Origin of the sequence: Amycolatopsis sp. MJM2582, from assembly GCF_000754115.1 — a bacterium.
In the GTDB taxonomy this organism is placed as follows: domain Bacteria; phylum Actinomycetota; class Actinomycetes; order Mycobacteriales; family Pseudonocardiaceae; genus Amycolatopsis; species Amycolatopsis japonica.
The window spans coordinates 1,658,153-1,715,823 of sequence record NZ_JPLW01000002.1 but is presented as its reverse complement, the minus strand read 5'-3'; the positions used below and the strand labels follow the sequence as shown (position 1 = coordinate 1,715,823).

Here is a 57,671-nt window from a genome sequence, read left to right as displayed (position 1 = left end):
GCAGGTGCAGACGCGGGGGAGTGCGCCCGAGATCGCCCGGCAGCTCGCGGTGCACCCGCAGACGGTGCGGGCGCGGCTGCGGCGGCTTTCCGAGCTGTTCGGCGAGCGGCTGGACGATCCGGATCAGCGGCTGCGGATCGAGCTGGCGTTGCGCGCGGAACGGCTGCGGCCCGCCGACGTCTGACGGCTCCTGTCCACAAAGGACGCTGGGTCACGTGACTGGATGGACGATACGGGGTCGTGAGTGGCGATTCGGGTTCTAAGCCGAATCGCCACTCACGACCGGTGCGTCAGGCGCAGTTCGACGTAGCCGGAGCGCCCGCGACCCGGTCCTTGAGGAACGCGAGCACGTCGGCGTTCCCGGTGTAGACCGCCGTGATGTGGTCGGTCTCGAAGGTCTTCCAGGTCGTCTTGACCCCGGCGGTGCAGTAGGCCTTGTGCAACGCGTCGGCCTGGGCGAACTGCACGAGCTGGTCCTGGGTGGCGTGGTAGAGGAACACCGGGACCTTCGGGGGAGTGCCGCCGAGCTTGTTCTCGTTGAGGCGCTTCACCCATTCCGGGCGCACGTACCCGGCGCTGGTCGTGTAGTCGGCGATCTTGTTGTTCGCGTAGGTGGTGAGCAGCTCGAACGTGCACGCGCTCTTCTGCATCTCGGCCAGCTTCACGCGACCGTTGTCGCTGAGGAACGAGTCCAGTTTCAGTTCGGGGTAGGCGTTGTCCAGGCCGATCAGGGCGTAGGCGAAGACACCGAAACCGAACTTCCCGTCGAGCTGCAGGGTGACCTGGACGAGGTCGGCGGGCACACCGCCGGCGGCGACGCCGACGAGGTTCAGCTCCGGCGCGTAGGTGGGCTGCAGTTCGCCGGCCCAGGCGGCCGCCCCGCCGCCCTGCGAGTACCCGCGGAAGAGCACCTTGGCGTCGGCCGACAGTTTCGACTCCGGCAGACGCTGCGCGGCGCGGACGACGTCGATCACCGCCGGGCCTTCCGAACGCCCGACCACGTACGTCGTCTTCGGATCCTGGCGGTAGCCCTCGTAGTCGGTGAGGGCGACGGCGTACCCGGCGTCGAGCGCGTCGTCGAGACCGGACTGCTCGTAGAACGCGCCGATGTCGATCATCTTCGACGGTGTGCAGGTGAACGCGGGACCGTGCGTACCGGCGGCGAACGAGACGATCGGCGCTTTCGCCGGGTCCACGTTCTTCGGCACCAGCACGGTCCCGGTCACCGCGTCCGGCTGCCCGAGCGCGTTCGTCGACAGGTACATGACCTGCCACGCGTTGACGGAATCCTTACGCGGACCGGCTTTCGAGATACGCGAGCGGATGATGTCACCCGGTTTGCCCGCCGGGAGCGGGGACGGCGGGGTGTAGAACGAATCGTCGGACGCCGCCGGGACGGCGGAGCTCGCCGGGCTTCCGGTCAGCACGGTCAGGAGACCGGCGGACAGGACGATCGCCAGCGCGACGGCGAGTGTCCGGCGGGACGGGCGGGGGAACGGGGTCGGCACGGCCGGGCCTCCAGGGCGGGGTGGCTGGTCGGGGGATCAGGCGTTGCCGCCGTAGACCTGGCGGCAGGTCGTGGACTCGGTGAACGCGAGATCCAGTTCCGGGTTGGTGCGCAGATGCTTGATCGGGCCTTCCGGCTCGCTCAGTCCGCTCATCGTGCTGTCCGCGTCGGCGACCACCTTCTGCAGGCTCGCCTGGTCGGTGACCTTCGCGTCCTGCATCTGCGTCAGGGTGGCGGACACCTTCGACTTGGTCTCGCCGAGCGTGGTGGTGGCCTTGTCCACGGCGGACTGTCCATCCGGGACCGGCGGCACACCGGCGTTCCGGATCCCGCCCGCCATGTCGTCGAGCGCGGCGGAGAGCGAGTTCAGGAAACTCACCATGGCGGTTTTCGTCGCCTGCGGATTGGCGGGGTCGAACGCCGGCGGCTGGGACAGTTTCGCCGAGCCCGTCGCGACGCCCGAGCACACCTTGTCCACCCATGCGAGCGCGGCCGGGTCGGCGTGCCTGCCCGCGTCGGCCGGGTCGTCCGACCCGCAGGCGCTCAGCAGGACCGCCGCGGCGGTCACGGAGACGGTGGCGAACGCGATTCGCGCTGCCGTGCGGCGCATTCTTTTCATGGTTTCCCCGTCGAATTCGGCGAAAGAGGGCCTGCCGCGGCACGACGAGCGGGATTCCGCGATGGTCGGCGGCGACCGGCTTGCTGAACCGCGAGGTTACTCACGAAAGATTCCGGCAGGCAAGGCGGCTGCGGCCCGGAAAAGAGGGATTGGCATGCGCGAGATAGTTTTCCGGGTCGCGATTGTCACCCTCGTCAGCGGTTCCGCGAACGGCCTCATCCGGCTCTGAACTGGGGAAACCCATGTGTCGCTACTAGGAACACCCCCGGCGCACCGTGCCAGCGTGACAATTTACCGATGGCGCGTCAACTTTTCCGGGGAAGCACTTGATAGCGGTGCGGACGCGTCGTTAGTTTACTGTTCGGTTGCGATCCGTCAGACATCGTCGCTACCCGGAGAATTCTCCCGGGCCGATATTCATTGCTCTGGGGAATTGTACGCCGTTTCGTATCATCGTTGATACCACGGAAGGACGATCGTGAGTCACCGTAGAGGAACCAAGAAGGCGGTCGCCGCCGCCGCTGCCGGTGCCGTGGGGCTTGCCACCGCGGTACTCGTGGTCGGGGCACAGTCCAGTGTCGCCGATCCGATCTCGCTCCCGCTCAACTATCACTGCAACCTGCCGCTCGTGGGGTCGCAGTCGCTCAAGGTGGTGATCAACACCGATCTTCCGCTGTCGGTCAAGACCGGTCAGCCGACCGGGACGTTCGACATCAAGGCCGTCTCCACGATCAACGCGGACACGGTCAGCGGGCTCAACCTGATCGGTGCGACCACGCTGGAAGGCCAGGCCATCGCGGCGGCGACCGTGGCGGCGCCGGGGCTCAACCTCCCGGTCAAGGTCCCGAACGACATCGCCAAGCAGAACATCCCCACCTCGGGCGAGATGACGGTCAACGCGGCGGGCAAGACGCCTTCGCTGACCTTCAACCAGCCCGGCGAGGCGAAGATCACCGTGGGAGACCTGCAGTTGAAGGTCACCCCGCGCAAGGCCGACGGTTCGGTCACCGGCATCACGCCGGACGGCACGATCGACGCGCCCTGCACGCAGGATCCCGGCCAGAACAACACCCTGGCCACGATCAAGATCGGTGACGGGGGCGGCGGCACGACGACGCCGACCACACCCACCACCCCGACCACGCCCACCACCCCCACGACGCCGACCACGCCGACGACTCCGCCCACCTCCACCCCCGGTGGCGGCGGACTCAAGTACGCGTTCGGCATCAAGGGCCAGACCGCGCTGAAGTCGCTCGGCAGCACGGCCGCGATCAACGGTGGGTTCGACGCGGACGTGGACCTCGCGTCGAAGACGTTCACCGGTGACCTGAAGCTCGACCCGTCGTCCACCCAGTTCAAGCTGTTCGGGTTCATCGACGGGCGTTCGGAGATCAAGGTCGAACAGGTCGGCAAGCAGACCGGTGAGCTCGTCGGCACCGGGTTCAAGGCGCATATCAAGTTCAACGTGTTCCTGCCGAGCGTGCAGATCTTCGGGATCCCCATCAGCACCGACCCGAAGTGCGGCACGGTCAGCCCGTCCACCAGCGAGATGACCACGGGTCCGGACTTCGACCTGCTCAAGGGCGGGAAGCTCACCGGCACCTACTCGCTGTCCGCGCTGCAGAACTGCGGTCAGCTGAACGACTGGGTCAGCGCGTTCGCCAAGAGCGACGGCAACACGCTGGACCTGAACCTCACCAAGAAGTAAATCAGGCAGCCGGTCCCCGTCGCCTCCCGCGACGGGGGCCGGTGCCGTTTTCGGGAAGGCGACCATGCCCTTTCGTGCCAACGTCCGGATGCTGCTCGCGGCGGGCCTCATCGTGCTGATCACCGCCGGCTGCCTGCTGTTCGTCGCCGTCCGCAGCGCGGCGGCGGGCACGCCTGTCGACAAGAAACTGTCGTTCACCTGCCCGTTCCCGCTGATCGGGCTGCAGAAGCTCGACGTGAACATCAAGGCCGACTTCGAGGTGCCGACGGCGCCCGGCGGCACGCTCACCACCTCCGGGCTGACCATCACCGTGACCGTGCCGGACAAGGCGGCCCGCGGGCTGAACCTCGTCGGCGCCACCACCATCGAAGGCACCGCGACGGCGGGCGTGACACTGGTCAACGGCGACGCGAACCCGCTTCCCGTGCGTCTCCCACTGAACGTCGCGAAAACCGATCTGCCGCCGTCCGGCTCGTTCAGCACGGTGGCGACCGGCTCCGTCCCGACCATCACGCTGGCGAAACCGGGCAAGACGACACTCACTGTCGGCGACTTCACCACCCGTCTCACCCCGAAGAAGGCCGATGGTTCCTTCACCGGGCTCGGCTCGTTCACCTCGGACTGCGCGCTCGACCCCGGCCAGGACCCGGTCCTGCTCTCCTTCGAACTCGGCGACAAACCCGCCGGGCACCGGTACGCGGTCGCCGGGAAGACCGGCGTCAAAGCCCTCGGTGCCGCCGCGCCGCTCACCGGCACGTTCGATCTGAGCCCCACCGCGGCCACCGTGTTCAGCGGCGGCCCGGTGTTCGACAAGGCGCACACCGACTTCCGGCTGTTCGGCTTCCTGCCGGGCTCGGCCGATCTGGAGTTCGTCGCCGACGGACCGCAGGGCGGTGACCTCGCCGGGACCGGTTTCGTCGCGCGGCCCCGGTTCACCACCGTCCTCCCGCTCGTCACGCTCGTCGGCATGCCGGTCAGCACCGGGCCGTCCTGCCGGACGTCGGCCCCGTCGACGGCGGAACTGCGCACCGGTGACGGCTTCACCATGGCGAAAGGCGGCGCGCTCGCCGGCACCTACTCGCTCGCGCCCCTGACCGGCTGCGGCGCGTTCACCTCGTACGTGAGCACTCTCTTCCAGGGAGACGGCAACACCTTCGAACTCGCGCTGACTCCACGCCAGGCATAGTGGTCGCGCTGGTCGTAACTGGCGCGGTTGAAGTACGTGAAGGCCCCCCTTCCTGTACTTGGGGATGGCGTGAAGGACTCCTTCCCTCGGCTCAGCCGAGGGAAGGAGTCCTTCACGCGCTGCACGTGTGACTGCTGGTGCGTATGGGGCGAACGTGGCGAGCCCCGAGCCCGTTAAGGCCTCCTAGGCGGATTCGTCATTGGGCGCACCGACTTCAGGGCAGGCAAGGAGGCTTTCATGGACCGGGGCCTTGAACGCCACTCACGACCACCTGTACCGAAGCCTGACTTGAGACACCTGTTTCCACCACCATCGCAGTAGTCGGCCCGGCGGCGGGTCCGGTTCCCGCCGCCGGTAATCTGCCTCGCGACACCACCAGGACGCCTGTTCCACCACCGAGGAACCAACGGTGAAACCTGGGAGTGCCACGAAATGACGATTTCCGCGCCGGAGTCCGCCGTCCGCACGGTGGAACTGACCGTGTCGGGGATGACCTGCGCCGCTTGTTCGGCGCGGGTGGAACGCACGCTGAACAAACTCGACGGGGTCCGCGCGTCGGTGAACTACGCGACCGAGCGTGCCACCGTGCAGGTTCCCGAAACGCTGGCCGACGACGTGCTCATCGAGCGGGTCCGCAAATCCGGCTACACGGCGGAGATCCGCGGCGACGAGGATCCGGACCTCGGTTTCGCCAGGGTCCGGGATCTCCGGCGACGGCTGGTCGTCGCCGCGTTGCTGGCGATCCCGCTGGGGAACCTCTCGATCACACTCGCCCTGGTGCCCCGGCTGCGGTTCCCCGGCTGGGAGCTGCTGTGCCTCGCGTTGGCCGTGCCCGTGGTGTTCTGGTCCGCGCTGCCGTTCCACCGGGCCACGGTGCGGAACCTCCGTCATCGTTCGTCCAGTATGGACACTCTGGTGTCGCTGGGGGTGCTCTCGTCGTTCGCGTGGTCGGCTTGGTCCGCCTTCGCGGGCGGCAGCGAACCCGGTTACTGGATCGGCTTCGGCCCGACCGCGGCCGGCGCAGACGCGATCTATCTCGACGTCGCCGCCGGGGTGACCACCTTCCTGCTGGCGGGCCGGTACTTCGAGAGCCGGTCCCGGCGCAGCGCCGCCGGACTGCTGGCCGCGCTGGACGCCTTGGCCGCCAAGGACGTCCGAGTCCTGAGGGACGGCGCCGAGCGGATGGTCCCGATCGGCGAGCTGACCGTCGGTGACCTGTTCGTGGTCAAGCCGGGGGAGTCCGTCGCCGCCGATGGCGTGGTCCACAACGGACTGTCCACTGTGGATGTCAGCGCGGTGACCGGTGAACCGGTGCCCGCGGAGGTCACCACCGGGGACCGGGTCATCGGCGCTTCGGTGAACCGTGACGGCAGGCTCGTCATCCGCGCGACCGCGGTCGGCACGCATACCCAGCTGGCCCAGATGACCGCGCTCGCGGAACGCGCCCAGGCCCGCAAGGCCGCGGTGCAGCGTCTGGTCGACCGGATCTGCGCGGTGTTCGTCCCCGCCGTGCTCGGCGTGGCCGCGCTGACGCTCGCGGTCTGGCTGCTCGGCGGGGCGCCCGCGCGCGAAGGGTTCGCGGCGGCCGTCGCCGTCCTGATCATCGCCTGCCCGTGCGCGCTCGGGCTCGCGACGCCGACCGCGCTGATGGCCGGGGTCGGCCGCGGCGCCCAGCTCGGCATCCTCATCAAGGGCCCGGACGCGCTCGAGGCGAGCCGCACGGTGGACACCGTCGTACTGGACAAGACCGGCACCGTCACCACCGGGAAGATGACCGTCACCGCTTGCCGCCCCGCCGACGGGTTCACCACCGGTGAGTTGCTGCGGTTCGCCGGCGCGGTGGAGGCCGGTTCGGAACACGCCATCGCGGCGGCCGTGATGACCGCGGCGCGGGCCGGGCTGCCGGACCTGCCGCCGGTCGAACGCTTCACCGCGCTGCCCGGGCTCGGCGCCCAAGGCGAGGTCGAGGGGCAAGACGTCCTCGTCGGCAACGCGCGGTTGTTCGCCGATCGAGGGATCCCCTGCGACTTCACGGCGGCGGACGGTGCGACGGCGATCCTCGTCGCGGTGGACGGCCGGATCGCCGGGCACCTGGAGGTCCGGGACGTCGTGAAGCCGTCGGCGCGGGCCGCCGTCGACGCCCTGCACGCGCTCGGTCTGCGGACCGTGCTGCTGACCGGCGACAACGAAACCGCCGCCCGCGTGGTCGCGGACGAGATCGGCGTTTCCGACGTGCGCGCCGGGGTGCTGCCCGCGGAGAAGGCCGCGGTCATCGAGGAACTGCGGGCCGGGGGAGCGCGGGTCGCGATGGTCGGCGACGGGATCAACGACGGTCCGGCGCTGGCCACCGCGGATCTCGGCATGGCGATGGCACACGGCAGCGACATCGCGGTCCGCTCCGCCGACATGGTGCTGGTCCGCGAAGACCTGCGCGTGGTCCCCGACGCCATCCGGCTCGCCGATCGCACGTTGCGGATCATCCGGGGGAACCTGCTCTGGGCGTTCGGGTACAACGTCGCCGCGATCCCGCTGGCCGCGCTGGGCCTGCTGAACCCGCTGATCGCCGGGGCGGCGATGTCGCTGTCCTCGGTGCTCGTCGTGTCCAACAGCCTCCGGCTCAAGGACTTCGGCCGAGCGGACCGACGCGCTGCGTGACACTTGCGGGTGGTTTTGTACCATCGCCCCTCGGGACAAGGGGGCCTTCGTGAAGCCGTTGAACACCGGCGAACCCACCGGCGTGGGGCGCTACCGGGTGTTCGCCGCGCTCGGCGAGGGCGGGATGGGCCGGGTGCTGCTCGGGACCTCGTCCGACGGGCGCCTGGTCGCGATCAAGCAGGTCCATCCCGGTTTCGCGCACGACCCCGGTTTCCGCGAGCGATTCCGCCGGGAGGTCGAAACCTCGCGCCTGGTGTCCGGTGCGTACACGGCGCCGGTCATGGACGCCGACCCGAACGCGCCGACACCGTGGCTGGCCTCGGTGTTCGTGCCGGGACCGGCCTTGTCCGAGGCCGTCTCCGCCGGCGGTCCGCTGCCGCCGATGGCGGTTCGGCATCTCGCCGCGGGGCTCGCGCTGGCGCTCGGCGACATCCACCGGGCCGGGTTGATCCACCGCGACCTGAAGCCGAGCAACGTCATCCTCACCGGCGACGGCCCCCGGGTGATCGACTTCGGCATCGCCCGTGCCGTCGAAGGCGACTCCGAACTCACGCATACCGGCGCCGTCATCGGTTCGCCCGGGTTCATGTCGCCGGAACAGGCCGAGGGCAAACCGCTGACCCCGGCGAGCGACATGTTCTCGTTCGGCGCGCTGCTGGTGATGGCTGCGACCGGGGCGAATCCCTTCACCGGGACGTCCACCCCGCACACCTTGTACAACGTCGTCCACGTCCACCCCGATCTGCGGCATCTCGCGCCCGAGCTGCGGCAGATCGTCGAGCCGTGCCTGGCGAAGAACGCGGCGGACCGGCCGTCCCCGGCCTGGGTGCTGGAGCGGCTGGGCCCGATCTCGCCGGTCACCAGCCCGTGGCCACCGGTGGTGTCGCACCTCATCGCGACGCAACAGGCCGAGGTCCAGCGGCTGCTGAACCCGCCACCGCCGAAACGATCCCGGCGTGGCCTGTACGCCGGGCTCGCCGCGGCCGGTGTCGTGCTGCTCGTCGGTGGCGTCGTCGCGGCGGTCTCCCTGTCTTCGGACGATCCGCCGCCTGCGGCCGTCGCGCCGAGTTCGCCGCCGCAACCGGACGAGCCGATCGCCACCCCGGTCAACCAGGACCCGCTCGGCCCGGACAACCTGCGCCGGGTCGATCTGTGCAAGGTCCTGAACGGACGCGACGTGCCCGGGTTCGGCAAGCTCAGCACCAAGATCGACATACAGTTCGATTCGTGCACGTACTCTTCGCCCGAGGGAAAGTGGCTGGAGCTCGCGGTCGGCGGTGACCTCGTCGAAGGCGAGGCGGGCGGCGAGCTGGAAGGACTTCCATTGCGGGTCAAGGGATCCGACGACGCGTGCGCGGTCGCCGTCCCGGTCTCCGGCTTGCCGAACACGAAGCTCACCGTCGATGTCAACTCGATGTCCACAAAGGACGCCGCGTGTTCGGTGGTGAAGGCGGCGCTCGCCGACGCGGTGAAACGGATCCGGGCAGGCGGCCAGGAACGCGAGCTCCCCGCCGGGACGCTGGCGCCGCTCGACCCGTGCGCGCTCGTCGGCCCCGTGACGACGGACCGGCTGATCGGCCCGGTCGTCGAAACGATCCGCGAACATCTGCACCAGTGCCGGTACGACGCGGCGGGCAGTGTCCGGCTGAGCCTCGTGCGGGCGTACCCGCCGTCCCAGTCGAAGGATTCGTACTACACGGAGACCGCCACCCTGGATCTCGGCGGTGCCACGGTGTACCTGGCGAAGAAGGACGACGGCGTCGCCCGTTCCACCTGTTCGCTGACCTGGCAGCATCGGTCCGTCAGCGACCGAGACGGCGAGAACGTCGAGCTCACCGTCGGGACCAGTGGTACGAAGATGACCGCCGGCGAAGCCTGCGAGAAGGCCAAGGCGTTCGCCGGGGTGCTGCTGCAGAAACTTCCGAAACCCTAGGGCTGGCCAGTGAAACCGTTGAACCCCGGCGAACCCCGGCAGATCGGCCCGTACCGGATCATCGCCGAACTCGGCGAAGGCGGGATGGGCCGCGTCGTGCTCGGCCTCGCTCCGGACGGCAGGCTCGTCGCGGTCAAACAACTGCACGCCCAGTTCGCGCACGACCCGCGTTTCCGTGAGCGGTTCCGGCGCGAGGTCGCCACGTCGCGGCTGGTCTCCGGCGCCTACACGGCCGCGGTCATGGACGCCGACGCGGAAGCGGAAACCCCGTGGCTCGCCTCGGTCTTCGTCACGGGGCCGTCCTTGAAGGAGGCCGTGGACGCGGCCGGGCCGCTGCCCGCCGAGTCGGTACGGCTGCTGGCGTCCGGGCTCGCCGCGGCGCTGACCGAGATCCACCGTGCCGGACTGATCCACCGGGACCTCAAGCCCAGCAACATCATCCTGACGAGTGACGGGCCGAGGGTGATCGACTTCGGCATCGCGCGGGTGGCGGAGGAGGCGCAGGACCTCACCGGGACGGGCGCGATCATCGGCTCGCCCGCGTTCATGTCCCCGGAACAGGCGGGCAGCGGGCAGATCACCGGCGCGAGCGACGTGTTCTCCCTCGGCGCGATCCTGGTCATGGCCGCGACCGGCCGCGGCCCGTTCACCGGCCCGACCGCACCGCAAACGCTGTATAACGTCGTGCACGGCGCGGCGGATTTCAGCGCCGTCACGGACGAGATCCGGCAGCTCGCCGAGCCTTGCCTGGCCAAGAATCCCGCGCGGCGGCCGACTCCGGAACAGATCCTGGACTTCCTCGGCCCCGTGCCGCCCGGTGCGGCGCCCTGGCCACCGGCCGTGCACGCCCGGATCCGGCAGCAGGAGACCGAGGTGCGTTCGGTGCTGGCCCTCCCGCTGCCGATCTGGCGGCCGCCGCCCAAGAAGATGGCGCCGCGGACGAAGAAGATCCTGTTCGGCTCGCTCGCCGCGGTCGTCCTGCTCGTCGTGGGCGGGATGGTCGCGCTCGGCCTCGCCATCGCCGAGCACGCCAAACCCGAGAACCCCGGGGTCACCTCGCTGTCGGCGAACGATGCGCTCGCCGCGGAACGGCTGCGGCTGGTGGATCCGTGCAAGGTGCTCGCCGGCCGGTTCGTGCAGGAGTTCGGCACCCTGAAACCGGAAACGAGCCCGATCTACCCGGCTCGCTGCAAGTACACCGGGCTCAAGGGCGTCAGCTTCGAACTGCGGCTCGGCGAAGGGGTGAGCACCAGCAGCGTCGAACGGACGGACCGCACGGCCGAAGGGCTGCCGTTGCTGCGCAGCACGATCAGCGGCGGCTGCGATTCGGTCGCGCAACTGCCGGCGGATCGGCGGCTCGGCGTCGTCGTGTCCCATCCGGGGCGGGAAGGCGATCCCTGCAAGGCCGCCGACGACATGCTGAGCGCCGCGCTCACCCGGCTGCGCACGCACGAGGTCGATCGCGTTGGTGACCCGGCGAGCATCCTGCCGCTCGACCCGTGCGCGGTCGCCGACCCCGCGGTGCTCGGCAAGGCCATGCCCAACACGCAGCCCGCCCCGCGGACGTTGCGGATCTGCGAGTGGGTGGGCGGCGGGGACACGCTGACCGTCGAGCTGCAGCGAGGCGCCTACGCGCCGGCGGGGTCGCCGGTCGACCTCGGCAGCGGTGTCACCGGTGACATGCGGGAGTTCGGCGGCTCGAACTGCGCCGTCACGTGGCAGCATCGGCCGCTGCCGGACCGCGAGGTCGAGCACGTCGCCGTCCGGCTCCTGGCGCGCGAGGGGAGCGGAAGCCCTTGCGACCGGGCGAAGGAGATCGCGGGCTCGGTCGCGTCCCGCCTGCCGAAACCCTGAGCCTCGCGGATTGGGAACCCCCTGTGCGGCCCCGAAAACGGGGTCCGCTAAGCTGTCTCCAGTACGAACGAAACACCACGCGCGTTTAGCTCAGCGGGAGAGCGCTTCCCTGACACGGAAGAGGTCACTGGTTCAATCCCAGTATCGCGCACCAGGTTCGCTTCCTCCGGTGGACCGAAGTTCGTACCACGGGCGATTAGCTCAGGGGGAGAGCGCTTCGTTCACACCGAAGAGGTCACTGGTTCGATCCCAGTATCGCCCACCGCAGTGAAGGCCCCACCCGGCACCGGGTGGGGCCTTTTCGCGTTGTGCCCGGACACGTGACTCGCGTGCTTGAAGACGGAACTCGCGTGATTGGACGCCGAACTCGATGATCCGGCCCCAATCACGCGAGTTACGCCTCTAGTCACGCGAGTTCGGCTCAGCGGAGCGCTTCGATCATCGGTGTCAGGGTGTCCATGGTCGCGGCGAGGTCGGCCTTCGGGTCGGGGGAGTGGGCGAGCCAGACGGCGGCCTCGTTCATCGCGCCGGAAAGCAGGCGTACCAACGGTTCGACGGGGCGCTTCGCCAGGACGCCCTCGGTCATCAGACCGGTCAGGGCTTCGGCGAGGTGCCGGGCGGACGACTCCGCGTCCAGTTCGCGCCAGTCCTGCCAGCCGACCACCGACGGACCGTCCAGCAGCATGATCTGCTGGGTCTCCGGATCGGTCGCGGCGGCGAGGAACGCGCGGCAGCCGGCGAGCAGCCCGGCCCACGAGTCCGGCGCGGCGTCCGCGGCCCGCGCGATCTGCTCGCCGACGTCGTGTTGCACGACGCCGAGTACGTGCCGGAACAGCTCCGCCTTGCTGCTGAAGTGGTGGTAGAGCGCGCCTTTGCTGACGCCGGCGGTCTGCGCGATGGTCTCCAGGCCGACCTTGCCGTACCCGTGCTCGGCGAACAGCCGCCGGGCGGTGGCGGTCAACGCCTCCATCGTCTCTTCGCGTTGCTGCTGCTTCGTGCGGGGCATGCCCGGATCTTGACATACCGACCGTCGGTTGGCTAACTTCGATAAAACAAACCGACGGTAGGTATTGTTCACCAGAGAAGGCGGCACCATGCGTCTGACCAGCTTCTATCCCGTTCTCATGACCGAGAAGATCGCCGAGACACGGGACTTCTACCGCGATCACTTCGGCTTCGAGCTCACCTTCGAGGCCGACTGGTACGTCAGCCTGAAACGCGGTGAGTGGGAGCTCGCGATCCTCGCCCCGGGGCACGACACCATTCCCGGCGGGGCGGGCAAACCCGTGCAGGGACTGTTGCTGAACTTCGAGGTCGAAGACGTCGACGCCGAACACCGGCGGCTGGTCGGGGAGGCCGGGCTGCCCGAGGCGCTTTCCCTGCGCAGCGAGGAGTTCGGGCAGCGGCACTTCATCGTCGCCGACCCCAACGGCGTCCTGATCGACGTGATCCAGGAGATCCCGCCGACCGGGGAGTTCGCCGGGCAGTTCACCGACGAGGCGCGCCCGAGCTGACGAGCACGGCCACCAGGAACAGTCCACAAGCGACGGTCACCGACACCTGCAGCCCTGTGGTGCAGGCGGCTTTCGCGGCGTCGAGCAGTTCGTCGGCTAAATGCGACGTGAGGCCTGATGCGGCCGCCTCCGCTTGAGCCGGGCCTGACAACGCCAGCGCTCGCGCTGGTTCGGGCACGCCGGCCGGGACGGTCAGATGGCCCGCGTACACGGCAGCGGCCACGGAACCGAACACCGTCGTCCCGAAACCGGCGCCCAGTTCGTATCCGGTCTTCTCCACCGCCGCGGCACCCCCGGCCTGGTCCGCCGACGTCGCCGAAAGCAGGGTGTCGGTGCTTGAAGTGAGCGCGAGCGCCATCCCCAGCCCCAGCCCGGTCAGCCCGGCACCCAGCAGCGCCGACGACGTCAGTGCCGCCGGACCCGCCGCCGGGACCAGCAACGAGACCGCCGCCACCGCGAACCCGGCCGTCCGGACCCGGGCGTTGCCGAAGCGTCCCAGCAGGGACGGGGTCACGACGCTTCCGACGGCCGACGCGCCCAATACGAGCAGCAGCCGGCCCGCCGCCGCTGTGGGCGATAGGCCCAGCACCACCTGCAGGTATTGGGCGAACAGCAGGCCGAGCCCGACGAGTGTGCTCATCACCAGCAGCACTCCGCCGACCGCGGCCCGCACGCCCGGCCGCCGGAACAGGGCGAGGTCCAGCAGCGGCGGATCGGTCCGGCGCTGGCGGCGCAGGAACAGTCCGATGAGGACACACCCGGTCACGCCCGAGGCGACCGCGGTGGTCCAAGTTCCCGGATGCCCGACGGCGAAAGCGATTCCGAGGACACCGCCCGCCGCGAGCGCCGCACTGGCCGCGTCCCACGGACGCCGCCCGGGTGGGTTCCGGGGGAGCCACCGCAGCGCCAGGACGACCGCCGCCAGGATCACCGGCGGATTCAGCAGGAACGTGGCCCGCCAGCCCCACACCTCGACGAGCACGCCGCCGAGGATCGGCCCGAACACCGAGCCGGTGCCCGCGATCCCGCTGCACACCGCGATCGCCGTCCGGCGACGCCGCTGGTCCGGGAACAGCTCGCGGAGCAGCGACATCGTCACCGGCATGATCATCGCGCCGCCGCAGCCGAGCAATGCGCGACAGCCCAGCAGCACCGGGACGTTCGGCGCGAACGCGCAACCGAGCGACGCGATCCCGAACACGACGTACCCGGCGACCAGTACGCGCCGCCGCCCGTACCGGTCGCCGAGGGTGCCGAACGGCAGCAGCAGCGGCGCGGCGGTCAACGGGTAGATCGCCACGATCCACACCTGAGCCGCCGCGCCTGGCCGCAACTGCCGGACGAGGTCGGGCAACGCGACGTGCAGCACGGTCGCGTCGACCGCAACGAGGAAGAGCCCGGCGCCGAGTACTGCCAAAAGCGGCCAGGCGCGGTCGACCGCTCGCTCGGCCCGGGCCGTGGTCACAGGAGTCCCGTCAGATGCCTCGCCACGACATCGACGTGGGGCGGGTCGACCACCGACAGGTGATGCGCCTCGACCGGCACGATCTCCAGCCCCGGGCACAGTTCCGCCCAGCCCGCCGCGAGATCCGTGCGCGAATACCGGGGTTCCATCGCCAGCCCGGCCGCGTACTGCTCGGTCGCCCGGTAGAGCACGACGCGCCCGTCGTAGCGACGGGGCGTGCCGCGTTCGGCCGCCAGTGTGTCCAAAAAGGACTGACGCTGGTGCCGGAGGACACCGGGGCTGAGCAAGCCCGCCTCGGCGACCCGCCGCATGGTCAGCTCGATCTGCTCCTCCTCGGGCAGCGGTGCGAGCTCCTCGTGGCCGAGCCGCACTTCGCGGCCGTAGGTCCCCTCGACGTATCCGGTGAAGCGCAGGAACCGCCGGGCCGACGACGCCCTCGCATCGAGGTCCGGCTCCGGAAGCGGGAGCATCGTGTCGATCAGCGCGACGAACTCGACCTCCTCGCCTTCTTCGGCGAGCCGCGCGGCGACGCCGTACGCCAGCGCCCCGCCGAACGACCAGCCCGCAAGCCGGTACGGCCGGTCGCGACGTTGTTCCCGCACCAACGGCAGCAACTGCTCGACCCGCTCTTCGATGCTGACACCGGGAACGCGTTCGAACCCGACGCACGGCACTCCGGTGGGCAGCCGCTCCAGCAACGGCCGGTACACGGTGCACGTGCTGCCGCCGGGGTGGAACAGCAGCAGCGGCGCGACTCCGGGCTCGCCGGGCGCGAGGACGTGCACCGGCCCCCGCTCCTCCCTCGTGTCGAGGACCGCGCGGGCGACGTCGGCGATGGCCGCGAGCGTGTCGTGCCGGCGGAGTTCGGCGGCGTCGACAGGCGTGGCGAGTTCGGTGCCGAGCCCGGCGGCGAGCAGTTCGGCCAGCCGGTCCGGTGTGGCCGTCTCGGCCAGCCGGACGTGTGTTCCGGCCGCTTCGGTGCCGGTGTGTTCTTGCCACAGGCGCAGCACCAGCCGGTCCGCCGCGTCCCAGGCGCGACCGCGCGGCGGCAGCGGCGCCTCGTTCTCGCGGGGCGCGAGATCGCGGCTGAGATCGGCGAGTGTGGCGCCCCGGAGCACGGCCGCGGAGTCGGGTTCGGTGCCGAACTCGCGGCGGACGGCCTCGCGGATCCGGTTCGCCATCAAGGAATCGAGCCCGAGTTCCACCAGCGGGACGTGGGCGTCGAGGCGGTCGGGACGCAGCCCCATCACGGCGGCGACGATCTCGGTGAGCCGGTCGCCTCCGCCACTGCGCACCGGTTCGGGCTCCGGGGTGCGGGTCGCGAAAGACGGTGCCTCCTCGGTGGTCGTGTACCAGTGCCGTTCGTGCCGCCACGGCATCGGCGGGACGTCGACCAGCCGGGCCCCGTCGTCCGGATCGGCGGTGGTGATCCGGGTGCCCGCGCAGTACAGCTCGGCCGCGGCGGCGCCCAGCGCGCGGACCTCGTCCTGGCCCCGGCGCAAGGTCCCGGTGACGAGCGCGTCGTCGATGCCGTCGGCTTCGAGCGTCCTCGCCACCGAACCCCGCAGGATCGGATGCGGCGACACTTCGAGGAACACGCGGTGCCCGTCCGCGGCGGCGGCCGCCACGGCCTGCCGGAACCGCACCGGACGCCGCAAATGCGCGGCCCAGTACCCGGCGTCGAAGTCCGGCAGCTCCCGCGGATCGGTCAGCACCGTGTCGTACCAAGGAACCGTGGGACGACGGCCGCCCAGTTCGGCGAGCGCCTCCCGGAGCGCGGGCAGTACCGGGTCGACGCGGGCGGAGTGGCCGGCGACCTCGACCGGCAGCAACCGCGCCCTCAGCCCGGCCGCTTCGAGTTCCGCCACGAGCAGATCGAGCACGACCGCGTCCCCGGCCACGGTCAGCTGTCCCGGCGCGGATTCGACGGCGAGTTCGATGTCCGGGTACAGGTCCAGCTCTTCCGGCGCCAGTTCGACCGCCGCCATCGCGCCACCCGGACCGATGGTGCCCAGGAGCCGGGCCCGGGTCGCGACCAAATGGACGGCCTCGTCGGGCGTGAGCACGCCGCTCACCACGGCGGCCGCCGCGGAGCCGAGGGAGTGCCCGACGACGGCCGCGGGCCGGACGCCGAGAGCTTCCCACTGGGCGGCGAGCGCGATCTGGATCCCGAAGATGGCCGTCTGGGTTTCGGGCAGGGACAGGGGATCCCCGCTGGTGAGCAGGGCGCGCAGCGAGCGGCCGGTGTGCTCGGTGAACAGGTCGTGGAGCTTGTCGACCTGGGCGGCGAACGCGGGTTCGGCGGCCAGCAATCCCTGCCCCATACCCGGCCACTGCGAGCCGTGGCCGGAGAACACGAACACCGGGCCGTCGGTGCTCCGGGTGGTGCCGGTGACCGCGCCCGCGGGCAACGGATCGGCGCCGGAACCGACGGCGCGCAGCAGCCCGGCCAGCTCGGCCGTGTCCCCGGCGACGACGGCGGCGCGGTGCGGGCCGCCGTTGTCGCGGCGCGAGAGCGTGTGGGTTACGTCGGCCAGGGACAGCGACGGCGTGGCTTCCAGCCAGTTCGCCAGCTGCGTCGCCCGTTCGGTGAGACGGTCGCGGGTGCGGGCCGACAGCAGTCCGATGCGGACGTCACCGCGGTCCGGGACCGGCTCCGGCGGCGGCGCCTGTTCGAGGACGACGTGCGCGTTGGTCCCGCCGAAACCGAACGCGGACACGCCCGCGGTGGCCCGCCCGGACCGGCGCGGCCACGGCATCGGTTCGGTCACCACCTTCAGGCGCAGGTCGTCGAACGGGATATGCGGGTTGGGCGCGGTGAAATGCAGCTGAGGCGGCAGTTCGTCCCGGGTCATCGCGAGGACGACCTTGATCAGCCCGGCGATCCCCGCGGCCGCCTCGGCGTGCGCGATGTTCGTCTTCACCGAGCCGATCAGCAGGGGTGCGTCGGCGGGGCGGTCCTTGCCGAGCACGGCGCCGAGCGAGCGGGCCTCGATCGGGTCGCCGAGCAACGTGCCGGTGCCGTGCGCCTCGACGTAGTCCACAGTGGACGGATCGAGCCGGGCGCCGTGATACGCCGTGCGCAGCATGTCCTGCTGTGCGACGGGATTCGGCGCCGCCATACCCTGTGACCGGCCGTCGGAGTTGACCGCGGTGGAGCGGATCACCGCCAGCACCCGGTCTCCGTCGTATTCGGCGTCCGCCAGCCGTTTGAGCACGACGACACCGCAGCCCTCGGCACGCGCGATGCCGTCCGCGTCCGCGGCGAACGTCTTGCACCGGCCGTTCTCGGCGAGCAGCCCCGCCGCGGCGAACGCGGCCGTCGGGCCGGGCAACAGCATGAGGTTCACTCCGCCGGCCAAGGCCAGATCCGCCTCGCCGTCGCGCAGCGCGCGGACCGCGTGGTGCACCGCGACCAGCGACGAGGAGCAGGCGGTGTCCACCGCCATACTCGGCCCGCGCAGGTCGTAGACGTAGGAGAGCCGGTTGGCCGCGATGCTCCCGGCCGCGCCGGTGGCGGTCCACAGATCCACGCCGCCGCCCGCCATCGTGAGATGGCCGTAGTCGTGGGTCGAGATCCCGGTGAACACGCCGGTCCGGCTGCCACGCAGGGACGCCGGGGCGATGCCAGCGTGTTCCAGCGCGGCCCACGCGACTTCCAGGAGCATCCGCTGTTGCGGGTCCATTGTGGACGCTTCACGCGGAGTGATGCCGAAGTGGTCCGCGTCGAAACCGGCCACGTCGTCGAGGAATCCGCCGACGATCGGCGCCGCGTCAGCACTCCACCGGCCCGGTGGCGCGGTTCGGACGGCGTCGCGGCCAGTGCGCAGCAGTTCCCAGAATTCGTCGAGGCCGTCCGCGCCCGGCCAGCGGCAGCCGAGGCCGACGACGGCGATCGGATCGGTCCGGCGACGGTCGGTGCCCGCCGGTTCGGGTTCGGGCTCGGCGCCGCCGGTGAGCGAGCGGGCCAGGTGGTCGATGGTCGGGCTCTCCCACAGCAGGGTGGCCGGGAGCGGGGTGCCGAGCAGGTCTTCGAGGTCGGCGGCGATACCGACGGCCTGGCGGGAGGACAGGCCGTAGTCGCTGAGCGGGCGGTCGGCTTCGAGCCGGGCCGCGTCGACGCCGGTGTGCCCGGCGACGGTGTCCAGCAGCCAGCGGCGCAGCGTGGGGGTGTCGAACGACGGGTTTCTCATCGCACCAAGGCCTTTCCGTAATCGCCGGCGAGGTAACGGTCGCGGCAGGCGCTCCGCGCGATCTTGCCGCTGGAGGTCCGCGGGACCAGGCCCGCCGGGACGAGCACGACGTCGCGCAACGCGAGGCCGTGCGCGTCGGAAACGAGCCGCCGGACCGCCACGGCGAGCGCCCGCTCGTCCTCGGTGGTCAGCGCGCTGTGCCCGCGGTGCTCGGCGACGACGACCGCGGCTTCGGTGTCGGTGCCTTCGACCGCGAACGCGGCGACACTGCCAGGGCGGATGTCGCGGTCGGCCGAGGCCGCCGTCGCTTCGACGTCCTGCGGGTAGTGGTTGCGGCCGTCGACGATGAGCAGATCCTTGATCCGGCCCGCGATGTAGACCTCGCCGTCGTACCGGACGCCGAGGTCGCCGGTGCGCAACCAAGGGCCGGCCGGTAGCTCCCCGTGGTCGCCGGTCAGCCTGGCGCCGAAGGTTTCGGTGCTCTCCAAGGGTTTCTGCCAGTAGCCGGTGCCGACATTGGGGCCGTGGACCCAGATCTCGCCGACCGACCCGTCCTTCAAGGCGACGCCGGTTTCAGGATCGACCAGCGCGACTCGCTGACCCACCGGGACACCGCAGGCGACCAGCTTGAGCCCGTCGTCCGACGGCCGTGCCGTTCCGGCGCCCAGTGCGGCGCGGTCGAACGTGGTGACCCGCGGCGGAACGCCGGGGCCGGTGGTGACGAACACGGTCGCCTCGGCCAGCCCGTACGCGGGCCTGGTCTTGTCCGGGGTGTACCCGGCTTCGGCGAAGGTTTCGTGGAACCGGTCGAGCACGCCGGGGTTGATCGGCTCGGCGCCGTTGACGATCGCGGCGACCCGGTCGAGACGGAGCTTGGCGCGATCCTCCTCGCGCACCCGGCTCGCGGCGTAGTGGAACGCGAAGTTCGGGGCGGCGCTCCAGCTCCCGTTGTGGTCGCCGAGCAGTTCCAGCCAGCGCACCGGACGCTCGATGAAGGCCAGCGGATCTATCAGCACCGATCGCATGCCCATCGCCAGCGGCGTGATCAAGCCGAGCACCAGACCCATGTCGTGGAACAGGGGCAGCCACGACACCGTGGTCCCCGTCGGTGCGATTCCGAGCCCGTGGACCGCTTGGCTGACGTTGGCGAGCACGTTCTCGTGGGTCAGCACCACGCCGGCCGGGCTGCGCGTCGAACCGGAGGTGTATTGCAGGTACGCCACGTCGTCCGGCGCCGGGGCGGGGGCGGGCCAGGCGCGGACGGGCCCCGTCTTGTCGGCCGCGACGACCGTGACGTGCTCGCCGCCGGGCAGGCCGGCCAGGAACTCGCGGACGGCGTCCTCGGCCGCGGCGGTGGTGATCACCGCGGTGGGGGAGCAGTCGGTCAGTACCGCGGCGAGCCGTCCGGCGTGCCCGGGCAGCCCGGGATCGAACAGCGGCACGGCGATCGCGCCCGCGGTGATCGCGCCGAGGAAGGCGACGACGTACTCGGCGCTCTGCGGGCACAGGATCGCCACGCGGTCTCCGGCCCGGACGGGCAGGGCGCTCGCGACGGCGTCGGCACGGTCCTTGAGTTGTTTCCACGTCAGCGTCCGCCGTCGCCCGGCGCGATCGGTCGCGAAGTCGGTGAAGGTGACCGCCGGCCGGTCGCCGTCGGTGTCCGCCCAATGCCGCAGGCAGTCGGGGAGGGTTGAGCCGGCCGTGGCGGGCAGGTTTTCGGGGGCCAGGGACATGACGTCTCCTCGGGGGATCGGCGGGTGGTGCGGGGATCAGCGGCCGAGCGGACCGGCGGCGTGCCGCCAGGCGTCGACGGCGAGCGCGTCGAGATCGAGGCCGGTGGTCCCGGCGTCACGAAGCACGACCAGCACGTCGTCGGCGGCGATGGCGACGGTGCGCAGACGCAGTCCCGGCAGCTCGGGGGGCTGTCCGGGGAGCGTTAGGAGTTGTTCGTAGGAAAGGGATTTCGCGCCCGGCACGACGGGGGCCGGGTGGACGGTGACGGTCGACACCGCGGTACCGGCCGCGTCGTCGACCGTCACCTTCGAGCACCGCCCGGCCTGCGCGGCCCAGGCCGCCAGATCGGGTGGGTTCGTCATGCGGGCGACCAGTTCGGAGACCTGGCCGCCGGGGACCGCGGACTGGAAGCCCTGGCCGGCGGCGCCGTCGCCGACCAGCCTGCCGTGGACGATGTCTTCGCAACCACCGACGTCGACCCTGCTCTCTCGACGGTCCGGGGTGGACAGTGCCGAGGCCACGTCGAAACCGTCGCGCGCGGACGCGTGCGGGACGGTTTCCGGTGGCAGCAGGGCGGCCTCCGGAACCACGGGGGGAGGCGGTGCGGGCGCGGCCTGAATCGATTCTCCGGGGGTGCCGGAAATGGTCGCGACCGCGGCGGCGGACACGACGAGAGCGCGAATTCGGGCAGCCATGAATAGCCCTTTCGGAAGGGTCCTTGGGGAGGGGTGGTCCCTTCGGTGGGACGCGGGCGCCGGGGTCGCGTCGGGGAACGCCGAACCCGGACGGCACGACGAAGGCTACGACGGGAAATCGAATACCGGAAGGCATCAAGAGAACGTAAATGTCCTTCGTGTACAGGGTGTGACCTGCGTTTTCCGGACTTTTCGCTGGTGTGCGAGCCGGTCTGGTACTCCCGTGCCACAGTCGCTCACCGTCCGTGAGCGATGGGTCACCCGACTGGGGGAGGTCAAGGGATTTCTTGTTTCCCTGGCATTCATATTGTCCTCCCGGATTGTGGGCAGGACAATTGCCTGTAGAGGCTCGTTCCGCTTAACGTGTCGCCACCGCTGATTTTCTTTCTCGGGTAATCGCCGTCACATTTTCGAATTCTGTCGAACGACCGGGACAAAGGATTACGTATGCGCAATATTTCGAGGCGGCTGTGGGCGGTCGTGGCCGTCACCTGCCTGCTGCCGGGCGTCGTCGCGGCCCCGGCGCGGGCCGCGAGCGGTGTCCCGGACGCCAGAGCCGACGACGGCTCGCACGTCGTGGCCCAGACCACTGTGGACGGTGATCCGCGGATGCTGGACCTCACCGTGCGCTCGGTCGGCGTCGGGAGTTACGCGATGGTCCGGCTGATCCTGCCGTCGGGGTGGGCCACCGAGCCGGACCGGAAGTGGCCGGCGGTGTACCTGCTCGCCGGGGAGACACGGCTGCAGGACTATCGCGGCTGGACCGCCAACACCGACATCCGGAAGCTCGCCGACGACTCCGGCGCGCTGGTGGTGATGCCGGGCTCCGGTTCGGCGGGGTTCTTTTCCGACTGGTGGAATTACGGCAAGAACGTCGTGCTCAATCAATGGGAGACCTTCACCGCCGTCGAGATCCCGCAGCTGATCGATCGCGGCTATCGCGGCGACGGTCGCCGAGTGGCGGCGGGGCTGTCGCTCGGCGGCTACGGCGCGGTCGAACTCGCCGCCCGGCGGCCGGGGGTGTTCCGGTTCGCCGGATCGTTCAGCGGCAACCTCAACCCCACGGGCCCGTACGGCGAGCTGCTGACCAGTGCGATCGTCGCCTCAGCTCGGCAAGACCCCGAAGCGCTCTGGGGTGACCGTCGTCGAGAGGCGTCGCGCTGGGACGCGCACGACCCGCTGGTGAACGCCGACCGCCTGCGTGGCACCGAGCTGTACCTCTCGACGGGCAACGGCCTCCCTGGGCCGTTCGACGGCAAGCTCCCGATCGACGTGCTGCCCGGCGCCATGCTGCTCGAATTCCTCTGCTCCGGGCAGACCACCGCGATGGCCGACCGGCTGAACCGGCTCGGTGTCCCGGTCATGACCGACTTCTACGGGGCGGGCACGCATCATTGGGCGTACTGGCAGGACCAGTTGCACAAGACGTGGCCGCGGATGCTGCGTGCCCTCGCCGCGCCGGTGAAGGCGGGGGAGGCGTCGTGACCCGTCCGTCCTTTGTGGTCACCGGGGCGTCGAGCGGGATCGGCCGGGCTTGCGTGGCCGAACTCGTCCGGCGGGACGCCCACGTCTGGGCCAGTGTCCGCACCGACGCGGATGAAACGGACCTCGCGCGGAGCTTCGGCGAGGCGGTCACCGTGCTGCGGATGGATCTGCGGGATCCGGCGTCGATCGCGGACTGCGGGGAGAAGGTCGCGGCGGCGGGCCCGTTGCGGGGACTGGTGAACAACGCCGGGATGGCCCGGCCGGGACCGTTGGAACACGTCCCGCTCGACGATTTCCGGCAGCAGCTGGAGGTCAACGTCACCGGTCAGCTGGCCGTCACGCAGGCGATGCTGCCCGCGCTGCGCGCCGCGACCGGTGCCAGGGTCGTCACGGTCGGGTCGATGGGCGGGCGGATCGCGGGGCCGATGGTCGGGCCGTATCACACGTCGAAGTTCGCCTTGGTCGGGTTGACCGACAGCCTGCGCGCCGAGCTGGCCCCGTCCGGGATCGGCGTCGTCCTCGTCGAACCGGGCGCCGTCGCCACCTCGATCTGGCCGCGTGCCCGCGCCGCCGCCGAAGAAGTGCGTGCCGCGCTGCCGGAAGCCGCGCGGGAAAGGTATGCGGCGCAACTGGACGAGGCCGAGCGCAGCGCGGAGCGGTCTGCGCGGAACGGGGTGCCGCCCGAGCGGGCGGCGCGGGTCGTGGTCCACGCGCTGACCGCACGCCGTTTCGCGCCGAGGTACCTGGTGGGCAGGGACGCGGGGATCGCAGCCGTGCTGGCGAACCTGCCGTTCCGTCTCCGTTACCGGCTGACGGCGGCGAAGCGATGAGCCGGCTCGTCGTGATCGTCGCACCCGGCTCGCGGGGCGACGTCCAGCCGTGCATCGCCTTGGGGCGTGGTCTCGACGGCGATCGGGTGCGGGTGCTGGCGGCCGAACGGTTCCGGACCCTGGTGACCTCGCACGGCCTGGATTTCGCCCCGCTCTCGGCCGATCCCGCGGAGATCCTCGGTTCGGACGGCGGACGCGAATGGACGGAGGGACGGACGTCCGCGACCTTCCTGCGCGGGTTGCGCGGCGCGTTGGCCCCGGTGATGGAGCGCCTGCTGGCGGACGTCCACCAGGGATCGGCGGGAGCGGACCTCGTACTCGCCCCGACACTGGGATTCCTCGGTGCGCATCTGGGCGCGTCGCTCGGCGTTCCCGACGTCGAACTGCACTACCAGCCCAGCGTTCCGACAGGCGCTTTCGCGCATCCGCTGGTGCCGTGGGCGGCCAAGACCGGGCCGTGCGGCAGGCGGCTGAGCTTCCGCGCCGTCGACACCGTCGCGTGGCAGGTGCTGCGGCCGGAGGTGGACCGATGGCGCGAGCGGTCACTCGGCCTGCCCGCGGCGGGGCTGCGCGGGCCCCGGCGGACGGAAACGCCGGTGCTGTGCGGGTTTTCCGACGCCGTGGTGCCCCGGCCGAAGGACTGGCCCGCGCGGGTCCACGTCACCGGGTACTGGTTCCTCGAGGCGCCCGCCGCCTGGCGGCCGGACTCGCGCCTGCGGGATTTCCTCGCGTCCGGGCCGCCTCCGGTGTACGTCGGTTTCGGCAGCATGCGGCCGTCGGAGGCGGAGCGGACGTTCGCGGCCGTCCGCACGGCGTTGCGCCGCGTCGGGTTGCGCGGCCTGCTCGGCACCGATGCCGGCGCCGACGAAGACGATCTGCTGACCGTCGGGGATGTTCCGCACGCGTGGCTGTTCCCGCGCACCGCGGCGGTGGTGCACCACGGTGGCGCGGGCACGACCGCGGCCGCGTTGCGCGCGGGTGTTCCCTCACTGGTCTGCCCGGTCTTCTCCGACCAGCCGTACTGGGGCGACCGGGTTTTCCGGCTCGGGGCCGGGCCACGTCCACTGCCGCTGCGGGAGCTGACCGCGGACTCGCTGACCGCGCGGCTGCTGGAGCTGTCCGGCAACCTCCTGTTCCGCCGCGGCGCGCAGTACGTCGCGGCGCGGCTACGGGCAGAGGACGGGGTCGCGAGGGCGCGGCAGGTACTGCGGGAGGTGGGCTAAGTGTATGCGTTTCGCATATAGTTGAGTCATGGAACTCGAGACGGCGATCAACGAGTGGCACGAGAGCGTCAACGAAGGCGACCTGAGGCGATCGGCGGCCGCGGTCGGGGATCCCGTCGTGGTCCTCGGGCCGAAGGGCGCCGGGCCGATCACGTCCGCGCAGTTCGCCGACTGGGTGGATCGGTCGGGGATCAGGCTGAAGCCGCGATCGTGGCATCCCGTCAGCGATCGCCTGATGGTGGTGGAGGAGGACGCGACCTGGCCCGAAAGCGCGGGGCCGACGCGGGTGGCGACCGTGTTCCGGGTGGGCGGCGGCAAGGTCACCGCGGCGCTCCGGCTGCCCGATCTGAAGTCCGCGCTCGAATTGGCGTACCTCTGCCGCGAGATGGCGGCGACCGAATGAGCGCCCCAGGTCCGGGCCAGGCCCTGTTCGCCTTCGTGCGGCACTGGTCGCGCCGGACCGCGGCCGTCGCCGACCAGGGGCGTCTCGTCCTCGTCTGCGAGGCGGCCCACTCCCTCGCCGAGCGCGGGGCCGCGACGACGGTGAACGCGATCGCCGTCGAGATCGGCCTCGACCAGAGCGGCGCGTCTCGGCTGGTCAAGGCCGCGATCGAGGCGGGTCAGCTGACCATGGAGGCTTCGCGGAGCGATGGACGCCGCCGCGAGGTTTCGCTCACCGCGGCGGGCCTGGCCATGCTCGACCAGGCCCACCGCTGGCAGGAACAGGTTTTCGATCAGCTCACCGACGGATGGGGCGAGAAACGGCGAAGCGAGTTTCAGCGGGCCATGAGCGATCTCATCGACCGCTCGCATCTGCTACATACTCCGTGAGGCGGCCGAAGCAGGACTGCCAGCCTTCGACGTGGCTGTCGCGCTCCGCCCCGGTCTCGAAGATCGCTTGGTGGAACGACATTTCCGTCTTGCCGTCGAGGTCGGAGAAGTCGACCGTGACGAGCGTGTCGTGCCCGCGGAAGCCTTCCGGCTCCTCCCAGGCGAAGCTGAAGACGAGCCGCTCCGGCGGGACGATCTCGTGGTAGACGCCTGACATCCACAGCACGGTCTCGCCGTCGCTGATGCAGGTGCGCCACTTGCCGCCCTCGGTGAGGTTGACCGTGCAGGACCTGCTGGTGAAGCCGGCCGGGCCCCACCACCGGGCGAGATGGTCCGGATCGGTCCACACGCGGAAGACGAGCTCGCGCGGCGCGTCGAGGAGACGGGTGATCGTCAGATCGGTCATCGTGGTTCTCTTCCGCAGTTATTCAACCGATAGGTTAATCAATTCCCTGGTTGAACTCTAGTGGAGTTGTCAACCTGGGCGGCACGTGTCGTCCGTTGAATCACGCGTGTCGTCCATTCGGTCACGCCAAACCGCCCCGACTGTCGGTACCGGTCCGTACGGTCGCAGGCATGACTCTGCGCTCAGCACTCTGGCTGCCGATTTTCGACGACCTGGCCGACCCGGTGATCGTCGCGCGTCTCGCCGCCGAAGCCGAAGAAGCGGGCTGGCACGGCTTGTTCGTCTGGGACCACATCCGCTGGCGCGAGCCGGTGCGCGCGATCGCCGATCCGTGGATCACCCTCGCCGCCGTCGCGTCCGCCACCGAGAACCTCGCCTTCGGTCCGATGGTCACGCCGCTGGCCCGCCGCCGTCCGGTCAAGCTCGCCCGCGAGACGGCCACGTTGGACCGGCTGAGCGGTGGACGGCTGATCCTCGGTGCGGGGCTCGGCAGCGACCGCTTCGGCGAGGAGTTCTCAAGGACCGGCGACGAACCGGACGATCGCAAGCGCGCCGAGATGCTCGACGAGTCGCTCGAGATCCTCACCGCCGCTTGGTCCGGCGAGCCCGTTCGGCACCACGGCGTGCATTACACGGTCGACGACATCACCTTCCTGCCTCGTCCCGCGCGTCCGGTACCCGTGTGGCTGGCCGGTTTCCCGGGGAAGACGAAGCCGATGCGCCGGGCCGCGCGGTACGACGGGTTCTTCCCGGTGAACCTGCCGCACGCGGACGAGTTCGCCGAGGCGGTCGAGACGATCACCGCGCTGCGCGAAGGCGACGAGACCCCGTACGACTTCGCCATCGGGGTGCCCGCGGGTACGGATCTCGCGCCCTATGAACGGGCGGGCGCGACCTGGTGGATGGCCGAATTCCCCTGGGACGACCTGTCCGTTGACGCGGTGCGTGGCGTCTTGCGGGAGGGCCCGGCTTGACCCCCGCTTTAATATCTCTTTACTAAATGCGATACTGGACCGACGAGGGGAGTACTTCCCAAGAGCCTGCCCGGTCAGTACGGACATCCCGCCGATGTCCCCGGGAGGCCGCCCCGCCGGGGTGAAGGAGACCTCGAACTTCGAGTTCGAGGAGGCTTCATGCCCGAGTCCGTGGCAACCGTGGGATCGCCGGCGTTGTGGGCGATCAGCATCGCCGTGCTGCTGGCACTGCTCGTCGCCGATTTCGCGGTGACCCGGCGTCCGCACGAGGTTTCGATGCGGGAGGCCGCCGGCTGGTCGGTCTTCTACCTGGCGCTTCCGGTGGTGTTCGGGCTCTGGTTGTGGCTCGAGTTCGGCGGCGGTCAGGCGCTCGAGTTCATGACCGGGTTCGTCGTCGAGAAATCCCTGTCGGTCGACAACCTGTTCGTCTTCATGCTGCTGCTCGCCGCCTTCGCGGTCCCGGCCGAGGTGCAGCAACGTGTGCTGCTGTATGGCATCGTGGGCGCGCTGGTGCTCCGCGGCGTGTTCATCGCGGCCGGTGCCGCGATGCTTTCGGCGGGAACCTGGGCGTTCCTCGTCTTCGGCGTCATCCTGTTCGCTTCGGCGGTCAAGATCCTGCGCGAGGCCATGTCCGGCGGTCAGAGCGAGCTGGACCTTTCGCAGCTGCGGTCGGTCCGGTTGCTGCGCAAGCTGATGCCGGTCACGGACGACTATCGCGGCACCCGGCTGACCGTGCGTGAACACGGACGCCGCGCGCTCACCCCGCTGGCGGTCGTGGTGGTCGCGGTCTTCGCGACCGACGTGGTGTTCGCGGTCGATTCCGTGCCCGCGGTGTACGGCATCACCGAAGACCCGTACCTCGTGTTCGCCACCAACGCCTTCGCCCTGATGGGCTTGCGTGCCTTGTACTTCGTGCTCCACACGGCGCTCGCGAAGCTGGTCCACCTGAACCACGGCCTCGCGATCATCCTCGCCTTCATCGGCGTGAAGCTGGTCCTGCACTGGGCTCACGGGATCTGGCCGTCGGTGCCGCAGGTCCCGACCCCGGCCTCGCTGGGCGTGATCATCGCCGTTCTCGTCACGGTCTCGTTCACCAGCCTGTACGCACGCCGTCGCGAAGCCACCCGGACGGCACAGGAGTGAGCGATGATCACCGGACTCGTCGTCGGCTTCCTGATCGATCTGGCGGTCGCCGCCCTCTTCCTGGCCGCGCTGGTCCTGGTGGGCGCGGCGATGCGTCCGCCCCGGCCGCCACGCGATCCCTGACCGTGGGAAACCTGGCGTGTCGGTGGTCCGGACCGGCGGCATGTCCCGTACGGCCGGTACGCTCCCGGTGGTTGAGAAGACAGCCGTCTTCTGTTCGCACGCCGGAAAAGCCGGTGAGGAAAGGTGGCTGTCCGTGTCCAACGCCGTGCGTCACGGCGAGCAATCCCCGCCACGTAGACCTTCCACCCAGCCGACCCGGTTGCATGTCCTGCTGGTCGAGGACGACGACGGCGATGCGCTCCTGGTCGAAGAGATGCTCGCGGACGCCGTCGAAAACCTGGAACAGGTCGTCCTCGACAGGGTGAGGACGCTCCAGCGGGCACTCGCGCGGCCGATCACCGCCGACTGTGTGCTCTTGGATCTCCAGCTTCCGGACGCGACGGGCCTGACCGGTCTGACCAGGCTCCGGCAGCACGCGCCGTCGACCGCGGTGATCGTCCTGACCGGCCAGGAGGACGAGGCCACCGGGGTGGCGGCGCTGGGCGCGGGTGCCCAGGACTATCTGGTCAAACAGCATGTCGACGGCAGGCTTCTGGCGCGGACCCTCCGGTATTCCTGGGAACGCAGCCGTGCGGAACGCATCGAGCAGCAACTGTTGCAGCATCAGTTGCTCGCGAGGGAGAACGCGCGCCTCGAACGCGGCCTGCTGCCGACCCCGCTGGTGACCGATCCCCGGCTCGGACTCGCGGTGCGATACCGGCCCGGCCGGAACGGGGCCTTGCTGGGCGGCGACTTCTACGACGCCGTCGAACTCCCCGACGGCACCCTGCAGCTGGTCATCGGGGACGTGTGCGGACACGGCCCGGACGAAGCGGCGCTCGGTGTCGCGCTGCGGATCGCGTGGCGTTCGGTCGTGCTCGCCGGGCTGCCGATGGCGGGAACACTGGCGTTGGTGGAGGAAATGCTGCGGCACGAGGCCTTGGGGCCGCTGTTCGCCACCGTCTGCATGATCACCGTCGCCCCGGACCGCCGCTCGCTGAAGATGACACTGGCCGGTCATCCGCAGCCGCTTCTGGTCGACGACTCGGGCGGCAGGCTGCTGTCCAGGGAAAAACTCGGCCCGCCGCTCGGCGTGGCGCCGGGTGCGGGATGGCAAGAGCTGACGGTGCCGATGGGACCGCGATGGTCACTGCTGCTGTACACCGACGGCCTTTTCGAAGGACGGGTCGAAGGCAGCGGGGAACGCGTCGGACTCGAACGGATGGCCGCCGCCGCGCTGAACAGCCTGGACGCCGAGGGCGGTTCCGCCGCGGCACTCGATCACCTGATCAGCGAGATGGACGTCCTGCACGGCGGTCCGCTGGACGACGACGTCGCGCTGGCGTTGCTCACGTTCGATTCCGGTGAGCCGTCGTGACGAAGCCCGTTTGGTCGATCAGCCGCTGGGCGGTGTTGTCCGGGGTGATCGCCGGTCTGCTGCTCGGGAGCGCGATCGTGGCCGGCGCCCTGGCCTTGACGAACCTCACCGATTCGCGCGCCAGGCTGCTGGACGTCACCGGTCCGCAGGTGCTGCAGTCCACCTCGCTCTCGACGGCGATGCTGAACCAGGAGACCGGTGTCCGCGGCTACATCCTGGCCGGACGTCCCGAGTTCCTGGAGCCGTACCGGGACGGTTTGAGGGCCCAGGACGCGGCCGTCGCCGAGTTGCGGCGGCTCGGCGCCGTCCCCGGTACCGCGATCGGTGCCGATCTGGATCGGGTGCTGAGCGCCGCCGCGACCTGGCGAAGGACGGTCATCGAACCCGTGCTCGCCGGCGCTCCCGCCACCGGCGCACAGGTGGACGCGAGCAAACCGCTGTTCGACCAGGTCCGCGCGGCCCTGAGTGTGTTGCAGAACCGCCTGGAGGCCGACCGGCTGGACGCGCGGGAAGACCTGTCGGCCGCCGCCGAGGTCCTGCGGGCCATGCTCATCGTGATCGCGGTGCTGCTCTGTGCCGCGTTCGCGCTGGTCTTCCTTGTCCTGCACCGGAAACTGATCAAGCCGATCCGTCAGCTGGCGACCGAGGTGCGGGATGTCGCGCAGACCGACGTCCATCGGGAGGTCCGCGGCTCCGGTCCGAAGGAGATGCGGGAGCTGGCGTCCGATGTGGAGTCGCTGCGCTCGCGGATCCTCGACGAGGTCGCGCTGCTGGAGCGGGCGCAGGAACTGATCGTGACCCGGACCCGCGAGCTGGAGCGGTCGAATTCGGACCTGGAGCAGTTCGCCTATGTCGCGTCGCACGACCTCCAGGAGCCTCTGCGCAAGGTGGCCAGTTTCTGCCAGCTGCTTCAGAAGCGGTACCAGGGAAAACTGGACGAACGCGGGGACCAGTACATCGGTTTCGCCGTCGACGGCGCGAAACGGATGCAGGCGCTGATCAACGATCTGCTCGCCTTCTCCCGCGTCGGTCGCCGCCCGGGGGAAAGTGTCCTGCTGGAGTCCGGGGACCTGCTGGACGCCGCGCTGGGCAACCTCGAAGACGCGGTCGCCGAGTCCGGCGCCCGGGTCACCCACGGCGAGCTTCCCGCTGTACGCGGGGAGAAATCCCTGCTGACGGCGGTCTTCCAGAACCTCGTCGGCAACGCGATCAAGTTCCGCGGCGAGGAGCCGCCGGAGGTCGAGATCTCCGCGGAGCGGGACGGCGAGGACTGGCGGTTCTCCGTCACCGACAACGGGATCGGCATCAGCGACGAGTACGCCGAGCGGATCTTCGTGATCTTCCAGCGGCTGCACGGCCGCGGCGAATACCCGGGTACGGGGATCGGACTGGCCCTGTGCCGCAAGATCGTCGAACACCACGGCGGGAGGATCTGGCTGGACACCAGTGTGCCGTCGGGGACCCGGTTCTGCTTCACCCTGCCCGCCACCCAGAACCCCGACGAAGGAAACGAGCAAGCATGACCGAGTCCTTGGAACCGATCCACATCCTGCTGGTCGAAGACGACCCCGGCGACGTCCTCATGACGCAGGAGGCGTTCGAGCACCACAAGATCCGCAACACCCTTTCGGTCGTCTCCGACGGCGAGCAGGCCTTGCAGTTCCTGCGCAGGGAAGCGCCGTTCGAGGACGCGGAACGTCCGGGGCTGATCCTGCTCGACCTGAACCTGCCCCGCAAGGACGGCCGTGAGGTGCTCAGCGAGGTCAAGGCGTTGCCGGAGCTGCGTACCATCCCGGTCGTCGTGCTCACCACCTCCGAAGCCGAAGAGGACATCCTCCGCAGCTACGACCTGCACGCCAACGCCTATGTGACCAAGCCGGTCGACTTCGACCGGTTCATCGACGTGGTACGCCAGATCGACAACTTCTTCGTCACCGTGGTGAAGCTTCCCCGCTGAGCTCAGGGGAAACGGATCACGGTGATCCCGGCCAGCACGAAGAACACCAGCACCACCAGGGTGCCGCTGTGCCCGCCGGACGAACTGGTCACGACCTGCTCGACGGCGCCGGTCAGCCGCACGCCGCAGTCCGCGACGACCGTGTGCCTGCCCGCCTCGATCCGCGTGAACTCGACGGCCGCGGTGAAGGCGCCGGTGCCGTCGGCGTAGGCGCCACCGACGCGTTCGCCGTCCGACGTCAGCGTGACGCGTTCGCCGGGTGTGCAGCCCTTGCCCGTCGCGGACAGCGCGTCGCCGGGCTGCACGCTCGGCCGGTCGAGGACCAGGTCGTTCGGGCCCGGCGGGGTGGTGCTCGTCGACGGGGCGTCCGTCGGCGGCGGGGGAGTGTCCGTTGTGGACGGTGGCGTCGTGGTCGGCGGCGTCGTCGTGGTGACCGGGGTGGTCGGAGTGGTGGTCGTTCCCGGTCTGGTCGGGGTGGTCACCGGGACCGACGGCTTGGTCGTCGGAGGCACCTTCGTCGTCGGCGGTGCCGTGGTCACGGTCCCGGTCACGCGGAAGGTCGCGTTCCCGGTCAGCGGCCCGCCGGTCCGTGCGTTCGTGCAGGTGCCCGTGACAAGGTAACTACCGGGTGTCGCGTTGCCCGGCACGGTCGCCCCGACCTGTCCGCTGGGGGCACCGACCGACGTGATGGCCGTTCCTTCCCACGTGAAAGAAATAGGTCCTTTGCACGGGGAGAAATTCCAGGAAATGGTGAAAGAACTCCCGGCGGGTCCGCTCGAAGGTTTCAAACCAACCATTGACTGATAAGGGGACTGCTGCGCGTTCCCCGTCCCTACCTGGGAAAGCAGGAACAACAACCCGGTCACGGTGCCGAATATCAGGCGAACCACGATACGCATTGGGACGTCCCTCTCCGGTAAGTACTCGCTGTAGCATTCCGGACCAGTCGGCCGAGGAAAACAGGGGATGCGCAAAATGGGACGTGTCATCGCGGCAGGGGTTGCGTTGGGGCTGTGCGCGGTCCTCTTGGGCTCACCGCCGGCCAATGCGGACGATGTCCTCGACGGCAGGCTCGACCTGGCGGTCACCCTCGACGACCGGCCGATCGCCAACGCCACGGTCATGGTCGATCCGGCGAAACAGGTCGAGCTCACCGTCACGGCCACCAACAGTGGTGGGACCTCGGTCAAGGTCCGCAGCGTCCGGGTGTCCGGGGTGGCGCTGGCCCTGACCTTCTTCGCCTACGACACCACAGCGCCGTTCGAGGTCCCCGCGCACAGCCGGGTCACCAGGACCTTCGTGCTGGACATGGCAGATCTCTCAGGTCAGGCGATCGGACTGCTCCCGTCGACGGTCGAACTGCTCGACGCGCAGCGCGGAACGCTCGGCGAGGCGACCACCGTCGCGGACATCCGCGGATCCTTCTGGTCCGTCTACGGTGCTTTCGGGCTCGCGATGCTCGTGCTGACCGTGCTGGCGTGGCTGACCGCCCTGCTCGCGCTGGCCCGCCATCGCCTTCCCGCCAACCGGTGGCGGCGCGGTCTGCGTTTCCTGCCCGCCGGATTCGGCACCGGGCTCGTCGCCGTCGTCTCGCTGTCGGTGCTGCGGCTCGTCCCGCCGGAGCCGGCGATCGAGATCCCGGTGGTCCTCGGCGCCGCCGTGATCGCCTTCCTGCTCGGCTACCTGACCCCGCATCCCGCGCCGGGTCCCGGTGGCGACGAGACGGTCCGCTTTCCCGACGGCACCAAGGAATTCAACCGATGAGCGCACCCGCCGAGGTCGTCGCCGCGCTACCGCAGTACGAGATCGGGGCCGCGATCGGCCAGGGCGGGATGGGGGTCGTCTTCGCCGGCGTCCACCGTTCGCTGCGCCGCGACGTCGCCATCAAGCAACTGCCGTGGGACGTGCTGAACCACGCCGTCAGCAGCGAGCTCTTCGACCGCGAAGCGCGCGTGCTGGCCAGCCTCGACCATCCGCACATCGTGCCCGTGTACGACTACGTGCGCACCGGACGCGAGCACCTGATGGTGATGGAAAGGCTCGACGGTGGCACGGTGCACAGCCGGTTCCACAGTGGCGAGATCGGCGGGGAACAGGCCTGCGCGATCGGGCTGGCGATGCTCGCCGGGCTCCACGCGGCGCACGAAGCGGGCGTGCTGCATCTCGACGTCAAACCGAAGAACCTGCTCTTCACCACGCAAGGCGTGATGAAGGTGGCCGACTTCGGCATCGCGAAGGTGATCAGCGAGGGCGCCACCCTCGTCACGCACGGCGGCGAAGTCCTCGGCACACCCGCCTACATCGCGCCCGAGCAGGCGATGGGCAACGCGCTGAGCCCGGCGGCGGACGTCTACTCGGCGGGCACGGTGCTCTACGAACTGCTGTCCGGGAAGCTGCCGTTCGACAACACCCGTGGCGCGATCAGCATGATGCGCCAGCACATGTTCACCGATCCGCGCCCGATCGACGGCGTGCCGTCACCGCTCGCCGGGGTCGTCATGCGGAGCCTCTCGCGCGAACTCGACTCCCGGTACCGCGACGCGGAGACCTTCGCCGCCGACCTCGCCTCCGCCGCCACCGCCGTCTACGGGCCGGGCTGGCTCGAACGCTCTCGCGTGCCGGTGCGGCACCTCACCCCGAGGGTGATCTCCGCGATCGGCGCGGCGGTGCCCGCCGGAGATGGGCCGACCCGGCCGGTCCGGCGTCCCACACCGGATCCGACGCTGTCGGCGACCCGCGCGGAACTCGAAGCGGGGAAACGTCCGGGCTCGGTGCTCTGGTTCCGGCTGGCCGCGGCCGTCGCCGCGATCGTGCTCGTGGTGCTCACCCTGCTCACGCCGGAACGGTTGCCGCACGAGGCCACGACGCTGAAGATCGACGGCGTCGCGGCCTCGTCGCCGTCCCTCGACCTCAGCAAGACGTTCGCGGTGACGGGGGAGGGGAACCCCGGCCAGGTCACCCTCGCCCTTTCCGCCGCCGGGATCCCACTCGGTTCCGCGTCGGCGGTCCCGAAACCCGAGGGCGAGGGCTTCCGTGCCGATCTCGCTTTTCCCGGTCTCACCCGGTGGATCGCCGGCGGCGCCGTCACCGCGACCTTGACCGCGGACGGCGTGCCGCGGACCTTCACCGTCCTCACCGACCAGCATCCGCTCGCGAGCGCGCTCGGCGCCGGCAGCCTGATCCTCGCCCTGTTCGCCTTGGCGTACCTGGAATCCGGGCTGCGGACCATCCGCAACGGACACCGCTGGCGGGGCGCGCTCGTCGGCGGGCCGGTGCTCGGCCTGCTGTTCGGCGCGACGGCGTGGCTCTGCGTCTCGGTGCTGAGGGTGCACGAGCCCGCGGTCCTGTTCGGCGTCGGCTGCTCGATCGCGGGTGCCGTGGCGACCGGTTTCGTGGTCGCGGCCGCCCGCGTCCGGCGCATGCGCTGAACCCGGGCGGCCCGCCCCTGGTCACGACTTGCGGTGCTTGCCCTCGTCGTCGACGACCTCGAACTGTTCCTTGCGGACCTTGCCGGAGATCGTCTGGTCCTCGGTGACGGTCTCGGTCTTGAGCCTCGCCCGCTCGACCGCGACGGTTTCCTTGTCCACCACCGGTTTCTCGGCGTGCAGCACGACTTCCTGTTCGTCCTCGGCGATCTCGGCCCGTTCACCGCCCGGCTTCGTGATCGGTTCCCGTTCGATCCGGACCTCCTCGTGGCTGACCGGGACGGTGACCTGCTGCTCCTCGGTGACGACGTACTTGCGCAGCCGGACATGGCCGGTCTCGACCTGCTCGGTGCCGACGTTCAGCCGTTCCTCGGACCGCGTCATGGTGGGCTCGGTGTCCCGATCCTTCCGGCCGGAATCCGCACGCGTGCCCGGGTCCATGCCCGCCATACCCGCCTTGCCGCGGCCCGCGTCGCCCCGGCCCTGCGTCCGGTCGTCCATCCGGCCGTCCGGCGACGTCCGGGGCATCGGCAGCCCGTAATGCCGGTACAGCTGCGCGCTCTCCTCCGCGGACAAGTGGCCGTCGGCCTCGATCCGGGGCGCGTCGGTGACCGCGTCCTTGTCGACGCGGACGTGCACGCCTTCCTTGTCCGCGTGCGCTCCCGAGAGCGGGACGAAACTCTCCTTGGTGCCGAACAGGCCCGTTTTGACGGTGATCCATTCCGGCTGGCGCGTCGCGTCGGCGAGGTAGACGTTGCCCACCTTCCCGAGCTTGTTGCCGGTCGGGTCGACCACGGCACTGTCGATGAGTTCCTGCGGCTGCATGGTCTTCGCCATCGGTCCTACTCCTCTCGAAAGATGCTGCTGAGAAGCCCACCGTCGGCCGGGCCGGTGATCATGGCAACCGTCGTGGTGCACCTGTGGGTGACCCCGGAAAGTGGTGGTTTGAAGCGACGTTCGCGGGCTAGGAACGACGCCGCGTCGCAGGTGGAAGCGGGTGTCCGGGAGGTGGCGAGCGCGCCTGGGGGATGGCGCGAACGTGTGGTTCCGAAAATCGGATGCGGGGGCTTCCGGCCGTGTCCTACCCTCGTGAGCGTGATGCAGCACCTGTTCTTCCTCTGAGGAACGACGCCTCCACCGGTACCGCGAGCCGCGGCACCGGAGTTCGTTCTTCCTGCTCATCACCTTCACCGGAGGCAGTTCCTTCATGTCATCCCCTCTCTCGCCCGCGCCTGTGCGCGCGGCGCACGTCCGCCTGTCCGGCGTCCACGTCTCCTTCGGGGGACGGCCCGTGCTCTCCGGCGTCGATCTCGTCGCCGCGGCAGGCGACCGGGTCGCCATCGTCGGGGAGAACGGTCGCGGCAAGACCACTCTTCTCCGGGTGCTCGCCGGTGACCTGGCCGCTGATCGCGGCGAGGTGCATCGCTCGGGTTCGGTCGGCGTCGCCGATCAGCAGATCCCGCTCGGCGCGGCCGACACCGTCGGCGCGCTGATCGACCTCGAACTCGCCGCCGTCCGCGATGCGCTGAGTCGCCTCGAGGCCGCCACCGAAGCACTCAGCGAGGGTCTTCCGGGCGCGGACGACGTTTTCGCCGCCGCGCTGGAACAGGCCGAAGCCCTCGACGCGTGGGACGCGGACAGGCGCGTCGAAGTGTCGTTGGCGGCCTTGAACGCCGTGGACGACCGCGACCGTCCACTCGGGACACTCTCGGTCGGGCAACGCCACCGGGTCCGGCTGGCGTGCCTGCTCGGCGCCGGGCATCCGGTCCTGCTGCTCGACGAACCGACGAACCATCTCGACGCGGCGGGCCTCGAACACCTCACCGAGCGGTTGCGCGCGCACCCGGGTGTGGTCGTGCTGGTCAGCCATGACCGGGCGTTGCTCGCGGACGTCGCCACCACGGTGATCGACCTCGATCCGTCGAGCGACGGCAGGCCGCGCGTCCACGGCGGCGGGTACGCGAGTCATGTCGAGGCCCGCCGAGCCGAACGCGCCCGCTGGGAGTCCGAGCACGCCGAACAGATCGCCGAACGGCAACGGCTGGCCGACGACCTGTCCGCCGCCCGGAACCGGTTGCGGGACAACTGGCGTCCGCCCAAGGGCACCGGCAGGCATGTGCGTGCCACCCGCGCGCCCGGACTGGTCCGCGCGGTCCACCGGCGGCAGGAAGAACTGGCCGGGCACGTGGTGGCCGTCCCGCCGCCGCCCGCCCGGTTCTCCATGCCGGACTTGCCGTCACATGGCGGCGCGGTCCTGCTCCGAGCCGCCGGGGTGACGGTGGCCGGACGGCTGGCGCGTCCGGTCGACGTGGCGCTGGAAAGCGGCGACCGCCTGGTGGTCACCGGCCGCAACGGAGCGGGCAAATCGACGCTCCTGAGCGTGCTGGCCGGGGAACTGGAACCGGACACGGGAACGGTCACCCGCTCCCGATCGGCGAGGATCGGGCTGCTGGGACAGGAATCCGACCTGCCGGGCAGGCGGACGGCGATGGAGCTGTACGACGAACGGCTCGCCAGATCGGGGATCTCCGGCCCGGGGCTGGGCGAACTGGGCCTGCTCGGTGGTTACGACCGCAACCGGCCGGTGGCCGAACTGTCGGTCGGCGCCCGGCGCCGGCTGGACCTGGCGCTCGTGCTGGCCGCTCGCCCGCATGTCGTGCTGCTGGACGAACCGACCAACCACCTGTCCGCCACGCTCGTCGACGAGCTGACCGTCGCGCTCGGGACGACACCGGCCGCGGTGGTGATCGCGACGCACGACCGGCAGCTTTCGCGGGACACGGCGTCCTGGCCGAGGCTCGCGTTGTGAGCCGTCAAGCGTGGGCGAGGGTGTAGCGCACGGTCTGCGCCAGCACCACGCTCCCGTCGGGCTCGCGGAGCGGTTCGAGCTCCGCGAGCACGGCCCGGCGCACGGCGTCGAGGTGGTCTTCCGGGATCAGCTCCCAGAACATCCGCTGGCCGTGCGACCAGGACCAGGTGATCCAGTGCCCGGGGTCGGCGAACTTCACCGGATAGACGCGTTCCACGGACGTGACGCCGGTGAAGCCCGCCGACTCCACGGCCTGGCCGAAACCTTCGAGGGTGGCGAACAGACCCGACCTGATGGCCAGCGTCCAGGCCAGCTCCGGCGGTACGAACGGTTTGAACACCTCACGCACGGCAGCCCAGCGTGGATCGTCGGCGCCGAAGGTGGTCACGCCCATGCGGCCGCCGGGCGCGAGGAGACGATGCCAAGACCGCAGCCCGGCGACCGGATCGGGCAGGAAGAAGACCACGAACGACGCGAGGACCACGTCGAAGGAGGCGTCGGGCAGCGTCGGTTCTTGGGCGTCCATAAGGGAAACCGAGGCGTTGGCGCCGCGATCCTCGACGTCTTTCGCGGTGCGCTCGACCATTTCCGCGGACAGGTCGATCCCCAGCACCGATCCGCCCGCGCCGACCCGTTCGGCCGCCGGGAACAGCACCGCGCCCCGTCCGCAGCCGACGTCCAGCACCCGCTCGCCGGGGACGAGCGCGACCCGATCGAGCAGTTCTCCGGCGAACGTGCCGAAGAAGTCGACCCCGAGGGCGTCGTAGGTCTCCGCCGTCCGGTCGAACAGCCGCGCCATCGCCTGCCGGGTGTAAGCGCTCATGGGCAGGACGATGGCCCGGCGAAAACGGTGTTGTCAAACGGATGGCTGGGATTTGTCATGCGGGCTTGAGTGGTGACGGCGGGAATTCGGCCCGGCGTGAGCGAAGGCGTGACTCGCGTGATCAGGGACGTGACTCGCGTGATTGGAGGCCGCACTCGCGTGTTCCGCCTCTGATCACGCGAGTTCCGGCTTCGATCACGAGAGTGCGGTCTCACGAGAAGGCGCGGGAAACCTGCGAAAGCACGATCAGCCCGCACACCACCAGGTTCTTGTACTTGTGCTCCACCACGATGGCGACGAATTCGCGGATGGTGGCGCTCGGCCAGAAGTACCACGCCGTCGGCGACCCGATGACCTGGCCGTTCACCTTCGCGCGGCGGGCGATGAGGGCGGCGCGGAGCACGTGGAAGTTGTTCGTGACGACCGTGCAGCGGTAGTCCGCCTTCCGCTGCCGCATGATCTCGTCGCTGAAGGTGAGGTTCTCGAAGGTCGTCCGCGACCGGTCTTCGAGCAGGATCCGCTCCCTCGGCACGCCGTTCTCGACCAGATACCCGGCCATGGCGTGGGACTCGGGCAGGTCCTCGTCGGGTCCCTGCCCGCCCGAGGTGACCACCATCGGTTCCCCGCCGCGGCGGGCTTCGGCGTCGATCACGCGCCGGGCGCGGTTCAGGCGCCCGGCCAGCAGCGGCGGGACGCGGTGACCGTCCAGCAGTCCCGAACCCAGCACGACCACGAAATCCACGCCCTTCTCAGTGCGGATGCGGCCGTAGACGATCGAGTACAGGAGGAAGCAGACGAACAGGAACGAGAAGTAGACGACCAGCCCGTTCAGGATGCCCCGGACGATGTCGAGGGGCTCCCAGGCCAGTTGCGTGACGGTGGCGTTGAAGACGATGAGCGCGCAGATGCCGAGCCCCGCCAGCAGCGAAAGGACGTTGGCGAGCCTGCGTCCTTCCCGGCGGAGCATGGTGATCCCGTTGCAGATCAGGAAGACCGTCAGCGCGAGGACCGTCGGGATGATCAGCAGGATCACACCGACCGCGACGAAACCCGCCGCTTCGGGCGAAACCGAGGCGAGCAGCGCGATGAACGTCACGCCGAGGAAGAGGAGCGCGAAGAACAGGTAGAAGCCGTTCCGCAACCGGCGCCGGTCGCGCAGGAAGCTCACCAGGAACGCCGCGCAGCACAGGGCCGCGATGGCGAAGGGGATGGCAGCGGCCTCCACGGGGAACTCCAGCCTTGGGACGATGCGGACACGCGGCGGCATTCAAACACACGACGGACCCGCCGAACGCACTTCCCGTTGGTGTGTCGCCATCACTGACCCGAGTGAGTCAGCGCGCGCGTTGCACCGGCCGCTCGTCCCACACCGGTTCCGTCGTTTCCCGCACCTGCCCGTCCGAGCCGAACACGAGGTACCGATCGAAGGAGCGCGCGAACCAGCGGTCGTGCGTCACCGCGACAGTGGTGCCTTCGTACGCTTCCAGCGCCTGTTGCAGCGCTTCCGCCGAAGCGAGGTCGAGGTTGTCGGTCGGTTCGTCGAGCAGCAGGATGGTGGCGCCGCCGATCTCCAGCAGCAGGATCTGGAACCGCGCCTGCTGCCCGCCGGACAGCTTCTCGAACCGCTGATCGCCCTGCCCGTCGAGTTCGTAACGGCGCAGGACGTTCATCGCCGGCCCCCGGCTTCGCGCGTAGCCGGTCCAGAGGATGTCGACGAGCGTCTGCCCGAGCAGTTCGGGATGGGCGTGCGTCTGCGCGAAATGGCCGGGGACGACGCGGGCGCCGAGCTTCCAGCGTCCGTCGTGCGCGACGTCCTCACCCGCGAGCAGCCGCAGGAAATGCGACTTTCCGGAGCCGTTCGAGCCGAGTACCGCGACCCGTTCGCCGTAGAAGACCTCCAGATCGAAGGGTTTCATCAGGCCGCTGAGTTCGAGCCCTTCGCAGGTGACGGCGCGAACCCCGGTCCGGCCGCCGCGCAGGCGCATGGTGATCTTCTGCTCGCGCGGTGGAGCGGCGGGCGCTCCGGCCTCCTCGAATTTGCGCAGCCGCGTCTGCGCGGCGTGGTAGCGCGAAGCCATCTCGTCGCTGCGCGCGGCGTACTGGCGCATGTCGGCGACGAGTTTCTTGAGCTGGGCGTGCTTTTCGTCCCACCGGCGGCGGAGTTCCTCGAACCGTTCGAACCGTTCCGCACGCGCCTGGTGATAGGTGTCGAAGCCGCCGCCGTGCACCCAGACGTCGCCGCCTGCGGGCCCGGGCTCGACGCTGATGATCTTCTTCGCCGCTCGCGCGAGGAGTTCCCGGTCGTGCGAAACGAACAGCACGGTCTTCTGGGTCTCACGCAGCCGTTCTTCCAGCCACTGCTTGCCGGGGACGTCGAGATAGTTGTCCGGCTCGTCGAGCAGGAGGACGCCGGACCCGCCGAGGAGCAGCGCCTCCAGCACCAGCCGTTTCTGCTCGCCGCCGGAGAGCGTGCGCACCTCCCGCCAGTGCGCCTTCTCGTACGGCAGGTTGAGCGCCGCCGTCGTGCACTTGTCCCAGACGACTTCGGCTTCGTAGCCGCGAGCGTCACCCCAGTCGCCGAGCGCCTGCGCGTACGCCATCTGGTTCGCTTCGTCGTCGCGTTCCATCAAGGCGAGCTCGGTCTCGTCGACGGCACGAGCGGCGGCGCGGAGCGCGTCCGGCGACACCGAGACGAGCAGGTCCCGCACGGTCCGTTCGTCGCGTACCGACCCGACGAACTGGGGCATCACCCCGAGCCCGCCGCTGATGGTCACCGAGCCCTCGCTGGGGGAGAGTTCCCCGGAGATGAGCCGCAGCAACGTCGTCTTGCCCGCCCCGTTGGCGCCGACGAGCGCGCAGACGCTGCCCTCCCCGACCCGGAACGAGACATCGTCGAGGAGAAGTCGTCCGTCGGGCAGGTGGTAATCGACATGTGCGACTTCCACGTGACCCATTTCGACAGACTGCCCGCGCACTCGGCGATCACGCAACGCAATATCTCCGGTAGTGTCGGCGACGTGGAGCGAACCTACTTCGGCGTGCGGCTCAAGCTGATGCTTGCGCTGTTCCTGCCCGAGTTGTTCGTCGTGCTCCCGGTCGTCGGCGGGATCAACCCGCTGAGCCTGGCCACCGCGCTGACGGCGTCGGTGGCGGTCGCGAACCCGCTCGGGCTTGCCGCCGCCCTGACCGCGTCCCTCGCCGCCGTCCTGCTCGCGCTCGCGGTGCATTTCCGCCTGGAACCGGCGGCCGCCGCGATGCGGGTGCGCGCCATCAGCCTGCGCGAACGCGCGCAGCTGTTCCTGAGCCTGCGCGATCCCGACGCGCGCGGCCGCGTCCGGCCCAGGGCTCCGTCACCGGGCATCGCGACTGCCTGACCTTTCTCGTCCGAAGGTGCGGCAGTCACTCCTGCCCGCATACCTTCGACCGACGGAGTGACCTGTCATGTTCGATTTCTTCCTGTACCCCGTTTCCGCCATTCTCTGGTTCTGGCACAAGGTCTTCGGTGCCGTGTCGAGTCCCGACTCGGGCGTCGCCTGGGTGCTGTCCATCGTGTTCCTCGTCTTCACGCTGCGTCTCCTGCTGGTCAAACCCGCGCTCAGCGCGTTGCGTGCGGGCCGCCGCATGCAGGCACTCGCCCCGGAAATGCGGCGGATCAAGGAGAAATACGGCAAGGATCACCGGCGGATGGCGGACGAGGTCCGGAAACTGCACGCCGAAAGCGGCTCCAACCCACTGGGCGGCTGTCTCCCGGCGCTGATCCAGCTCCCGGTGTTCCTGTCGCTGTACTGGGTCCTGCGCGATTTCACCCCGGGCGCCGCCTCGAACCACGTCTTCGACCACTCCGGTGTGCAGTCGTTCCTGAACGCGGACCTGTTCGGCGCGAAGCTCGGCAACTGGCTTTCGCAACCCGCGGCGGAACTGGCGGCGTTCGGCACGGACCACGTCCACATGATCGCCGTCGGCGTGCCGCTGATGCTGATCGCGAGCCTGGCCACGTTCTTCTCGATGCGATCGGGCCTCGCGCGGCAGTCCGCTCCGGAGACCGCCGGGATCACCAAGCTGATGATGTACCTGGCGCCGGTCGGCATGCTGGTCTCGGGATCGTTCTTCCCGGTGCCGATCGGGGTGCTGCTGTACTTCCTGGCCACCAACGTGTGGACATTGGGGCAGCAACACTTCCTCACCAAGGTCGTCGACCGGGAGGAGGCGTCGCGAGCGAGTTGATCGTCGGGACCGGTCCCGTCGGACGGCTTTACCCTCTGCCGGATGAAGAGCCAGACGACAGCGCGCATTCGAGTGACCGTGGCGCTCGCCGTCGGCTGCCTGCTCGCGGGCTGCGCCACGAATCCGCCGGAACCGGAACCGAAACCCGCACCCCCGCCGTCTCCGACCGGCCCGGATCCCGCACTGGTCTCCTGGGCGGGCGGATACTGCGGCGCGGTCAAGGACATGCGGCTGATCGTCTACAGCATGGCCAAGGGCTACGACATCGAGACAGCCGCGGACCTGCCGAAGGCCGAGGACTCGCTGAAGAAACTGGACACCGCGCTGACCGCGGCGATCGCCGGGCTCGAGAAGCTCCCGAAGATCGCTCAGGACGCCGACAAACTGGCCGCGGGCGAGCTGGCGTTCTACCGGAAGCTCCACGGGAAGGTGACCGAGTTCCGCACCCTGCTGCCCCGAGGCGGCGTCGAATACGCCAAAGCCGCTCTCGATCTGAGCGGGGCCGATCTGGTCACGCATGTGCCCGAGGTCAAGACCGGCGACGTGCCAGGTCTCGATCAGGCGATGAAGGCCGACAAGGCCTGCGAACTTGTCGGCTAGATCACGCGAAACAAGGCCAAGAACTGTTCGGTACCGGCGTGTCGGGCAAAGCCCGATGGGGAATCATCGCGCTCGCCCGGGAACTGTTCCCGGGCGGGTGGGTGTTCCCGGCGCCGTCCGGCGCCGGGAACGCGTTCGCAGATGACGTCCGGTGAGGGACGCGGAGTCCTCGGCCAAAGCCGACGGCGTGCCCTCGAACACCACCGTCCCGCCTTCGGCACCCGCGCCCGGTCCGATGTCGATGACATGGTCGGCGTGCGCGATCACCCGTTGGTCGTGTTCGATCAGGACGAGGGTCGCGCCGCCGTCGACGAGTTCGTCGAAGAGCGCGAGCAACCGGTCGACGTCGCTGCCGTGCAGTCCGGCCGTGGGTTCGTCGAGGATCAGGCGCAGTTCGTGCGCGGGGCCGGCGTCGGCGAGGTGCCTCGCGAGCAGCAGCCGTTGCCTTTCGCCGCCTGACAACGTGTCGAGGCTTTGCCCGATCGTCAGGTAGCCGAGCCCGACGCGGTCCAGCCAGCGTGACCGCCGCCCGATGGGGGACCGCTCGCCGAACAGCGCGGCGACGTCCGCCGGGTTCATCGCCAGCACGTCGGCGATGGTCCGGCCGTGCAGGCGCGCGGCGAGCGCGTCCGGGTTGAACCGGGTGCCGCCACAGGCGTCGCAAGCGGTCTGGACGTCGTCGAGGAAGGCCAGGTCCGTGATGATGACGCCTTTTCCCTTGCAGACCGGGCAGGCCCCGCGGCCGTTCGCGCTGAACCACGACGGATGTTTCCCCGTGGCCTTCCCGAAGGTTTCGCGGATGGGCTCGGCGATACCGAGCACCGTGGCGGGCGTCGACCGGATGCCACCACGCAGCGGAGCCTGTTCGACGACGACGAAATCGGGATGCCGCCGGGGGAGTTCGCCGGCGATCAGGGTGCTTTTGCCGGAGCCGGCGACCCCCGAAACGACGGTCAGGACGCCGAGCGGCACGTCGACGGTGATGTCACGGAGGTTGTGGCTACGGGCGCCGGAGATCGTCACGGCGCCTCGCGCGACGCGGGTCCGCTCGCGGAAGCGAAGCGGGACACCGAGGATCCGTCCGGTTTCGGTACCGGCCGTGAGGAGTTCGCCGGGGCCGCCCTCGAACTGGACACGTCCGCCGCCGTCGCCTCCGGCGGGCCCGAGGTCGATGACGTGGTCGGCGGCCGCGATGACCGCGGGATGGTGTTCGACCACGAGGATCGTGTTGTGCGCGTCGCGGAGCCTTGCCAGCAGTTCGAGCAGGCGGTGCACGTCGTGCGGATGCAGGCCGGTGCTGGGTTCGTCGAACACGTAGCAGACGTCGCTGAGCGCGCTGCCGAGATGGCGGACGATCTTGACGCGCTGGGCCTCACCGCCGGACAACGTCCGCGACTCCCTCGACAGGCTGAGGTAGCCGAGACCGACGGAATCCAGGGCGTCGAGGCGTTCCCCGATCGCTTGTGACAGCGGGGCCACCGACGGATCGCGCACGGCCGCGACGACGTCACGCAGCTCGCCGACCGGCATGGCGGACCAGTCCGCGATGGACCGCCCGTCGATCAGGCTTCCGCGTGCCGCCTCGGAAAGGCGGGTTCCCGCGCACTCCGGGCAGACGCCGCGGGTGACGACTCCGGCGAGTCCCTCCTGTTCTTCGGCCGTGAGGCGCGACGGCGTCTTGCGCAGGTACGAATCCCGCAGGCGCGGGACGATGCCGTCGAACAGGCCGTGCTTGGGGTATTCGGAGCCGGGGTCGTCGAGGGGGAGTGCTTCGGCGTGCAGCAGGGTCTCGACCTTCGCCGCCGGTAACCGTCCTAACGGGACATCGGGATCGACCAGTCCGGAATGGACGAGCCGTTTCCAGCGGTAGGTCCCGGGGGCGAACGTCGGGAACCGCACGGCGCCTTCGCGCAGGCTTCGCGAGCGGTCGAGCAGCCGGTCGAGGTCGATGTCGTCGACCGCGCCGAGCCCTTCGCAGCGCGGGCACATCCCGGCCGGATCGTTGAACGAGTAGGCGGGCGAGAACCCGGCGCCCGGCTTTCCGAGGCGGGAGAACAGCAGACGCAGCAGCGGCGCGATGTCGCTCGCCGTGCCCACGGTGGACCGCGCGTTGCCGGTGAACCGGCGTTGATCGACGATCGTGGTGAAGACGAGGCCGTCGATCCGGTCGACGTCGGCGGGCGGATGCTGGGGGAGCCGGTTCCGGACGAAGGCGGGATAGCTCCCGGTGACCAGGCGCTCGGCTTCGGCCGCGATGGTGTCGAACGCGAGCGATGACTTCCCGGAGCCCGATACGCCGGTGAACACCGTCAGCCGGTGCTTCGGCACTCGTACCGAGATGTCGCGGAGGTTGTGCGTCCGGGCTCCTTCGACGGTGATCCACCGGCCTCGGTCAGCTTGAACTTTCGCCATGAACCGAGGCTACGATGAGTTGTGGCCGGATTACGGCCACAACTAGCGGGAGGCGTCGTGACGGAACCACGGGAACGGATGTTGCGGCTGCTGTCACTCCTGCAATCCGGCCGGGCGTGGCCCGCCGCCGAACTCGCGACGGCGATGGAAGTCCCGCCGCGCACCCTGCGCCGGGACATCGATCACCTCCGCGGCCTGGGCTATCCCGTGGAGAGCAGCCGCGGTCCGGGCGGCAACTACCGGCTGGTCGCGGGCACCGCGCTGCCGCCGCTGATGCTGGAACACGACGAGGCGATCGCCACCGTGCTCGGCCTGCGGCTCGCCGCGGCGGGTGGAACCGGCGTGGACCTGACCGCCGAATCGGCCGACCGCGCCGCCGCGAAACTCCGGCGTGTGCTGCCGTCCGCACTGCGACGGCGGACCGATGAAATGCTCGCCGCGGTCGAGTTCGGAACCGGCGAACGGCCGCGAGTCGCCCAAGACGTCCTGAACGTCCTCGCCGCGGCGATCGCGGCTCGGCGGTGCCTCGAGTTCGCGTACACGGGCAAGGACGGCCCGTCGTCGCGGACGGTCGAGCCGATGCGGCTCGTCCAGCTCGGCAGGCGGTGGTATCTCTACGCCTGGGACCTCGGCAGACGCGATTGGCGGAGCTTCCGGCTCGACCGGATCGGCGCGCCGTCGATGACCGAGGTGGCGTTCGAGCCGCGTCCGCTCCCCGTCGAGGATGTCGCGGCGCATCTCCAGGAACGCTTCCACAGCCCGAAATCCCTCCGGATCACGCTGACCCTCGACGTCGGCGCGAGCGAGGCCGTTGCCCGGCTTCACCGGGTCGACGGGAGTTTCGAGGCTCTTGGGGAGGACAGGTGCCGATACGTCGCGTACGTCGATTCGTTCGAGTGGCTGGCGGTCGTCCTGACGCTCACCGACATCGGGTTCACGGTGGAGGAACCGGCGGAATTCGCCGATTACCTGGTGCGGACGGGGGAGCGGCTGCTGCGGGGTGGGGTGAGTTCGAGTCCGTGAAGGCCTCCTTTTGTTTACCGGCTCCTTCGCACAGGGATTCGTTGATGAAGGATTTGGGACAGTGAACGTCCCAAATCCTTCATCGACAACGCTCGACCCGGTCTGAAACGGAGCGAATCCCGCGCAGGCGCAGGTCAGATGTAGATAAACAAGTCCGTGAAGGCCTCCTTGAGGGACCCAGAGTCCCTCAAGGAGGCCTTCACGGACTGCGAGACGCCACACACGCCCCACGTGCACCAGCAGTCACAGCGGCCGCGCGTGAAGGCCCCCTTCCTTGCGCCTAGGTACAGGAAGGGGGCCTTCATGTACTTCTGGGCCACCACTCAAGAGGGCTGAGGCCACTGCTGGCCGCGCGTCCAGGACTCCAGCACCATCAGCGTCTTCGTACCCGTCACCTGGTGATGCCGCCGGATCTCGTCGATGGTGCGCTGCAGGTGGCCCATGTCCCGCACCCGCAGCCAGACGAGCGCGTCGGGGTCGCCCGCGATGGTGAACACCGCCTGCGCTTCGGGCATCCGGGTGGTGGTGCGGACGATCTCTCCGACCTTGGTGGTCCCGGTGAACCGCAGTTCGGTGAACGCCTCGATGCCCCAGCCGAGTTTGGCGTGGTCGATCTGGACGGTGTAGCCGACGATGACGCCGTTCTCCTGCATGCGATCGATCCGGCGTTTGACCGCCGCGGTGGACAGCGTGACGCGGGCCCCGATGTCGCCGAGGGTGCGCCGAGCGTCCTCCCGCAGCAGTTCGAGGATCTCGCGATCGGTCTCGTCGAGGAGCTGGTCCGCCATGAGCCAGGATGGTACGCAGACGCAACGGATATCGGCCAGCGGAGAAGATGGGCCGGATTTTTTGCGTGCCGGGTGCCAATAGACTGCCGCCTGTTGCGACGGCCCGCGCGGTCGGGTCTCCTGTCGTGACGTCACGCGGGGGTGCCGAAGGAGGCAGGTCTGGTGGAGCAGTTCACGTTGGAGGACCGGTATCTGCGGGAGGACGGCACCGTCTACCTCAGCGGTGTCCAGGCCTTGGTCCGGATGCTGTTCGACCGGGTGCGGCACGACCGCGCCGCCGGGGCGTCCCCCGCCGTGTTCGTCTCCGGCTACGAGGGATCGCCGCTGGCCGGCTACGACCTCGAACTCGGCCGCCGCTCCCACCTGCTCGAAAAGCACGACGTCGTGCACCGCCCCGGCCTGAACGAAGAGCTCGCCGCGACCGCGGTGATGGGCAGCCAGCTCACCGCGTCGGTCGGCTCGTCGCGCGGTGGGGTCACCGGGTTCTGGTACGGCAAGGCACCCGGCCTCGACCGGGCGACGGACGCGCTGCGGCACGCCAACCTCGCGGGGACCGATCCGGCGGGCGGCGCGGTGGCGCTGGTCGGCGACGATCCGAACGCCAAATCCTCGTCGGTGCCGTGTGCCTCCGAGCTCGCGCTGGCCGATCTGGCCATGCCGGTGTTCTTCCCCTCCGACTCCCAGGACGTGCTGGACTTCGGGCTGCACGCGGTGGAGCTGTCCAGGGCGAGCGGACTGTGGTCGTCGATGAAACTCGTGGCGAACGTGGCCGACGCCGCGAGCACCGCGCATGTCCGGCCGACCTGGACGGCGCCTGAGCTGGCGCTGCCCGCGTACCGGCACAAGCCCAGCACCCGGCTGCTCGGCACCACGTTGATGGCGCTCGAACGCAGCCTGTACACCGAACGTCTGCCGCTGGCCGTCGAATACGTGCGCGCGAGCGGGATCAACCGGATCGTCCAGGAGGGACCGGCGGATCGCTTCGGCATCGTCACCGCCGGAAAGTCCTATTTGGACTTGATGCAGGCGCTGCGGTTGCTCGGTCTGGACGCCGACGCGTTGTCCCGGAACGGGATCCGGATCCTCAAGCTCGGTGTCATCCACCCGCTCGAACCGTCGATCGTCCGCCGCTTCGCCGATGGACTCGACGAAATCGTCGTGGTGGAGGAGAAGCGCTCCTTCGTCGAATCGGCGATCAAGGAAATCCTGTACGGCACCGCCGGCGCGCCCGCCGTGTACGGCAAGACCGGCCCGGACGGCCGCACGCTGTGCACCGAACTCGGCGAGCTCGACCCGGACGCCATCGCGAGGGTGCTGGCCACCCGGCTGAGCGAGCACCACGAGATCCCGTCCGTGACCGCGTGGCGGCGACAGCGCCGCCGTGAGCGCATTTCCGTGCCGCTGCTGACCAGGACGCCGTACTTCTGTTCCGGCTGCCCGCACAACTCCTCGACCAAGGTGCCCGAGGGCACGGTGGTCGGTGGCGGCATCGGCTGCCACGCCATGGCGCTGTTCATGGAGCCGGAACAGGTCGGGGACGTCGTCGGCCTGACCCAGATGGGCGGCGAGGGCGCGCAGTGGCTCGGAATGGAGCCGTTCGTCGACGCCTCGCATTTCGTGCAGAACATCGGCGACGGCACGTTCACCCACTCCGGCAGCCTCGCGGTCCGGGCGGCGGTGGCCGCCGGGGTGAACATCACCTACAAGATCCTCTACAACGCGACGGTCGCGATGACCGGCGGACAGGACGCCGTCGGTGGCCTGTCGGTGGAACGGCTGGCGTCGCTGCTCCTCGTCGAAGGCGTCGCGAAGGTGGTCATCACCAGCGACGAGCCGAAGCGGCTCCGCGGCGTCCGGATGCCGGACGGCGTCGAGGTCCGGCACCGTGACGAACTGCTGAGCACCCAAGAGGAACTGGCCCGCGTTCCCGGCGTGACGGTGCTGATCCACGACCAGGAATGCGCCGCCGAGAAACGCCGTAAACGCCGTCGCGGCAAACTGGAGACCCCGGCGGCCAAGGTCGTGATCAACGAGCGGGTGTGCGAGGGCTGCGGCGACTGCGGCGAGAAGTCGAACTGCCTGTCGGTTCAACCGGTCAGCACGGAATTCGGCCGCAAGACCGCGATCCACCAGTCGTCGTGCAACGTGGACTACTCCTGCCTGGCCGGCGACTGCCCCTCGTTCATGACGGTGGTGCCCACCGGCCGCAAACACCAGCGGAAGGCCGGGGAGATCACCGCGGCCGAACTGCCCGCTCCCGAGACCTCCGGCACCGACTTCACCGTGCGCATCACCGGGGTCGGCGGGACCGGCGTGGTCACCGTCGCGCAGATCCTCGCCACGGCCGCCGTACTCGAAGGCAAGCAGGTCCGGACACTGGACCAGACCGGGCTCGCGCAGAAGGGCGGCGCCGTCGTCTCGGATCTGAAGATCACCGCCGAACCGACGCCGCAGGCCCCGAAACTCGCGGCCGGGGAATGCGACCTCTACCTGGCCTGCGACGTCCTCGTCGGCGCGGATCCGGCGCATCTGTCGGTGGCGGACTCCGGCCGGACCACGGCCGTGGTCTCCACGACTGAGGTGCCGACCGGCCGGATGGTCGTCGACACCACGGTGTCCTTCCCCGATGCCGCCGCCGTGCGCGGGGCGATCTCGGACAACGCGGCGCGGACGGTGGCGCTCGACGCGCGGGAACTGGCGGAGATCCTGTTCGACGACGACCAGTTCGCCAACATCCTCCAGCTCGGCGCGGCGCACCAGACCGGCGCCATCCCGCTGGACGCGGCCAGCCTGGAACGCGCGATCGAACTCAACGGGGTCGCCGTCGCGGGCAACCTCCAGGCGTTCCGGCGAGGCAGGCAGCTCGTCGCCGATCCCGACGCGCTGCACGCCGTGGTCGCCCCGGCCGCCGTCGCCGCGAGCCCCACTCCGTCGGCGGCCGCCCTGCGTGCCCGTGCGCTCGTGCACGCCGAACCGGGTTCGGAACTCGCGCGGCTGCTGGACATCCGCGTCCCCGAACTCGTCCGGTACCAGAACGTGCGCTACGCGAGGGAGTACGCCGAGTTCGTCGAGCGTGTCCGGGTCCTGGAAGGGGATTCGACCGCCATCACCGAAGCGGTGGCGCGGAATCTGCACAAACTGATGGCCTACAAGGACGAGTACGAGGTCGCGCGGCTGTCGCTCGATCCCGCCGTGCTCGCCGGGATCGAGGAGGAGTTCGGCGTCGGGAGCCGGTACGCCTATCGCCTGCACCCGCCCTTCCTGCGCGCGATGGGCATGAAGCGGAAGATCGCGCTGGGCCCGAAGTTCCGCCCGGTGTTCGTCGCGCTGCGCGCCGCGCGGAAACTGCGCGGCACCCGCTGGGACCCGTTCGGCAAGGCACACGTCCGGAAGGTGGAGCGGGAACTCGTCGGGCAGTACCGGGAGACGATCCTCACCGCTTTCGGCACCGAAGACGCCGATCGCGGAAGGCTGCTGGCCTTGGCCGAGCTGCCCGATCTGGTCCGTGGCTACGAGGACGTCAAACTGGCGAACGTCGAGGCATACCACCGGGAACAGGCCGCGCTCCTGGCCGATCTCGTCCGGGCGGACCGGCTCGGCGCGAACACCTGACGTAGACGGTCTTGTCGTAAGGCAGCCCATCGAGGACGTCCGGGCGCCTTCCGTCAACAGGAAGGATCCCGTCCACCCTCGCCCCGGCCCCGGCGGAGAAGAACAGACGCGTCGCCGACGGATACTGCCGAACGTACCAATGCCGCGGCCCGATTGTCTTTCCTGACGGCTTTTTCCGCATCGTCCGCGCTTCTTGTGTCAAGAATGTGCCGGGTTTTCGTCGACAGACCCGCACGACCGGCAAAATTGGCTGCTGTCAAGAGTTTCCGCTGTGCGACGGTCCCGGTCGGCTGTTCGTGTGGAACGTGCGCGATTCGTGAAGTGAGTGCATTAGTGTCGCTTCGGGGTCCGCACATCCACACCACTGATCGGGATTGGGGAGTCATCGTGAAGAGGAATCGTGTGCCTGTCGCGCGAAGACGGATGTTCACCCTGGTGGCGGCTCTCGCCGTGGTCACCGGCGCGGTGACGGGGACCGCGCGGGCCACCACGACGGGGCCGGTGGACCTCGGAACGCTGCCGGGGGACGACGAGAGCACGGTCCTCGCGGTCAACGAGGCGGGGGAGATGGTGGGGCTGTCGCTGACGGGCCCGACCCCGAAGCGCAGCCATCCGGTTCGCTGGAACGCCAACGGCCAGATCATGGCGCTGCCCACGCCGGGAGGCACCGAGGGGCAGGTGCGCGACATCAACAGCTTCGGGGTGTCCGCGGGCTACGTGCTGACGGCGACCACCGCCGTACCCGCTCGCTGGGACGCCGCGGGTCAGGCGACCTTGCTGCAGCTTCCGCCCGGCTATCACAACGCCACCGCGTGGGCGATCAGCGACACCGACGTCGTCGTCGGGGCCTGGCTGACGCCGGCCGAGCAGTACCACGGGTTCCGCTGGGATCCCGATGGCACGGCCACCGACCTCGGCACATTGCCCGGCGAGACCTGGAGCATGGCCGAGGGCATCTCCGGCGACGGCACCATCATCGTCGGCAGTGCCGTCCGCTCCGCGGCGAACCAGGCCGCGCGGTGGGTGAACGGCGGGCCGATCACCGAGCTGGCGCCGCAAGGGGTGAGCAGCGGCGCGAGCCGGATCAACAAGGGCGGAGTGGCCGCCGGTGTCCTGCGGGAGACCAGCAGCGGGCCGCCGATCCCGGCGAAATGGGATCGGGACGGCGTGATCCATCCCCTGGACTGGCCCAGCCCGTACTCGGTGTGGATCTATGGGATCGGCTCCACGGGTTACGTGGTCGGCAGCGGCTATCTCAACCCGCCGCGCCGATCGGCCCTGCTGTGGGATCTCGACGGTGACGTCATCGCGTTGCCTGACGACGGCCTCGGCGCCGACGCCGAAGCGGTCGACTCGCAAGGCACCGTAGTGGGCACTTTCCGGAGCAAGGCGACGGTCTGGTTCCGCGACGGGGAACGCAGGCAGCTCGGCACGCTGCCCGGCGGCACCCGCAGCCAGGGTTACCGGATCACGGACAACGGGCGCGTCGTCGGAACCGCTTCGAACGCGGCCGGGAAGTCGCACGCGGTGTACTGGACGCTCGGCTAGGGGCCGATCTGCGTCGCGAAAGCCACTTTCGAGACGTCAGATGTCCTGAAAGTGGCTTTCGCGACACCGGATATCGGCAGCCCGGCCGGTCAGCCGAGGTGGACGACCGTGGTCCGTTCGCCGTCGGTCACCGCGAAGCGTCGCCGGATTTCGTCCACGGCGACGCGTCTGGGGCCCGAGAAGGACCTGGCAGACACGATCGGGCCTTCCGCGTGACCGGTCGGGAGGTCGGGCCAGGCGGCGATCAGGTCTCCGGTGGCCCCATCGTAGAGGCGCGGATGGTCATACAGGGCAAGGAAATCACCGGCGAACGGAACGACATCGCCTGCGGGCTGGTCCAGCTGACTACGCCAGACGAACGACCGGTCGGCGAGCGACCATCGGGCCAGCATGGTGGGGCCGAGGTCGTCGGGGCCGTCCGGGTCGTTTTCCTCCGTGGACGTGCTGATCACGATGCCTTCGCCGACGAAGCAAGCGCCCGCGACCTCGGCCTGGACGACACCGATCTGAGTGAACACGTCTCCCACGGAGTCGAGCGTCGTAGGGTCGGCCAGCGCCTTCTCCAGGTCGTAGACCGCCAAGCCGTACCAGGGCTGCCAGACCCAGCCGGCACTGAGCAAGTACCGGCCGTCCGGCGAGACCGCCAAGCGCGAATGGAAGAAGTCGCTCGGCTCACGCTCGGATCCGTCGGTGAGACGCTCGCCGGTAGCGGCGACCTCGACTTCGAGCCGGTTGTACTTGTCGGGACAGTGGATCAAACCCGTCCTGCCGTCGGGCAGGGTGCACAACACCAGCGGATAGCGGTAGGCATCGGCCTTGTAACCGCTGCGGGTGAGCTCGCGGATCGGACGGCCGTCCGGCGAGACCAGCAGCCCGGTCGTGCCGGTTTCGGTCATCAGCGCGATCAGGTCGCGGCGGGGAGAGATCGCCACCGTGTCGAAGGTTTCGCAGTACTCGCCGAACAACGTCGAATCCGGTGACACGTGGTGGAGTGTTTCTCCGATCCAGACCAGCGCCTTCGTACCCGCGACAGCGGTGACTTCGCGTCGAATTTCTCGCACGGGCTTCAGCCTGCCCGACCCCGCACCGGAAGTCCGCCGAATATCCACTGGACGGCACGACGAGACTCAAGGTGTGGATTCCCGTCGACCGAAGAGCGCTACGCCGGACCTGGGCCCGATGCCGCGGCGCATCACCGTGGACGCGCCGCAGGTGCGCGCGCTGCTGAGCGAGCAGTTCCCGGAGTGGGCCGGCCTCCCGGTCCGCCCGGTGGCCGAATCCGGTTGGGACAACAGGACTTTCCGGATCGGCGACGACATGGTGGCACGGCTGCCGAGCGCCGCCGAGTACGCCTTGGCGGTGGACAAGGAACAGCGCTGGCTCCCGTTGCTCGCTCCCCGGTTGCCGGTGCCCGTCCCGGTTCCGCTGGCGAAGGGACGTCCTGGCGCGGGCTATCCCTTCGAGTGGTCGGTCTACCGATGGCTCGACGGCGAGCCCGCGAGTCCCGCTCGTATCTCCGACCCGGTCCGGTTCGCCCTCGACCTCGCCGGTTTCCTGGCGGCGTTGCGGACCATCGACACCACGGGCGGCCCGCAACCCGGCAAGCACAACTGGTTCCGGGGCGCCACCCTGCGCACCTACGACGCGCAGACCGAGCGCGCGCTCGCGGCGTTGGACGGCGACATCGACACCGGCCAGGCGCGCGAGATCTGGAAGGCCGCGCTGGACAGCCCTTGGGACGGAACGGATCGCTGGTTCCACGGTGACTTCGCGCCGGGGAATCTCCTGCTCGACGGCGGGGGACTGGCGGCCGTCATCGATTTCGGCACCTGTGGCGTCGGGGATCCGTCCTGCGACCTGGCGATCGCCTGGACGTCGCTGACCGCCGACGGCAGGCGAGCGTTCCGCGAGCGGCTTCCGGTCGACGATTCCGAATGGGAGCGTGGCCGCGGGTGGGCGCTGTGGAAGGCCTTGATCACCCGCGCGCGGACGCGGGACCGCGTCGACGAGGAAGCGGTGAACGCGCGCCGCGTCTTGGCCGCGATCGCTGAGTGACACTCGCCGGGCGGCCGATCGTGGTTGGATCGATCGCATGTCTTCCATCGTCGTCGCCGTGATCGCAGCCGTCGCCTCGGTCTCCGCGGCGGTGGTCGCCGGGATCTTCGCGCTGGCCGCGCGCCGTCTCGAGGCGCGGGTGCAGAGCGCCGACCAGGTCCGCGAACGGATCTCCGAGCAGAAACGCGAGATGTGCGAACCCGTCGTCGACATGCTTGAGCGCATGTTCACCACCGATGACCTGCCCACGGAAGAGGAACTGAAGCACAAGCGCCGCTTCGACACCTGGGTGAACGTCTACGGCTCGGACGGCATCGTCAAGGCGTACTCCCGCCTCATGCAGGGCCTTCCGGCCGGGGCACCGCCGGACATCCAGTTCCGCCTCTACGCGGACTTCCTGATCGAGGTCCGCAAGGACATCGGCGACCCGGGTACCGCGGTCGACCGGATGCAGATCCTCGGGCCGCGCTCGGCGAACCTCTCGGATCGCCGGAGCCTGACCGACGCCGACCTCGACACGGTCTGCAAACGCCTCGGCTGGGTCCCGCCCTGGCGCGGCAAGTAGGCCGACCCGATCGCGGCCCTGTTGGCCAGTAACCACCCTCGCGGGGGTGGTGGCGGACGTTTTGGGGGCGCGGCTGACAGATTCGCGAACGGCGAATCGACCGCGTATGACAAAGACGAAGAATGGTCGCGCGGGCTCTGTGATTTTCCTTGCCTGCCGAGCCTTGCGGGTGTGTTAATTCCCTGTGGCATACCCGTAAATGTGCACACGCGCCCGCTGGGAAGGGCCCGCGAAAGCGGCCATTAATCGTTTGTCCGATGGTTTCGGCGGGTGTGGTCTATGTGTTGGAGAGGGACCTGTGAAACACAGAAGACGTAGTCGAAGACTGGCCGGGGGCATCGCCGTCGTGAGCACGGCGGCCTTGGTGGCACTGGGTCTCGCGATCGGCTCGGGCACCAGTGCCGCGGCTCCGGGTGAGCTCACGCAGAATTACTCGTGCCCGTTCCCGTTGATCGGCAATCAGAACGTCTCGGTCACCATCAAGACCACGCAACCTTCGACGATCGAGACCGGTAAACTGACTCCCGCCATCGAGATCACCGCCATGTCCAACGCGGGCAAGACGGCCACGGAAGGCCTTCGTCTCGTCGGCGCCGAGTCCATCAAGGGCACCGCGAAGGCGACTTCCACCGTGACGATGCCCGGCAGCCAGGGCACGATGACGGTGAAGGTCGATTCCGACGTGCCGAAGCAGCCGATCCCGGCGGCGGGCAACGACCTCGTCGTGAACGCCACGGGCAGCGCGCCCGCGCTGAGGTTCGATCAGCCCGGCACCGCGACGCTCGCCGTGAACAACCTGCAGCTGGTGATGACCCCGCTCAAGGCCGACGGCACCGAAACCGGTCTCGGTACCTTCACTTCGGACTGCACGCTGGCGGCGGGGGCGGAGACCGTCCTGCAGACCTACACGGTGACCGGTTCGCCGGTCACCCCGGAAGCCGTTGTCGGCTCGGGGAACCACCCGCCGCTGAAGCAGGTCTACAGCTGCCCGTTCCCGTTGATCGGCAACCAGGACGTCACGGTCGACATCAACGCCACGCTGCCGAACTCGATCCCGGTGGGCCAGTTCACCCCCAAGATCGATATCACGGCGGTCTCCAACGCGGGCTCGACCGCGACCGAAGGGCTCCGGCTCGTCGGTGCCGAGACCATCAAGGGATCGGCGCTGGCCACCTCGCTGGTCTCGAGCCCGCAGGGGCATCTCGCCGTCGGCGTGCCGACCGCGGTTCCGCAGCAACCCATCCCGCCCAAGGGCAACGACCTGGTGATCAACGCGACCGGTTCCGCGCCGTCGCTGCGGTTCGACCAGCCGGGGACGGCCACGCTGTCGGTGCACGACCTGGTGCTGACCATGACGCCGTTGACCGCCTCCGGTGCGGAGACCGGCCTCGGCACGTTCGTCGCGGACTGCACTCCCGCGAGTGGCCAGGCCAACGTGCTGCACACCTTCACCGTCACCGCGGCGGCGGACACGACCGCGCCGTCGGCTCCCGGCGCCGTGACGGTCGGTGACGTCACCCAGAACAGCGTCGCGCTGTCCTGGGGCGCCGCCACCGACAACGTCGCCGTGACCGGGTACGACGTCTACTCGGGCGCGAACCTCGTCAAGTCCGTGACCGGCACCTCGGCCACGGTCGACGGTCTCACCCCGGACACGGAGTATTCCTTCACCGTCAAGGCGAAGGACGCGGCCGGCAACGTCTCGCCCGCCACCGCACCCGCGACCGCCCGGACCGCGAAGGCCCCGGACACGCAGGCGCCGACGACGCCCGCGAACGTGCACTCGACCGGAACCACCCAAACCAGTGTGACGCTGGCCTGGGACGCTTCGAGCGACAACGTCGGTGTCACCGGCTACGACGTCTTGAAGGGCACCGAGGTCGTCAAGTCGGTCACTGAACCGCAGGCCACGATCGACGGTCTGACGGCCGACACGGAGTATTCGTTCACCGTGGTGGCGAAGGACGCCGCGGGCAACCCGTCGGCGGCGAGTGCCGCTGTCACGGTGCGGACGCAGGCGGCACCCGACACGCAGGCTCCGGGTGCGCCCGGGAACCCGCGCTCGACCGGTACCTCCGCCTCCAGCGTCGGCCTGGCGTGGGACGCGTCGAGTGACAACGTCGGCGTCACCGGTTACGACGTCTACAACGGTGCCACGCTGGTGAAGTCGGTGACCGAAACCAGCGCCACCGTCGACGGTCTCGCCGCCGACACCGAGTACACCTTCACCGTGGTGGCCAAGGACGCGGCCGGGAACAAATCGGAGCCCAGCGCGCCGGTGACCGCCCGGACCGCCACCGCTCCGGACACCGAAGCGCCCAGCGTTCCGGCCGGTCTCGCCACGACCGACGTCACCCAGTCCAGCGTCGCGCTGTCCTGGACCGCGTCGAGC

General features: G+C 69.7%; 47 protein-coding genes and 2 tRNA genes (1 of these 49 cut by a window edge). 33 read left to right on the top strand and 16 right to left on the bottom strand.

What is annotated here, in order from left to right; genetic code table 11:
* A protein-coding gene (locus ED92_RS18070) for a CdaR family transcriptional regulator (RefSeq protein ID WP_037339460.1) crosses the window boundary here: on the top strand, positions 1-184 show its end. The gene continues 1,013 nt to the left of window position 1, outside the view; the window shows 184 of its 1,197 coding nt (coding positions 1,014-1,197); its start codon lies beyond the left edge, outside the window; it ends in the stop codon at positions 182-184.
* A gap of 106 nt (positions 185-290) precedes the next feature.
* On the opposite strand, the gene ED92_RS18065 is transcribed toward ED92_RS18070, so the two are convergent.
* Entirely contained in the window at positions 291-1,508 is a 1,218-nt protein-coding gene (locus ED92_RS18065; RefSeq protein ID WP_037339457.1) for a lipase family protein, read from the bottom strand.
* Between the two features lie 36 nt (positions 1,509-1,544).
* A complete protein-coding gene (locus ED92_RS18060) occupies positions 1,545-2,117 on the bottom strand; it encodes a hypothetical protein (RefSeq protein ID WP_037339454.1) in 573 nt (190 codons plus the stop codon).
* Between ED92_RS18060 and ED92_RS42520 the strand changes: the two genes are divergently transcribed.
* From ED92_RS42520 to ED92_RS18025, 8 genes are all read left to right on the top strand, one after another.
* Complete coding sequence (locus ED92_RS42520; protein WP_152610951.1) at positions 2,083-2,355, top strand: hypothetical protein; 273 nt, start codon at positions 2,083-2,085, stop codon at positions 2,353-2,355. The genes ED92_RS18060 and ED92_RS42520 overlap by 35 nt on opposite strands.
* Before the next feature lie 249 nt (positions 2,356-2,604).
* Complete coding sequence (locus ED92_RS18055) at positions 2,605-3,837, top strand: DUF6801 domain-containing protein (protein ID WP_037339451.1); 1,233 nt, start codon at positions 2,605-2,607, stop codon at positions 3,835-3,837.
* A 64-nt stretch (positions 3,838-3,901) separates the two neighbouring features.
* Positions 3,902-5,023: a DUF6801 domain-containing protein gene (locus ED92_RS18050; protein WP_037339449.1), complete on the top strand. Its 1,122-nt coding sequence runs from the start codon at positions 3,902-3,904 to the stop codon at positions 5,021-5,023.
* A gap of 432 nt (positions 5,024-5,455) precedes the next feature.
* On the top strand, positions 5,456-7,678 hold the full coding sequence (locus ED92_RS18045) for a cation-translocating P-type ATPase (protein ID WP_037339446.1): 2,223 nt from the start codon (positions 5,456-5,458) through the stop codon (positions 7,676-7,678).
* A 49-nt stretch (positions 7,679-7,727) separates the two neighbouring features.
* On the top strand, positions 7,728-9,611 hold the full coding sequence (locus ED92_RS18040) for a serine/threonine-protein kinase (protein ID WP_037339443.1): 1,884 nt from the start codon (positions 7,728-7,730) through the stop codon (positions 9,609-9,611).
* A 9-nt stretch (positions 9,612-9,620) separates the two neighbouring features.
* Complete coding sequence (locus ED92_RS18035) at positions 9,621-11,465, top strand: serine/threonine-protein kinase (RefSeq protein WP_037339441.1); 1,845 nt, start codon at positions 9,621-9,623, stop codon at positions 11,463-11,465.
* A gap of 79 nt (positions 11,466-11,544) precedes the next feature.
* Positions 11,545-11,619: transfer RNA gene (locus ED92_RS18030), tRNA-Val, on the top strand.
* 36 nt (positions 11,620-11,655) lie between these two features.
* A tRNA-Val gene (locus tag ED92_RS18025) sits at positions 11,656-11,727 on the top strand.
* Between the two features lie 159 nt (positions 11,728-11,886).
* Here the strand turns inward: ED92_RS18025 and ED92_RS18020 are convergent.
* Positions 11,887-12,471, bottom strand: coding sequence for a TetR/AcrR family transcriptional regulator (locus tag ED92_RS18020; protein WP_037339440.1), 585 nt, complete (start codon positions 12,469-12,471; stop codon positions 11,887-11,889).
* 88 nt (positions 12,472-12,559) lie between these two features.
* Between ED92_RS18020 and ED92_RS18015 the strand changes: the two genes are divergently transcribed.
* Positions 12,560-12,979 carry a VOC family protein gene (locus ED92_RS18015; protein ID WP_037339438.1) on the top strand — a complete coding sequence of 140 codons (420 nt, stop codon included), beginning with the start codon at positions 12,560-12,562 and terminating at the stop codon, positions 12,977-12,979.
* Here the strand turns inward: ED92_RS18015 and ED92_RS18010 are convergent.
* Genes ED92_RS18010 through ED92_RS17995 form a run of 4 tightly spaced genes read right to left on the bottom strand, consistent with a single transcriptional unit; the run spans position 12,954 to position 21,066 of the window.
* Positions 12,954-14,444, bottom strand: a complete 1,491-nt coding sequence (locus tag ED92_RS18010) for an MFS transporter (RefSeq protein WP_037339436.1) — start codon at positions 14,442-14,444, stop codon at positions 12,954-12,956. The two genes, ED92_RS18015 and ED92_RS18010, sit on opposite strands and share 26 nt — an antisense overlap.
* The gene (locus ED92_RS18005; RefSeq protein WP_037339432.1) at positions 14,441-18,637 is read right to left on the bottom strand and encodes a type I polyketide synthase; all 4,197 of its coding nucleotides are present in this window, start codon (positions 18,635-18,637) and stop codon (positions 14,441-14,443) included. The genes ED92_RS18010 and ED92_RS18005 overlap by 4 nt, the downstream gene beginning before the upstream one ends.
* On the bottom strand, positions 18,634-20,370 hold the full coding sequence (locus tag ED92_RS18000; RefSeq protein ID WP_037339429.1) for a fatty acyl-AMP ligase: 1,737 nt from the start codon (positions 20,368-20,370) through the stop codon (positions 18,634-18,636). The genes ED92_RS18005 and ED92_RS18000 overlap by 4 nt, the downstream gene beginning before the upstream one ends.
* 36 nt (positions 20,371-20,406) lie before the next feature.
* Positions 20,407-21,066: a hypothetical protein gene (locus ED92_RS17995; RefSeq protein WP_037339427.1), complete on the bottom strand. Its 660-nt coding sequence runs from the start codon at positions 21,064-21,066 to the stop codon at positions 20,407-20,409.
* Positions 21,067-21,513: 447 nt separating this feature from the next.
* On the opposite strand from ED92_RS17995, the gene ED92_RS17990 reads away from it, so the two are divergent.
* Genes ED92_RS17990 through ED92_RS17970 form a run of 5 tightly spaced genes read left to right on the top strand, consistent with a single transcriptional unit; the run spans position 21,514 to position 25,435 of the window.
* Positions 21,514-22,551, top strand: a complete 1,038-nt coding sequence (locus ED92_RS17990; protein WP_037339425.1) for an alpha/beta hydrolase family protein — start codon at positions 21,514-21,516, stop codon at positions 22,549-22,551.
* On the top strand, positions 22,548-23,381 hold the full coding sequence (locus tag ED92_RS17985) for an SDR family NAD(P)-dependent oxidoreductase (RefSeq protein ID WP_037339423.1): 834 nt from the start codon (positions 22,548-22,550) through the stop codon (positions 23,379-23,381). The genes ED92_RS17990 and ED92_RS17985 overlap by 4 nt, the downstream gene beginning before the upstream one ends.
* Positions 23,378-24,604: a glycosyltransferase gene (locus tag ED92_RS17980; RefSeq protein ID WP_037339421.1), complete on the top strand. Its 1,227-nt coding sequence runs from the start codon at positions 23,378-23,380 to the stop codon at positions 24,602-24,604. The genes ED92_RS17985 and ED92_RS17980 overlap by 4 nt, the downstream gene beginning before the upstream one ends.
* Positions 24,605-24,632: 28 nt before the next feature.
* A complete protein-coding gene (locus ED92_RS17975) occupies positions 24,633-25,007 on the top strand; it encodes a hypothetical protein (RefSeq protein WP_037339419.1) in 375 nt (124 codons plus the stop codon).
* Entirely contained in the window at positions 25,004-25,435 is a 432-nt protein-coding gene (locus ED92_RS17970) for a MarR family winged helix-turn-helix transcriptional regulator (RefSeq protein ID WP_037339417.1), read from the top strand. Before ED92_RS17975 ends, ED92_RS17970 begins: the two co-directional genes overlap by 4 nt.
* On the opposite strand, the gene ED92_RS17965 is transcribed toward ED92_RS17970, so the two are convergent.
* A complete protein-coding gene (locus ED92_RS17965; protein WP_037339414.1) occupies positions 25,401-25,841 on the bottom strand; it encodes an SRPBCC domain-containing protein in 441 nt (146 codons plus the stop codon). The genes ED92_RS17970 and ED92_RS17965 overlap by 35 nt on opposite strands.
* 170 nt (positions 25,842-26,011) lie before the next feature.
* Between ED92_RS17965 and ED92_RS17960 the strand changes: the two genes are divergently transcribed.
* The 5 genes from ED92_RS17960 (at position 26,012) to ED92_RS17940 (ending at position 31,395) form a co-directional block, all read left to right on the top strand.
* A complete protein-coding gene (locus tag ED92_RS17960) occupies positions 26,012-26,815 on the top strand; it encodes an LLM class flavin-dependent oxidoreductase (protein WP_037339411.1) in 804 nt (267 codons plus the stop codon).
* Positions 26,816-26,974: 159 nt separating this feature from the next.
* Entirely contained in the window at positions 26,975-27,958 is a 984-nt protein-coding gene (locus tag ED92_RS17955) for a TerC/Alx family metal homeostasis membrane protein (RefSeq protein ID WP_037339409.1), read from the top strand.
* 256 nt (positions 27,959-28,214) lie between these two features.
* A complete protein-coding gene (locus ED92_RS17950; RefSeq protein ID WP_037340314.1) occupies positions 28,215-29,438 on the top strand; it encodes a PP2C family protein-serine/threonine phosphatase in 1,224 nt (407 codons plus the stop codon).
* The gene (locus ED92_RS17945) at positions 29,435-30,961 is read left to right on the top strand and encodes an ATP-binding protein (protein WP_037339405.1); all 1,527 of its coding nucleotides are present in this window, start codon (positions 29,435-29,437) and stop codon (positions 30,959-30,961) included. Before ED92_RS17950 ends, ED92_RS17945 begins: the two co-directional genes overlap by 4 nt.
* Positions 30,958-31,395 carry a response regulator gene (locus tag ED92_RS17940; RefSeq protein WP_037339403.1) on the top strand — a complete coding sequence of 146 codons (438 nt, stop codon included), beginning with the start codon at positions 30,958-30,960 and terminating at the stop codon, positions 31,393-31,395. The genes ED92_RS17945 and ED92_RS17940 overlap by 4 nt, the downstream gene beginning before the upstream one ends.
* Before the next feature lie 2 nt (positions 31,396-31,397).
* On the opposite strand, the gene ED92_RS17935 is transcribed toward ED92_RS17940, so the two are convergent.
* On the bottom strand, positions 31,398-31,700 hold the full coding sequence (locus tag ED92_RS17935) for a hypothetical protein (protein WP_172843588.1): 303 nt from the start codon (positions 31,698-31,700) through the stop codon (positions 31,398-31,400).
* Here ED92_RS17935 and ED92_RS17930 point away from each other — a divergent pair.
* From ED92_RS17930 to ED92_RS17920, 3 genes are all read left to right on the top strand, one after another.
* Positions 31,666-32,016 (top strand): hypothetical protein, encoded by a 351-nt coding sequence (locus ED92_RS17930; RefSeq protein WP_081975837.1) that lies wholly within the window; start codon positions 31,666-31,668, stop codon positions 32,014-32,016. The two genes, ED92_RS17935 and ED92_RS17930, sit on opposite strands and share 35 nt — an antisense overlap.
* Positions 32,017-32,370: 354 nt before the next feature.
* Positions 32,371-33,159: a hypothetical protein gene (locus ED92_RS17925; RefSeq protein WP_052120670.1), complete on the top strand. Its 789-nt coding sequence runs from the start codon at positions 32,371-32,373 to the stop codon at positions 33,157-33,159.
* On the top strand, positions 33,156-34,823 hold the full coding sequence (locus ED92_RS17920) for a serine/threonine-protein kinase (protein WP_037339402.1): 1,668 nt from the start codon (positions 33,156-33,158) through the stop codon (positions 34,821-34,823). Before ED92_RS17925 ends, ED92_RS17920 begins: the two co-directional genes overlap by 4 nt.
* 21 nt (positions 34,824-34,844) lie before the next feature.
* On the opposite strand, the gene ED92_RS17915 is transcribed toward ED92_RS17920, so the two are convergent.
* Entirely contained in the window at positions 34,845-35,657 is an 813-nt protein-coding gene (locus ED92_RS17915) for a DUF2382 domain-containing protein (protein WP_037339400.1), read from the bottom strand.
* Positions 35,658-36,027: 370 nt separating this feature from the next.
* On the opposite strand from ED92_RS17915, the gene ED92_RS17910 reads away from it, so the two are divergent.
* Complete coding sequence (locus tag ED92_RS17910; RefSeq protein WP_037339398.1) at positions 36,028-37,629, top strand: ABC-F family ATP-binding cassette domain-containing protein; 1,602 nt, start codon at positions 36,028-36,030, stop codon at positions 37,627-37,629.
* 4 nt (positions 37,630-37,633) lie between these two features.
* Here ED92_RS17910 and ED92_RS17905 read toward each other — a convergent pair whose 3' ends face one another.
* The 3 genes from ED92_RS17905 to ED92_RS17895 all read right to left on the bottom strand — a co-directional run bounded on the left by ED92_RS17905 (position 37,634) and on the right by ED92_RS17895 (position 41,406).
* Positions 37,634-38,452, bottom strand: a complete 819-nt coding sequence (locus ED92_RS17905; RefSeq protein WP_037339397.1) for a class I SAM-dependent methyltransferase — start codon at positions 38,450-38,452, stop codon at positions 37,634-37,636.
* A gap of 211 nt (positions 38,453-38,663) precedes the next feature.
* Entirely contained in the window at positions 38,664-39,677 is a 1,014-nt protein-coding gene (locus tag ED92_RS17900) for a YdcF family protein (RefSeq protein WP_081975836.1), read from the bottom strand.
* Between the two features lie 109 nt (positions 39,678-39,786).
* The gene (locus ED92_RS17895) at positions 39,787-41,406 is read right to left on the bottom strand and encodes an ABC-F family ATP-binding cassette domain-containing protein (protein ID WP_037339395.1); all 1,620 of its coding nucleotides are present in this window, start codon (positions 41,404-41,406) and stop codon (positions 39,787-39,789) included.
* A gap of 63 nt (positions 41,407-41,469) precedes the next feature.
* Here ED92_RS17895 and ED92_RS17890 point away from each other — a divergent pair, with 63 nt between their 5' ends.
* The 3 genes from ED92_RS17890 to ED92_RS17880 all read left to right on the top strand — a co-directional run bounded on the left by ED92_RS17890 (position 41,470) and on the right by ED92_RS17880 (position 43,276).
* The gene (locus tag ED92_RS17890) at positions 41,470-41,826 is read left to right on the top strand and encodes a DUF6412 domain-containing protein (protein ID WP_016335128.1); all 357 of its coding nucleotides are present in this window, start codon (positions 41,470-41,472) and stop codon (positions 41,824-41,826) included.
* 67 nt (positions 41,827-41,893) lie between these two features.
* On the top strand, positions 41,894-42,676 hold the full coding sequence (yidC, locus tag ED92_RS17885; RefSeq protein WP_037339394.1) for a membrane protein insertase YidC: 783 nt from the start codon (positions 41,894-41,896) through the stop codon (positions 42,674-42,676).
* Between the two features lie 42 nt (positions 42,677-42,718).
* Positions 42,719-43,276 carry a hypothetical protein gene (locus tag ED92_RS17880; protein ID WP_152610950.1) on the top strand — a complete coding sequence of 186 codons (558 nt, stop codon included), beginning with the start codon at positions 42,719-42,721 and terminating at the stop codon, positions 43,274-43,276.
* Between the two features lie 63 nt (positions 43,277-43,339).
* On the opposite strand, the gene ED92_RS17875 is transcribed toward ED92_RS17880, so the two are convergent.
* A complete protein-coding gene (locus ED92_RS17875) occupies positions 43,340-45,688 on the bottom strand; it encodes a thiamine ABC transporter permease (protein ID WP_052120666.1) in 2,349 nt (782 codons plus the stop codon).
* 57 nt (positions 45,689-45,745) lie between these two features.
* Between ED92_RS17875 and ED92_RS17870 the strand changes: the two genes are divergently transcribed.
* On the top strand, positions 45,746-46,711 hold the full coding sequence (locus tag ED92_RS17870; protein ID WP_235213309.1) for a YafY family protein: 966 nt from the start codon (positions 45,746-45,748) through the stop codon (positions 46,709-46,711).
* A 323-nt stretch (positions 46,712-47,034) separates the two neighbouring features.
* Here ED92_RS17870 and ED92_RS17860 read toward each other — a convergent pair whose 3' ends face one another.
* Positions 47,035-47,499 carry an Lrp/AsnC family transcriptional regulator gene (locus ED92_RS17860; protein WP_037339384.1) on the bottom strand — a complete coding sequence of 155 codons (465 nt, stop codon included), beginning with the start codon at positions 47,497-47,499 and terminating at the stop codon, positions 47,035-47,037.
* Between the two features lie 162 nt (positions 47,500-47,661).
* Here ED92_RS17860 and ED92_RS17855 point away from each other — a divergent pair, with 162 nt between their 5' ends.
* Both ED92_RS17855 and ED92_RS17850 read left to right on the top strand, forming a co-directional pair.
* The gene (locus ED92_RS17855) at positions 47,662-51,111 is read left to right on the top strand and encodes an indolepyruvate ferredoxin oxidoreductase family protein (RefSeq protein ID WP_037339381.1); all 3,450 of its coding nucleotides are present in this window, start codon (positions 47,662-47,664) and stop codon (positions 51,109-51,111) included.
* Between the two features lie 423 nt (positions 51,112-51,534).
* On the top strand, positions 51,535-52,659 hold the full coding sequence (locus ED92_RS17850; protein ID WP_037339379.1) for a hypothetical protein: 1,125 nt from the start codon (positions 51,535-51,537) through the stop codon (positions 52,657-52,659).
* Between the two features lie 89 nt (positions 52,660-52,748).
* Here ED92_RS17850 and ED92_RS17845 read toward each other — a convergent pair whose 3' ends face one another.
* Positions 52,749-53,720, bottom strand: a complete 972-nt coding sequence (locus tag ED92_RS17845; RefSeq protein ID WP_152610949.1) for a hypothetical protein — start codon at positions 53,718-53,720, stop codon at positions 52,749-52,751.
* Positions 53,721-53,838: 118 nt separating this feature from the next.
* Between ED92_RS17845 and ED92_RS17840 the strand changes: the two genes are divergently transcribed.
* The 3 genes from ED92_RS17840 to ED92_RS17830 form a co-directional block, all read left to right on the top strand.
* Positions 53,839-54,714 (top strand): aminoglycoside phosphotransferase family protein, encoded by an 876-nt coding sequence (locus ED92_RS17840; RefSeq protein WP_037339377.1) that lies wholly within the window; start codon positions 53,839-53,841, stop codon positions 54,712-54,714.
* A gap of 37 nt (positions 54,715-54,751) precedes the next feature.
* Positions 54,752-55,279 (top strand): hypothetical protein, encoded by a 528-nt coding sequence (locus ED92_RS17835; protein WP_037339374.1) that lies wholly within the window; start codon positions 54,752-54,754, stop codon positions 55,277-55,279.
* A 346-nt stretch (positions 55,280-55,625) separates the two neighbouring features.
* Positions 55,626-57,671: fibronectin type III domain-containing protein (locus ED92_RS17830; RefSeq protein WP_235213308.1), on the top strand; the 2,046-nt coding region annotated here is incomplete at its 3' end.

Excerpts from the sequence above, each read along its gene's own strand:
- ED92_RS18020 (WP_037339440.1), bottom strand. The coding sequence starts at position 12,471 with ATGCCCCGCACGAAGCAGCAGCAACGCGAAGAGACGATGGAGGCGTTG.
- ED92_RS18060 (WP_037339454.1), bottom strand. The coding sequence starts at position 2,117 with ATGCGCCGCACGGCAGCGCGAATCGCGTTCGCCACCGTCTCCGTGACC.
- ED92_RS17990 (WP_037339425.1), top strand. The coding sequence starts at position 21,514 with ATGCGCAATATTTCGAGGCGGCTGTGGGCGGTCGTGGCCGTCACCTGC.
- ED92_RS17920 (WP_037339402.1), top strand. The coding sequence starts at position 33,156 with ATGAGCGCACCCGCCGAGGTCGTCGCCGCGCTACCGCAGTACGAGATC.
- ED92_RS17905 (WP_037339397.1), bottom strand. The coding sequence starts at position 38,452 with ATGAGCGCTTACACCCGGCAGGCGATGGCGCGGCTGTTCGACCGGACG.
- ED92_RS18015 (WP_037339438.1), top strand. The coding sequence starts at position 12,560 with ATGCGTCTGACCAGCTTCTATCCCGTTCTCATGACCGAGAAGATCGCC.
- ED92_RS17860 (WP_037339384.1), bottom strand. The coding sequence starts at position 47,499 with ATGGCGGACCAGCTCCTCGACGAGACCGATCGCGAGATCCTCGAACTG.
- ED92_RS17940 (WP_037339403.1), top strand. The coding sequence starts at position 30,958 with ATGACCGAGTCCTTGGAACCGATCCACATCCTGCTGGTCGAAGACGAC.
- ED92_RS17835 (WP_037339374.1), top strand. The coding sequence starts at position 54,752 with ATGTCTTCCATCGTCGTCGCCGTGATCGCAGCCGTCGCCTCGGTCTCC.
- ED92_RS17995 (WP_037339427.1), bottom strand. The coding sequence starts at position 21,066 with ATGGCTGCCCGAATTCGCGCTCTCGTCGTGTCCGCCGCCGCGGTCGCG.
- ED92_RS17970 (WP_037339417.1), top strand. The coding sequence starts at position 25,004 with ATGAGCGCCCCAGGTCCGGGCCAGGCCCTGTTCGCCTTCGTGCGGCAC.
- ED92_RS17875 (WP_052120666.1), bottom strand. The coding sequence starts at position 45,688 with ATGGCGAAAGTTCAAGCTGACCGAGGCCGGTGGATCACCGTCGAAGGA.
- ED92_RS18000 (WP_037339429.1), bottom strand. The coding sequence starts at position 20,370 with ATGTCCCTGGCCCCCGAAAACCTGCCCGCCACGGCCGGCTCAACCCTC.
- ED92_RS17965 (WP_037339414.1), bottom strand. The coding sequence starts at position 25,841 with ATGACCGATCTGACGATCACCCGTCTCCTCGACGCGCCGCGCGAGCTC.
- ED92_RS17840 (WP_037339377.1), top strand. The coding sequence starts at position 53,839 with ATGCCGCGGCGCATCACCGTGGACGCGCCGCAGGTGCGCGCGCTGCTG.
- ED92_RS17975 (WP_037339419.1), top strand. The coding sequence starts at position 24,633 with ATGGAACTCGAGACGGCGATCAACGAGTGGCACGAGAGCGTCAACGAA.
- ED92_RS17955 (WP_037339409.1), top strand. The coding sequence starts at position 26,975 with ATGCCCGAGTCCGTGGCAACCGTGGGATCGCCGGCGTTGTGGGCGATC.
- ED92_RS17850 (WP_037339379.1), top strand. The coding sequence starts at position 51,535 with ATGTTCACCCTGGTGGCGGCTCTCGCCGTGGTCACCGGCGCGGTGACG.
- ED92_RS18045 (WP_037339446.1), top strand. The coding sequence starts at position 5,456 with ATGACGATTTCCGCGCCGGAGTCCGCCGTCCGCACGGTGGAACTGACC.
- yidC (WP_037339394.1), top strand. The coding sequence starts at position 41,894 with ATGTTCGATTTCTTCCTGTACCCCGTTTCCGCCATTCTCTGGTTCTGG.
- ED92_RS18005 (WP_037339432.1), bottom strand. The coding sequence starts at position 18,637 with ATGAGAAACCCGTCGTTCGACACCCCCACGCTGCGCCGCTGGCTGCTG.
- ED92_RS17960 (WP_037339411.1), top strand. The coding sequence starts at position 26,012 with ATGACTCTGCGCTCAGCACTCTGGCTGCCGATTTTCGACGACCTGGCC.
- ED92_RS17895 (WP_037339395.1), bottom strand. The coding sequence starts at position 41,406 with ATGGGTCACGTGGAAGTCGCACATGTCGATTACCACCTGCCCGACGGA.
- ED92_RS17910 (WP_037339398.1), top strand. The coding sequence starts at position 36,028 with ATGTCATCCCCTCTCTCGCCCGCGCCTGTGCGCGCGGCGCACGTCCGC.
- ED92_RS17915 (WP_037339400.1), bottom strand. The coding sequence starts at position 35,657 with ATGGCGAAGACCATGCAGCCGCAGGAACTCATCGACAGTGCCGTGGTC.
- ED92_RS17880 (WP_152610950.1), top strand. The coding sequence starts at position 42,719 with ATGAAGAGCCAGACGACAGCGCGCATTCGAGTGACCGTGGCGCTCGCC.
- ED92_RS17980 (WP_037339421.1), top strand. The coding sequence starts at position 23,378 with ATGAGCCGGCTCGTCGTGATCGTCGCACCCGGCTCGCGGGGCGACGTC.
- ED92_RS17925 (WP_052120670.1), top strand. The coding sequence starts at position 32,371 with ATGGGACGTGTCATCGCGGCAGGGGTTGCGTTGGGGCTGTGCGCGGTC.
- ED92_RS18050 (WP_037339449.1), top strand. The coding sequence starts at position 3,902 with ATGCCCTTTCGTGCCAACGTCCGGATGCTGCTCGCGGCGGGCCTCATC.